Here is a 57,671-nt window from a genome sequence, read left to right as displayed (position 1 = left end):
CAGGATGTAAAATTAAAAGCGCAAGATGGATTATTGATTGTACAAATCCAGGAGCGTCCAGCTATTGCCCAGATTAATATCAACGGCGCCAAGGAGTTTGAAAAAGACAAGCTGAAAGAGGGCTTAAAACAGGCAGGATTGTCTGAATCACGTATCTTTAGTCGCGCCTTGTTGGAGAAAGCCGAGCAAGAGTTAAAACGCCAATACATCAGTCGCGGCAAGTACGCTGTTAAGATTACTACGACAACGACCCCATTGGAGCGTAATCGTGTAGGGATTAACTTTGATATTGAAGAAGGTAAAACGACCAGAATCCGTCAGATCAATATTGTAGGTAATGAAGTTTTTAGTGATAGTGATTTGGTAGGCCTGCTTGTGCTGAGAACACCAGGGCTTTTGACTTGGTTCACCAAAGATGATCAATATTCGAAACAAAAATTATCTGCCGATCTGGAAACGTTGCGATCCTACTATCTCGACCGTGGTTATCTTGAGTTTAATATCGATTCTACCCAGGTTTCCATCACGCCTGATTTGAAGGATATCTACATTACCATTAATATCACGGAAGGGCCGCAATACACGGTTTCAGATATCAAGCTTGCTGGAAATCTCTTGATACCGGAAGAAGATTTACGCAAACTGATTAAACTCGAGCCGGGGGGTGTTTTCAATCGGGAAAAATTAACAGAATCCATCAAACTCATTACTGACCGATTGGGTGATGAGGGTTACGCATTCGCCAATGTCAACGCCTCACCAGAGTTAGATAAGGAAAGCAGGAAAACTGCCTTTACTTTCTATGTCGATCCAGGACGCCGGGTTTATGTCAGACGTATCAATATTAGTGGCAATGACCGTACCCGAGACGAAGTCATTCGGCGGGAGTTTCGTCAGATGGAAGGGGCGTGGCATTCAACCAGTAAAATCAACCTCTCCAAGCAACGCGTTGACCGAACAGATTTTTTCCAGAGCGTCAATGTAGAAACTCCCCCGGTGCCAGATGCGCCTGATCAGGTCGATATCAATGTCAGTGTGACCGAGAAGCCGACGGGTGCAATCATGTTCGGGGCAGGTTACTCAGATTTGGAAGGTATTATTTTAAATGGCTCTGTTTCTCAGAATAATATTTTCGGTACTGGGAATTTTCTAAGCGTCTCGGTTAATACCGGGAGTGTCAACAAGGTATTCTCAGCTTCTTTTAACAATCCTTATTGGACGATTAATGGAATTAGTCTAGGGTTCGACATTTTCAGACGAGACATTAATACAAAATCCTTACCCAGTGTGGGAATTTTTAGTACAGATACCGCCGGGGCAACGTTACGTTTTGGTATCCCGATTGCAGAAAACGATATTGTTTCGCTTGGCTTAGGTGCTGAACGTACGGGAATTGATCTCAAAGCCAACAGCCCTCAGCGTTATAAAGATTTTGTAGAAGGTAACGCAGAAAAAGGAATAAAGGGGCACGGTGAGGTGACAACTAGTCTTCCAGTCACGCTTAGTTGGGCTCGTGATCGCCGTGATAGCGCGATATGGACGACCTCGGGAACGACACATCGATTATTCGGGGAATATAGTATGCCCTTTGCCGAGCTGAAGTATTACAAGGTAAGCTATGAACAAAAATGGTTTTTTCCTGTTTCCAGACTATTTACTATTATGCTCAATGGGGAGATTGGTGTAGGGGATGGTTATTCGGGTGAATCGTTACCGTTCTTTAAAAATTTCTTCGCAGGTGGCTTTAATTCGGTGCGTGGCTACAACATTAATTCACTGGGTCCTCGTGATCCTATTTTGGACGCGAATGGTAATCCCATACCTGGTAGACGGGGAACAGTAGTAGGGGGAAGTAAGCGCGTCGTCGGTAAAATAGAAGTATTGTTTCCCGCCCCTTTTATGAAAGATGAAAAGACTGTACGGCTTGCTGCTTTTCTGGATGGCGGTAATGTTTTTACAAATTGGTCCGACTTAGACTTTAATTTTTTGCGCTATTCTACCGGACTGGCTGTGACATGGATTTCACCGATGGGTCCATTGAGATTTAGTATCGCACAACCATTAAATGCCCATAAAGGTGATGATATACAAAGATTCCAGTTTCAGCTGGGGCAAACATTCTAACTCCAGATTGGTTTATCAGGAGAAGCAATTGAACGGAAAACCTTTAAGGCTGTTGTGGCTGATCAGCCTAATTATGCTGGTTTTTCTCTTAGGCAGCTCTTCCGCTATCTTTGCGAGAGAGATCAAGATTGGTGTGGTGAATACCGAGAAAATCTTGCGAGAATCAGCACAAGCTGTCGTAGCGCAAAAAAAAATAGAAAAAGAATTTCTGGTTTATGATGAGCGCATCAAGAAAATGGCTGCTGAGATCAAAGAATTGCAGGAATATTTAGAGAAGAATGATAAAAGCATCATAATAGAAGAGAGACGAAATAAGGAACGTGAGCTGGCGAACATCAGTCGCCAATATCAACGTGCCCAGCAACAGATGCGGGAAGATTTAACTATGCGTCAAAACGAAGAATATAGTTTTATTTTGGAACGCGTCAATAAAGTCATTAAAAACATAGCGGAAAATGAAGGCTATGATCTGATCTTGCAGTTACAGGATTCAATCTATCGCAGCCAGCGAATCGATATCACGAATCAGGTTATCAAGGCACTTGCCGAGCAGGAGCAAGTAACCGGAAAATAGGCTACACCTATTTCTTCCATTAATACGCATCCTAGGGCGGCATTAAGCGGCCTATTATACAAATAACTCTTTACCATCCAGGCTAAAAAAGGGAGATAAGAATGAATGCCATGGACATTTATGAAATTTTAAAGTATTTGCCTCATCGCTATCCTTTCATCCTGGTTGATCGAGTTGTATCTTATGAACCAGGCGAACGGATCATCGCACTGAAAAATGTGTCGATCAATGAACCTTATTTTATTGGACATTTTCCGCATCATCCTGTTATGCCAGGTGTTTTAATCGTCGAAGCTTTGGCGCAGGCAGCTGCATTATTGACACTTAAAACAGAGAACGCTGCGAAAAATGATGAACAGGTTTATTATTTTGTGGGGATTGATGGGGTACGTTTTAAGAAACCAGTCATGGCTGGCGACCAACTTGTGTTGAAAGTTGAAATTACTAGGCAGATAAAAGGTGTCTGGAAATATTCAGCACGGGCAGAGGTAGATGATCAGCTTGTGACTGAGGCAGAATTAATGTGTACAGCAAGAAATATATAGAAGCTACTTAACTTGTTTGCAGGTTTTTTTATTTCTTTGTTGTTCTGCACTGATAGATAGCTTGTTGATAAGCCAATGCATGAAACTGATTGGGTTGGTGGAGTAGATGAAGCTGGCAGGGGACCGCTTGCTGGGCCGGTTTATGCTGCATGTGTCATTTTGGGTCCAGATTGCAATATTGAAGGATTGGCTGATTCTAAAAAATTGAGTGAGAGAAAACGTACTTACCTTGCCGGTCTCATCAAGCGTCGTGCGAAAGCATGGGCGATTGCTTCTGCTTCTGTTGCCGAAATCGATCGTCTGAATATTCTGCAAGCCAGTTTGCTCGCCATGCAACGAGCTGTTGAAAAATTATCGCTGATTCCCACCATCGTTTTGGTCGATGGAAATCAATCGCCACGACTGAATTGCCCTACCAGGGCGATCATTAAAGGTGATAGTCTAGTTGCTGAAATTTCGGCGGCCTCGATATTGGCTAAGACAGCACGTGATGCTGAAATGCTGCGATTACACAAACATTTTCCGGTTTATGGCCTAAATCAGCATAAGGGGTATCCTACAAAAGCTCACTTGGAAGCATTACAGCACCATGGCATATCCAAAATCCATCGCCGCAGCTTTGCTCCTGTGCGTGCGTTGATGGTGGGGCCTGTCAATTTCTGATTACTCTTTTCTAGAAAAGGACTCGCATGAGAATACCGTTATTTTTGCATTTGCTGGGTGTGGTCATTTGGGTGGGGGGGATGTTTTTTGCTTATATGGCTTTACGTCCGACTGCTGCGCAGCTGCTTGAGCCTTCTATGCGATTGAAGCTTTGGCAAGGCGTCTTTAGCCGGTTTTTTCCATGGGTTTTTTTATCGGTAGGACTCATTCTGGCTAGTGGCCTTTATATGGTAATGCAAATGGGAGGATTTATGGCTGTAGGCCTGTATATTCACCTCATGTTTGCGCTAGGCCTACTGATGATGCTGATTTTTATTTATGTATTTTTCTCGGCATTCAAGAAACTCAACTATCATATTGCCAGAGATGAATGGCCATCTGCAGGGATAGCATTAGGGCAAATTCGCTTATTAATTGGAATTAATCTTATACTGGGAATTGTAACCATTACCGTTGCAGTCTTAGGTGGATCAACTTAGTTTGACCAATCGTGGGAGTGTACTAAAAACTTTTTTGTGCTTGTGTACTCCATTATCAATGAGAATCAATATAGGTGAGAAAAAAATGCGTATAGAAAAGGATACCGTGGTATCGCTGCAATATTATAAATTGTCTAATTTAGACGGTGAAATTGTAGAAGAATCCACTACACCGATAAGTTATCTACACGGTGGTTACGGGGGAATGTTCCCGATTGTAGAAGAGGCGCTACAAGGAAAGGAAGCGGGATATCATCTCTCCTTGGCAATGGAGCCGGAAGAGACTTTTGGAGAATATGACAGTGAATTGATTCGCATAGAACCTCGCAGTGCTTTTCCAGATACTGTTGAGATAGGAATGCAGTTCGAAGGTGGGGAAGAGAATTCCGATGATGTGATGATTTATACGGTTACCGATGTCACCGACGATATCGTTGTCGTTGATGGTAATCATCCGCTCGCTGGAATGGCTTTGCAATTTGTGTGTATCGTAATGGATGTGCGCGCTGCTACTCCTGATGAACTTTCGCATGGTCATGTACATGGGCCGCATGGTCACCATGAGCACTGATAAAACCTAAAGACTTTCAGGTTAAAACGTTCAGTCTTTATTTAACATCGATTTTAATGTATAGAGATGTTCAAGTGCTTCCTTGGGGCTTAATTCATCAGGTACGAGCTTACTTAAATGACTAAAAATGGGGTGTAATGTTTCAGAAAATTGAATAGTTGGATCGGATGGTTCTGAAAACAAATCAAGTTGTGGGTTCTTGTTAACATTTTCCTGTTCTAGTTTGGTCAAGATTTTTTTGGCTGCCTTAATTACTGGGGCAGGTACACCTGCCAGTGCTGCTACATGCAGACCGTAGCTCTGACTGGCAGGTCCTTCGTTAATCGTGTGCAAAAAGACAATGTGTTGTTTGTATTCAACAGCTCCCAGATGAACATTGATAGCTTGTTCGAATTCTTCTACCAATCTGGTCAGTTCGAAATAGTGTGTCGCAAATAATGTATAGCTCTGGTTTTTAGTCAGTAGGTAGCGAGCAATGGCAAAGGCCAGGGCCAAACCATCAAAGGTAGAGGTTCCTCGCCCGATTTCATCGACCAAGACCAAGCTCTGGTTAGTAGCATTGCGGAGGATATTGGCTATTTCGGTCATTTCGACCATAAAGGTGGATCTTCCACCGGCCAGATCATCCGATGCGCCAATGCGGGTAAAGATCTGATCGATCGGTCCAATACGTGCGCTTTCTGCAGGTACAAAACTGCCGCAGTGAGCAAGTAGTGCTATTAAAGCCGTTTGCCGCATATAAGTGGATTTTCCACCCATATTGGGACCTGTGATGACAAGCATTTGTCGCCTGCCAGTGTCACATAATCCAAGACGCACATCATTGGCAATATAATGATTGACCTGACTTTCCACTACAGGGTGACGGCCAGCTTGAATTTCTATGATCGCTTCTTCAGTAAAGACTGGTGCGGTATAGTTAAGTGATTGAGCGCGCTCTGCAAAGGTACCCAGTACATCTATTTCTGCCACGCTCTGCGCTATGTTTTGTAAATGCCTGGTATAGGTATTGAGTTCTTCCAGCAACGCATCATATAAAAATTTTTCTCTGGCAAGCGCATGATCCCTGGCTGCTAGCGCCCTGTTTTCAAAAGCCTGTAACTCTGGTGTGACATAGCGCTCGGCATTTTTCAAAGTTTGCCTTCTACGATAGTCGGATGGAATTTTGTCGCTATATACATGTGTGATTTCGATATAAAAACCGTGGACCCTGTTATATTCCACTTTGAGATTAGGAATGCCCGTGCGTGTTTTTTCACGCGCTTCCAGTTGCAGCAGAAATTCGCCACAGTTATTTTGTAAGGCACGTAATTCATCCAATTCAGCATCGTAGCCATCAGCGATGACTCCTCCTTCGCGTAACAGCACGCTCGGTTCGGGGAATAATGCCTGCTGCAAAAGTTCTACCAGAGCGCTATCCGGTATCATGGCTTGTGCCAGCAGGGCAAGGTGTTTACTGGTAGTATTGGTTGCCATGGCTACGATTTCAGGCAGAGCGATCAGGCTATCCCGCAGGCCGGAAAGATCACGTGGCCGGGCTGATTTGAGTGCAATGCGCGCTGTAATGCGTTCGATATCGACAATGCGCTTAAGATGCTCCTTGATGCCAGCATAAGGTGCTGCTGCTATCCCGGCTGTTTCCATCAACCGAGAGACGCTGTCAAGCCGATGCTGAAGGATTGGGTAGTCTCGTAGTGGATGATGCAGCCAGTGTCGTAACAGCCGGCTACCCATACTGGTTGAGCAAGTATCCAGTAACGACATCAAGGTGGGTGAAGTTGCTCCGCGTAAAGTTTCAGAAATTTCCAGATTGCGGCGGGTAGCAGCATCCATACGAATGTAGGTTCCTTCACGTTCAACCTGTATTGTTTTGATATGCGTGATATCAGTTCCCTGGGTGAGGCGCACATATTCGAGCAGCGCTCCAGCAGCCTGCAGTGCCGCATGCAAATCATCACAGCCAAAACCAGCAAGATCATGAGTACTAAATAGCTTGGTAAGGCTACGAACAGCGCTGTTGTAATCGAATTGCCAGGCAGGCAGTTGTTTGGCGTTATTTGATTCAGCAAGTGCTAACGACACATCCAACGATTCAGGTAAAAGAATTTCGGCAGGTTGTAAGCGCTCTAGTTCACTCATCAGACTAGTCGGGGAAGTTTCCAGCATTCGCAGCTGGCCAGCAGCCAAATTGAGCCATGCTAACCCTAACGTCGATTTATGTGAAGCTAGTGCTAACACGATACAGTCACGTTTGTCTTCTAGCAAAGCGGCATCGGTCAGTGTGCCGGGCGTGATGATACGTGTTACCTTACGCTCTACTAGCCCTTTGGTAGTAGTCGGGTCACCGACTTGCTCGCAAATGGCAACCGATTCACCTAGTTTGACGAGTTTCGCCAGATATTGATCAGCAGCATGATAGGGCACTCCGGCCATCTTGATGGGCTCACCTGCGGATGCTCCACGCTGTGTCAGTGTGATATCGAGCAACTGGGCTGCTTTCTCAGCATCCTCAAAGAACAGCTCATAAAAATCTCCCATGCGATAAAAAAGTAGTTTGTCATTATGCTGCGATTTGATGCGCAAGTACTGCTGCATCATGGGAGTATGGTCTTCTAGCGCCATATAATTGACGGAATATTAATCAGGCAGTCTATTTTAGCAGGTAAGACTGCTGACGAGTTAAGCTATTGCGATAGAGGATTTGTTACCTGGTAGCATTCGAAGGTGTGCACCAATGCGTAATACTATATCTGATTGATCTGACCGGCTTATATCCTGATTGACTACTGGCTAAACTTGTCAAAAAGAAAATAGACTTCAACAAGCTTAGCCAGGGTGGAACGTATTTCTTACAATTATTATTGGCTAAGACATAGACTCAAACTACAGGACGAGGACATCAGGTAAAGGAAAGCCATTGAAATTGCTGGCATAGGCTGTGGTATAGGCGCCTGCGTTGGGAATAAAGATGAAATCGCCCTCCTGGATATCTTCGGGTAATAGCTCGTCATGCATTAATACATCAACGGAATCACAGGTTGGGCCGGCAATGGACCAGGGAATGTTGCTACCTGTGCGCTTAGTCAAAATCTCATAACGTAGTCCTTCACTCACTTCGATAATACCGCCAAATATACCCGCATCCCAATACATCCAGCGTTTGCCATTGCGTGTGGCAGTGCCCACGACTCTGCAAACAAAGCATGAGGAATCCGATACAAGATACCGACCTGGTTCTGCCATGATGCGAATTTCTTCCGGAAGATCAGCAATTGCAGCATTGATGACATCTGCGATCACCTCAATGGAAGGAATAGGTTTAACATGACGTACTGGATAACCACCACCAATATTGAGCAAGCGAGGCCTTAATCCCGCCTGCCTCATGTCAGCAAAAACATTTTTAGCGCGCTCGATACCGACTCGCCAGTTTTGCGGATTACGGCATTGCGAACCAACATGAAAGGTTACACCTGCGAGATCAGCACTCAGTGAGACCGCTTCGTTAATAATTTCTTTGATATCAGCAAGGTGCGTGCCAAATTTACCTGCGAGGGGCCAGTCACTGCCGATGTTGGGCGTATCTATGCGTAAATACAATTTTGCATCTGGCTTGACACTGACGATTTTACGAAGCTCTTCGATACTATCCAGAACATACCATTCCACACCTTTAGATGCGGCGTATTCCAGGTAGGCACGTGATTTCATCGGATTACTATAATAGATTTCCGCTGCAGGAACACCTAGGCTAAGCAACAGATCCAATTCGGCGATGGACGCAATTTCAAATCCAGATCCTTCTTCTATTAATGTTTTTAATACACGTGAATCTGGGTTGGCTTTTGCTGCATAATGCGGATGAACACGTGGCATGACAGCTTTAAAACGGCGAATTTTATTGCGGATAATATTGCTGTCGACCAGCAAGAAAGGTTTGCTATAACCTTTCTTTAGTGCTTCTTCAACGAGAGAGAGATCTAGACTAATCTCAGGGTGGGTGTCAAAGATAACTTCATTTTCAATTCTCTTTTGCACAGTGGCGGTACGTATTTTCATCATTAACTCCTATCAAAAGTCGCTACGTTTCTGGGATATGAATATGAACCAAATCAACTTGCGCAAAAGAATTCGCTTTACTTTTCATGATGACCTCCTTACTTCTTGGCGCTAATAAAATGATTAAAGGGTAGGAATTATAGGCTGGTTTTCTGTGGAATCAAGCATTTTTTTAATGAAAGAAAAAATGGTTTATTCTAAAAATAAATACATGAAATCATGAGACTGTAGCATAAATTATTTTTGCCTTTTACAGCTAATATATTCTAAATTGTGTTTGAGACAATAAAAAGAATTTATTGTTCAAGATTAATCATCTTAAGTTTTAACTACCCAAATTTTGATGCGCCCAGCAAGCCAGAATCAAGTCGAAAAGGGGAGAAGTAGGGAATAGATCATTTGCGTAGAAAATAATCCAAATTTTCACTAAGGAAGGCTAAGGAAGGCTAAAGAAGTCCTGAATGAGTAACCAATCGGTGAATCCTTGATTCTTCAGATTGCAAATTTAGACAGTGCTTCCACTAAGAAATCGTCCAGGACGAAAGATTTTCCTCGTCATCATCGGGTTTTCTGTTTTTTTTTGTGTTGGGCATACTATACTTAAAGATGTGTCCATTTCCAGTTGCGAATCTCTGGCAAGTCCTGACCATGGTGATGGATATATTCGTGGTATTCGATCAGCTTATCACGCATGATCTGCTTTAAATAAGCGGTGGTATAGCTCAGTTTGGGTACCCAATCGATGACATCATTTATCAGATGGAAACGGTCCAGATCATTGCGTACTACCCTATCGAATGGCGTGGTAATAGTGCCGTCTTCCGTGTGGCCGCACACGGCGCCTGCTGGGAGCGCCAACTGTCTTCCATTTTCTGACCATCGACCTCTTTTGGGCCGGTCCAGCTTTTGGGCGTGCGCAAGTATGATCATCGGCCAGCGTGGGCGTTGGATATTGCCATGCTGGCGTGCCTGCTGCTGGATAGTCCGGATTTCACTCACTACCCGATCGAGGATGTAGGCCATTTGCTGATGCAAATCAGCGCCATCTTCTCCTTCCACCACATACGAGCGGTATTCATAACCCTGAAATAGCTGCATCAGTTCTTCCCGACTGATGCGCGCCAGAATGGTGGGATTGGCGTTTTTGTAGTTATTGAGATGCAAAATTGGCAGCATCGCCCCATCATGCGCGGGATTGAGAAATTTATTGGCATGCCAGGTAGTAGCAAGAGACCCTGTTTCAGCTTCATCATCGCCCACAACGCAGGCAGCAATCAAATCTGGGTTATCAAACACAGCACCAAAAGCGTGGGAAAGCACATAACCCAGCTCACTTCCCTCATGAATCGATTCGGGAATTTCCGGAGTGGCATGATTGCCGATTCCGCTAGGAAAGGAAAACTGGCGGAATAATTGTTGTATGCCTTGAGTGTTTTGTGAAAAATCCGGATAAAACTCTGAATAAGTGCCTTCCAGGTAGGTATTAGCCACCAAGGTGGGGCTGCTATGATCCGGGCCAGTGAGGAGAATGATATTCAAATTGAGGCGCTGAATAGCACGATTGAGGTGAGCATAGATAAAATTGATGGCCGGTATTGTGCCCCAATGGCCGAGCAAGCATGATTTGATATGGTGCAATTCCAGCGATTCACTCAGCAAGGGGTTGTCCAGCAAATAGATCTGGCCTACCGACAAATAGTTAGCGGCACGCCAGTAAGCATTGATTTTGCGCAATTCCTCGGCTGACAGGGATGAGACTGATTGGCTGTAGGTTCATTTGTCGTCATTGCTAAAGCCCCCAATTTCATTAACAAACACGGAATGGTTGCCACTTATCGCTTATGTTTTTTTCTGACAATAACAGATGAAGAAGTGTTCCACTTAAACCGATTAGGTGTTTTGCTAATTGTTGCTGTTACTGGAAGCTATCAGTGCTTGTGTTTGCCCAGTATTTTTTATAAGTGATTTAATAGGCTGTTAAGGAAATGGATGGCCTAGGAGGGGAGCGCCGGGCAACGAGGCAATGTGCTACATGATTGAGGTTTATTCAAACTTTTCTGAATGTTATAACTTGGCATACCATTAGTTAAACTAAAATCAGCAATCGCCTGTACAATTCTCCACACTTTTTTAGCGCATCCCAGAAAAAGAACGATGCTTAATAGCCTTTTTATAGGGCATCCCTAGAAATTCACTTTTAAGGGGTGAAGCGCAAGGTGTCGCACAGCGAGCGACGAAACAGTTCAAGAAAAATAGGTGAGGAACGAGCGAGCACTTAAAACCGTGATTCGCCTAAAAATGGATTTAAAGAGGTGCCTTTATGTGGTTCAAGAATTTACAAATTTATCGTATCACCGACTGGAAGCTTACGCCTGAAGAGCTGGAAGAGCTATTAGCAAGACGGACTTTACAAGCCTGTTTGAGTATGGAAATGCAAAGCCTGGGCTGGATTCCGCCTGGTATGGAAGAAACTCGGTTAGTTTATGCGCGCGGCCAGCAAATGCTTATTGCGCTGGGATCTGAAAAAAAATTGCTACCATCCTCCGTCGTCAACCAGCGTGCCAAAGAGCGTGCCTTAGAAATGGAAGCGCAGCAAGGCTATCCAGTTGGTCGCAGACAGATGAAAGAAATTAAGGAAGCAGCATTATACGAGCTGCTGCCGCGCGCGTTTGTCGTGCGGCAAAAAAGCCATGCCTGGATCGATCCCGTAAATGGCTGGTTTATTATCGATAGCTCGAATATCGCCAAGGCCGATACCTTTGCTGAAACTCTCTTGAAAACGATCCCCACGCTTCTACTCAAGCGCATCAAGACTACGCTGACCCCTGCTTCAGCCATGACCCGCTGGCTGTCAGGCGATGAGTTGTCTCATGCGTTTGCCATCGATAGCGACAGCGTTTTCCGTAGCAGAGAAGATAAAAAAGTCTCGGTAAGCTATCAGCGGCATCCACTCGATTCTGATGAAATTACTAAGCATGTCCGAGCGGGCAAAGAAGTTACCAAACAGGCAATGGTATGGGAAAACAACCTTTCTTTTGTGCTGGACGAGAACTTGCAAATTAAGCGGCTCACCCTGCTGGATATCGAGAAAGAACCCGCAGAATCGGCTGAGGAACAGTTTGACAGCAATTTCTTTCTTATGACCGAACAATTGAAGCAGTTGCTGCCTGATTTAATCGATGCATTGGGTGGGGAGGTGGTTGAGTAATACGCAAGTTTAAAATTTTCGGTTTAAATCCAATGATAAAGCCAGCGTGTCATGATCTCCGAAACTGGTTATCGTACTGTTTTGGGATGATATACAGTTAGCAACTTCGGTTAGGTTAATATTACAGCTTTGTTGTTTCTTATTTTTAAGGATTGTAGATATACAGTAACTTTATGATTACTCACCAGGGTTCAAAGAAATGTCACAACAATCAGCATCAGAGCTATATAAAATAGCGACAGAAACCACAGCTAAATATATCTATTTTTTGTTAGCTACTTCTGGAGCAGCAATTGCCTGCAGCGTTCAAGTAGCAGAGATGTCCAAGTTTTCATGGCCTTTAACTTTTTTGGTATTAGCTCTCCTATCGTGGGGTTTGAGTTTTTATGCCGGCTGCAAGAGTCTTCAATTTGATATTTCTGTACATAACTTATCCTTCGATGTGCAGCAACACGCCGAAACAATGAGAGTGGTACAAGAAGTACTGCCAGAGCAAGAATATTCAAGTCTTAGAGAAGACTATGAAAAATATATCCAACAAGTAAATCAAACGCTCAATATGCATGATTCAAAAGTAAGCTCATATTTGGGCAGGCAGTTTCGATGGTTTATTACTGGAATTGTCGCATTTGTGGTTTGGCGTGCAACAGAATTTATTATCAAGAGACTGTCGGAAAACATGCATGTATGGGATCAGACCTTACATTTTGACAATTCTGTCTTTTCTTTTACTTCTGTTGCACTGCTTGGTTGACGGTATGCACCTTATGCCAAAATGTTTATCCACTTAAACCAACGTACAGTGTCTGCTTAAATATACTTGAACCAAAGAAATTGAGGTCGTAGTAAATTTAATCCTTAAGTTAATCTAGCTCTAGTTTTCAATAAAATAGTCTAATTAGAGATTTGCAATTTACAAATTAAGCAGCAAGCTTAAATTTCTTATCCACGTAGTTACTGTAGCGAGCGCCAGGGCGCAATGTTTCGGTCATCCATCAGTCGGTGTTTGCTGATGCCGATATCATCAAAGTCAGCTTGCTCAAAAGCATTGATTTGATATACGCCGGATGCTACATGGATCTTGATGTGCCCATCTGCAACGGCGACATGGTTATTACCATTTTTTTGCATCTGGATACTACAGCGCGTGTCAGAGCCCTTGATGAGAGCATTGCCGACTTTTGCCTCAAGCTGATTCGGAGCATTTTTATCGATGTCAAAATAAACATTTCCCTTAAACAGCTCAACTTGCAGAGGGTGCTCTACTTTCACGGCTATAGAACTGCTCGTATCCAACGCCATATCAATACCGGGCGCTATTACAGTGACTAGTTGTTCTTCCGGTTTTGTTTCATAAAACCGGATACTGGGCGGCTTACCAAAATACCAGGTCATCAGACCGAGCATTACGCAAACACTCATAATTGCACAATGCACCAAAAAACGCCGCCAACTGAAAACAAATTTAAAGGGTTCGGGCTTAGGTTCCTGCATTTTGTTTAGCAAAATATAAAATGTAAGGAGAGATTATATACTGACAAAAAATTTTTTAAAGCTCTGAATTTAAAGATAATTCTTGATAAATGAGTAGGGGTATTGGTTTCCGGATTCTCAATATTGCCTTGGAATCGGATCATTAATGCAGTTTTTAGTGCAAATTAAAATTAGTAAAATTTCCGATTTTATTTTTTCCACAACATCCTCTATTCAATTTTTTGGCTTTTGATCAAGCCAAAGGAATCGAAGCGATCGCTTCACATGGTCAAGTTTTTAATAATCTCCAACTGTCTATGGGTGACTATCTTGTTTATTAGTTGTTAAACCTTTATCTGGCAGGATAGAAGCGTTATTTTTTTGATACCCCAAATGCATAGAAATGATAATTGTATGCATTTGCATTATTGTCAGCCTATTTATTATTCCATAACATCGTTACCCAATAATGAGTAATGAGTAGAAATGATAATTATATGCATTATTGTCAGCCTATTTGTTATTCCATAGCATTGTTACTGTAAGAAAGCGGAAGTAGCTTGATTCATTGTTATTGCTCTGCTTCAGGTATCAAACTGTTTTATTAAACAGGATTGATTAACCTAAATATTAGGAGGTTTTCATGCAACGAATTCATTTTCTTGTTCCTGACATTAATGTTGCCAGGAGTTTTGTTGACGAATTGCTTCTGGCGCAAATCGAAGAGCAGCACATTCATATCATTGTCAAGCGTGATACACCGCTTGAAGAGGAAGAGCTGCCTAAAGCGAACTTATTGCAAAAGAGTGGTTTTATTCAACAAATTCATTTTCTTGTTCCTGACATTAATGCTGCCAGGCGTTTTTTTGCTGACGAATTGCTTCTGGCGCAAATCAAAGAGAAGAGCATTTATATCGTTGTCAAGCGTAGTACACCGCTCAAAGAGCTACCTAAAACGAATTTATTGCAAAAGAGTGGTTTCATTCCAGCGGGGCAGCAAAGGCTAGCGCGTAGTGGATCGGGTGGTCGAAGTAGAAGCTGAAAGTACAGGATTAAAACTACCTGCGTTTCCTAAAAATAATCAATATTAGCATTATCCAGTCTTGAGAATCCCACGAAATTTAATAATCAAAGTGGCCAAATTATTTCTGCATTGTTAGGGGTAATTTAGCCTAATCCATGAGGTAATTTCTTCTAAACAATAGTTCAGTAAAAACGGGCTGTGATTTACTTCATGGATTCTTTGATCGTAGCGATCCCTTATTGACCCATCAAAGGAGGCTAAGATGAGTTCAGACGATGGCAATTCTTAACATGGAGGTAAAGATTGTTCAATTAGCATTGGCTTCAAACATAAGGAGCAAAAAAGAACGTGTTTCTAAGATGGATATTCTTAATAGCACAATGAAAAACTCAATAGAAATTTTAAATAAAAGAAAGAAGAGAAATTTAAGTTGTTTAATGGAGATATTACGATGAAAACAAAGATTTCGTTGATTACTTTACTGACGCTTAGTTTTTTATCTGCTTGCGCGCAAATGAATCCCGCTTCATCTCTGCAGAATAATGAAATTGGCAATGCTGATCTAAACTCAATTGCCAGCAATTACGATGCGTTAGCAAAACATTATGAAAATGCCGCAAAAGAGTTACAAGTAAAATTGCAGGAACAGCAAAAACTACTTCAGGAATATAAAAATCATAATTATTTCTATGGAAGAAAAGGTCAAGATCTCAATTCACATACTTCAGCGAATATTCGTTATTTCGAGAAAGCGATAAAAGAGAATCTGGACGAAGCTGCTATTCACCGAAAAATGGCAAGAGATCAGGAAAAGCGCCACTATATCCAAGTAAGATTATGATAGAAGGCATGGCATATTCATTGGATTTTCGCCGTAAAGTTCTGTCTGTTCGAAAGAAAGAATCATCCAATGATGAAGCATATTCATGAGGTTGTAGCGGGCAGCGTAAGGATCAACTGGGATATATAAAACGGGAATATATAATGGCATTCTCACGCTTTGGTAGCGTAAAATTGGACACTTTGTTGACCGGTCCTGCCTGTCCTAACTTTCAGCTAGAGGGTGTTCCCTTTTCACTATTAGAGGGATTAATCTGACAACAATAAATACTCATTCCATTTCTAGATCAAATCTGATTTTGTCGGCTTCTCCTTGCCGTACTATTTATACTGTCTTCGGCTCGCCTTCGCGTCTCATGTTTGATTCGGAAATGGAATAACAGTGATGATTTACTGCTGCCGTTTTACTGCTTAAAGTGAGATGGCTTTCATGGTGTCGGTCTGCGTGCTTCGCGGAACCAGATACGGTATTGTTTCATTTTCTCGCGCTGAGTTGCGGGTGCGTGGCGGCGACAGGTGGAGTGCTCTTCTGAGTCCGGTTGTGCGCCCCAACGTATTTCAGGGCAGTCGTTGGGATTATAAGCCATTTCATAGGCCTGCTTCCGTGCTAACACCTCAGCCACGGAGAGCTCCCATGGACTACCGTCCGTGCGTGTATAGTGGATGCTGTGTTCATGGATGCGCCTTGCATGGTGCTGCTCGATTTCGGTCTTGGCTTCTTCGGGGCTCTGGCCCTTCAGTACGAATAACTCAGGATGGCGCACAATTTTCTCGGGCAAGCCGTTTAGGACATTGATGGCAATGATCAGGCGCATATCGCGGGAGGGAGTGGAGTAATCCTCCCACGGACCGATAGTCTGAAAAATTGCCGTGCCGTTAGGCATGGGGATGACGCTGCCGGCGTGTTTGCGAAAATACGCTTCTCCGTTGTCCACCGAAGTCACGCGAGTCTCGATTTGCTCTATCAAGGCGTTCAGCGTTGCTTCATAAGCTTGCTTGGGATCAAGACCTGCAGGGTTGATGAGCTTGGTTACCCTGGCGTAGAAATTGTCGGCAGAGAGTTGATCTTGCTCCAAGGAAAAAGAAGCGAAATCGGGATGGTAGACCAGCTCGTCATTGGAGAGTAACCGCCATCTCCCTGAGGACGTTGCGACCAAAGGCCGGAAAGCCTTGAAGCCTGGTCCGGCACTTTCACTATTCGTGAACAGCATGGTGCCCTCCCAGATCCGCTTGCGGGCAACCGAATTGTCCGGCTGAGCATCGACGGCCAGTAAGATGCCGGGGCGGCCCTTCGTCTGCGGCACCCATTCAACCAACACTAGCACATGACCGTAGGGATCAGCATAAACTGATCCTGGCCAGAGCGTCTCCCGATTGACAGGGATGGGATACAGATCCGTCGACTCATCCTCCAATCCTGTTCGTAATGATCCTGAATGGACAGTATTCACCAACTGTCTGCTGATTTTCTTGAAACTGGCCTGCGAGCTAATGTCGTGGGTAAATTCGGTCATGATGGTGGGCGCGCCACAATGTGGTGGCGCCTTGGCTGAACCACGCCCGCAGGCGCGGAAGGAGATTGGCAGACCAACCTTCCAGGCAAAATAAGCTCGTAAGGTGTAAGGTAGATCGGCGCAATCGGGGGTGAGTGGCAGGTTTTGGTCTTCGTTGTGGCCAAGATAATTGTGCAGGAAGTTGCGCTCGCTGTTGCGCAACACCGGCTCCAAGGAAGGGAAGCTGAGATTTTCTTCTGGCGGCGCGCCAAACAACGCTTCGATCCATGCGGAATAAAAGGCTTCGGTGGCAAGATTCCACGCTTTAGTTCTTTCCTTTCTTTCTTCTCTTTTCTGTACTCCTGACTCACCAATGGTGAGTAAATGGCAGGTGATCAACTTGCCATCCCGGTTCGCCTCTATTCGATAATGTCCCTCGTCGACCCCTGCCAATTCAGCGATAAGACTCCAAGGCGGGCCACCTCGGCGGCGTGATGGCAGGGGCATGCGCTGACCTTGGCTATCGATCATGGCAAGTTCCGACACGGGGCCATCCGTGGACACCGCCATGATCTTGATCTGCCCATCGGCTTTGGGGTTGAGCGGCGAGATCCAGATATTCGTTTCCTCGGTTTGTTGGCATGAATCATCCTTGGCCTGCACCATCGAAATGCTGCTCCATGTCAGCAAACATGCGAGGAAAAAGCTGGCAGGCTTGGTTGAGAATTTCCAAAAGTAGCCTCGATGCCACTTTACTGCATTGGGCCTATTTGCGAATCGGTATAAATAAATATTATTTAACCTCAGGGTTATGAATAAGTAGTCTTGCAATTTTCCCAAAATTGATTTTGACAAGAGTAGTGCTTTCATGTCGATCAGGCCCGCAAGTAAATTGAATTGTTGGTGTTTTTCAGAACCAATGGGTATAGAAAAGGACGATACAGAAAACTTAACACAGTGCCTCGGTTTCTGGAATTCTAGGAATACAATACCTGATTATGACAAAAGACATCAATGGCAAGATTGGTTATAAAAGTGATAAAAATGTTCGAGTATTGATACACAAGGCTTCAATTTATTGAATGTCTAATTCCATTTCTAAATCAATCCTCTCTTTGTCGGCTTCACCTTGTCGTATTATTTATGTCCGGTGGCGATCAATTCACTGCCACGTTCGATCATTTGTCCGGTAAAATCTACCGGACTAGGAAAGCCAAGTCCCATTGAAAAGAAAAACAGCGTCCGTCACTCCGAATGGGAGCTTCAAAAACTTAAGCGATAACGCCACATTTTTTAATTCAGAAGCACAACTCAATCCAGCCAGACCCCAGACTATGGCGATATGTATCTTCCCTATACGATTATTGTTGTTGCGACATCGACTTCCGAGGCGCTCAATCTTACAGGAGTCTGCATAATGTTAAAAATGTCCATGAACTGGCCATTAATTTCTGGCAGACATCTCATTATGAGATGGAAAGGTGATCAAGAACATCAAAGTGCTGAAGTCGAACTATAAACTCGTTCGTGTCATTCACCTGATCAGGCTATAGTTTTGTATTGCCGAGTTGAAGGCGCATATCCAGGGAGGACTAAATGTCGGATATACTTGGCAAGAGACAGTGGAGGTAATTATTCAAATGGCTGTGTATGCAGGATTTTTAGCTGCAATGAATGCAATTCTAGTGCTAAAGAAGTTTTCGTAGAACTTGATAAAAGTAAGCAATCAGAATAAAAAAGCGAAAATACTTGTTAACTGGTTATATTAATTCTGCACATATTCATGAATCTAACAATGTGACTCATACTCTTGGTTGCAACGAACGCGGTTCGACTTGAAGAATTGACTGGTTCAATTAAAAGTGTCTTTAGAAGAATTAATAACAACATACGGTTATAGTGCGATAGCTATAGGTGCTTTTCTTGAAGGCGAAACTATCCTCATTCTGGGAGGCATCGCGGCGCACCAAGGCTATCTTGATCTACCAGGGGTACTGGCTAGCGCGTTTCTGGGTACATTACTTGGCGATCAGCTTTACTTTTATATTGGTCGTGTAAAGGGTGAAAGTATCCTCAAAAAAAGACCCAATTTGAAACGTAAGTCAGAAAAAGTGTTTGCAGTTTTAAATAAGCATCAGATGATGTTAGTACTAGGATTCAGAGCTATGTATGGCTTTCGAACGATTGCTCCGTTTTTGTTGGGGGCGTGCAGGATTCACCCAGTTCGCTTTTTGATCCTGAATATTGTTGGAGCGTTCATTTGGTCAATAACGGTTGGAATCCTGGGGTATATGTTTGCTCACGCACTCGAACTTATTGTTGGTGATATTAAGCGTTATGAGGTATGGCTGTTTGTTATCTTATCGATTTTGGGTGTAATTGCGTGGTGCATTTACTTCTTATCAATGAACAAAGAGGACATCTGATCTGCTTCAAAGTTCTTGTTGGAAAACCTTTGCAATCCTTGGTTACAGGCATTGCCCTAAGCAAAATCAGTGTCAACTAAATCGTTTGATCTGGGTTTTGCTTAGGTGGGCAGTGATGGCTTGATATCTTAAGAAGTTAGAACTTAATGGTCGCCATCGTATAGCCATAATTGGTATCTTTTCTACTTGACCGTTCGGAACTGTATCAAAGTAATCACCTTTGAATATATGGCTAAACCCAATATCAAAGCTTACACGTTTTAGAAAGTTCACTGAGGATCCCATCCTACGCTGACATCCAGCATATGTTCCAAGAAATTACCTGATCAGCCAGTTCGGTCTTGCAGACCGCTGCCTACATAGGAACCACGTTTATCAGCCAACCAATAGGCACGATGAGACATCATGAGCCTGACATTAGGCATTGGTAAAAGATTCGCACGAAAGCCTACAGGTGAAAAAAGGTTAGAAGGGAAAAATGGTCCAAACATACCGGTGGGGCCGAATTCTACTCGGCGTTTTGCATACAGAATGTCAAAATTCTTTCTTGGATCAGGATCGCCTGATGCATAATCAAACAGGTAGAGAACCCTAAGAGGCATTGCTGTTTCAAAGCTATAGCCTATTTCTCCATGGTGGCGATGTGCAAAAACATCAATATCCTGAGTATCTCCAAACTGATGTATCGATTCAATTTCATAGTTCAATGAACCTCTGGTGGGTTTAGGAGCTATAGTCAAATGTGGTGTATGGAGAGTCAAGCAGCTACCTGTTTTTGATCTCCTGCTTGTTTAATGCCGTTAACAAATTTAACGCCGGAAATGACATCTGCTAACAGCTTATAGCCTCTTAGTCGAAACCAATTTTTCTGTGCAATTTCCATTAGCTTGAACGCCATGGTTAGTGTTGTTGTCCAGCTTCCACAATTCTTGGTTTTATCTGTTCTCAATCTGACAGTAGCAAAGACGGATTCAACCGGATTAGTTGTTCTAATATGCTGCCAGTTTTCGGCAGGATAATCATAGAATGCCAGCATGGAAGCTTTGTCTTTAGCCAGACACTCCATTGCTTTTGGATATTTCGAGCTGAATCGTTCAATACAATGGTCAAATGCTTGACAAGCCTCTTCTCGTATACTCGCTTACCAAATATTATGCAAGGCTTCTTTGATTTTCGGTTGCATTGCTTTTGGCAGTTTTTCCAATATATTTGCTGTTTTATGTACCCCACAGCGCTGCTGGTCTGTTTCTGGCCAGAGCTTGATTACAGCTTTCCAGAATCCCAGCGCACCATCACCCACAGCCAATTTGGACGCATCCTTAAGGCCCTGCTGCTTCAAATCCATTAACACTTCCTCCCAGCTTGCCGCCGATTTCCGATAACCATCGGATAATGCCAATAACTCTTTACGTCCCGTTTCATCTGAGCAGACCATCACCAGTAGACATAAGCGATCGTCCATGCGCACATTGCTGTAGATGCCGTCCACCCAGACATAAACATAACGCTTGTTACTCAGATCGGGTCGACTCCAATCATGATTATCCTGCTTCCAACCTTGCTTTAAACGACTGATCGTAGCTGCCGATAATCACAGAGCCTCAGGCCCCAGCAGATGCTTCAGCGTTTCTGAGAAATCCCCCGTTGAAATTCCTCTCAAGTTAAGCCAGGGTAAAAATTCTTCAATATTCCTCGTGCGCTTCAAGTAGAGTGGTACCGGGCTGCTGGTAAACTTGATACCCGATTCAGGGCGATCCCGAACCTTCGGCACTTTGACTTCAATGTCTCCAAGTCCTGCTTGTATCGCACGTTCAGGTAGATAACCCTTTCTGACTACTGCCGCTTTACCCTCATCAGTTCTTAAAGTGTTATGCTGCTCAATAAAGGCAATAAGATTTAACTTGGTTTAATTAGATGAAAGGCAGGATATATGCCTTATATTTCATTTCACCGGGCGTGATATCCACCGACAAAAATTTCTGTGCGTTTAAAAAGAATAAGCTTGCATTAACCATTATTTCTGGGATTTTATTTTCCTTACATCTGTCTGATTTTTTATTGGGTTATTAGTTGGATGAGTTAACAAAGGAGAAACATCTCTGGAAAATAAGCAATCGCGGCTTTCAGCACTTTCAATTTAGATTCCTCAGTTGATCAACTGAAGAATCTAGGTTCAATGCCTGACGCAGGCAAAACCTGACAAAAAGTTTCCAAATAGAAACACGCAGTATGCGTGTGCAATAAACTTCAATAATTGTTCAAGCTGGCGCTAGAGGCAGCAGGTTGAGCAAAAAATAGGCGCTTCGGTAAACCATCTGCAAAAATAATCATTATTAGAGTATTACCACTCTAATGCGTCAATTGACTAATAGGAAGGATCTATGCGGATCGAAGAGGATAGTCTCTGGTACAAAGATGCCATTATTTATCAATTACATGTACGCGCTTACTGTGACAGTAACGGCGATGGTATTGGTGATTTTGCTGGATTGACTTCCAAGCTGGATTACTTGAAAGAACTGGGGATTAATACGCTTTGGTTGCTGCCGTTTTATCCCTCGCCGTTGCGCGATGACGGCTACGATATCGCCGATTACCGCGGTATTCATCCCAATTACGGCACACTGGCCGATTTTCGTACCTTCCTGCACGAAGCACACAAACGCGACCTTAAGATCATTACTGAGCTGGTCATTAACCATACCTCTGATCACCATCCATGGTTTCAGGCAGCGCGCGTGGCTCCTCCTGGTTCCGTCAAGCGTAATTATTATGTTTGGAGTAATACTGTCAAGAAATACGAAGGGACACGCATCATTTTCACTGATACAGAAAAATCCAATTGGACATGGGATGAAGTCGCAAAAGCTTATTACTGGCATCGTTTTTTTTCGCACCAGCCGGATCTTAATTTTGATAACCCCCATGTCGTCAAGGCGGTACTGCGCGCCATGCGCTTTTGGTTAGATATGGGAGTAGATGGCATGCGACTGGATGCTATTCCCTATCTGTGCGAGCGCGACGGCACCAATAATGAAAATCTTCTCGAAACTCATGCCATCATCAAACATTTGCGTGCCGAACTGGATCAGCATTACGCCAACCGTATCTTTCTTGCCGAGGCTAATCAGTGGCCGGAAGATGTGCGCGAATATTTTGGCGATGGAGATGAATGTCACATGGCTTTTCACTTTCCCTTGATGCCGCGTATTTTCATGGCAGTAGCCCAGGAAGATCGCCATCCCATCATTGAAATCCTGGCGCAAACACCCGAAATTCCAGAGAATTGCCAATGGGCAGTATTTCTGCGTAATCACGATGAATTGACCTTGGAGATGGTCACTGACCGTGAACGTGATTATATGTATCTCACTTATGCTTCCGATCCGCGCGCGCGGCTCAATTTAGGCATTCGGCGGCGCTTGGCTCCGTTGATGGAAGGCAGTCGCTCTAAGATCGAGCTGATGTACAGCCTGTTGATGTCTCTGCCGGGTTCTCCCATTATCTATTATGGTGATGAAATCGGCGTGGGCGATAATATTTATCTTGGCGATCGTAATGGTGTGCGCACCCCGATGCAATGGAGTCCCGATCGCAATGCAGGGTTTTCCCGCGCCGATCCGCAACGACTTTATCTGCCGCCCATCATGGATCCGCTTTATGGTTATGAAGCTGTCAACGTGGAAGCGCAAAGCCGCAACGCCAGTTCGTTACTCAACTGGATGAAACGTTTAATTGTCACACGTAAATCAGTCAAATCCTTTGGTCGTGGCACCATCAAATTTTTACATCCGGGTAATCACAAGATACTTGCCTACCTGCGCGAATATCAAGACGAAAGTATTTTATGTGTGGCTAATCTTGCCAACAGCGCTCAGCCGGTTGAGTTGAATCTCGCAGCGTACAAAGGTCGTGTGCCAGTGGAATTAATGGGGCGTACTGCTTTTCCTGCCATTGGTGAGCTGCCTTATTTATTGAGTTTACCTAGTTACAGTTTTTACTGGTTCTATCTGTCCGTCGATGTAGAGGCACCTGTCTGGCACGTGGACAAGTTGCCTCGTGAATTATTGCCAGTACTAGTCTTGCCCGAGGGGTTGCTAAGTGCGTTGATGGCTAAGCCTGCAGGTGAAGTAAGTGATGTGCTTGCCCGCAAGACGCGCAGTCAATTAGAAACCGAAGTGCTGCCGACGTTTCTTGCTGGTCAGCGCTGGTTTATAGGAACAGAGCAACCCATTACAAAGCTTGAATTAGATTTAAATCAAACCTGGAAAACTACTGATGGTAGAGGATGGTTGCCATTTTTAATCAAGCTGTACTTCGATGCAGATGCATCGCAGACTTACTTCCTTTCGCTGGGCCTGCTGCTCGGGGAAGCCGCGGATCAGCAATATCACGCTTTGTCACCTTGGGTACTCGCCAAGGCCAGACAACATGCGCGTGAAGGCATACTGTACGACGCTCTGGGTGAAGATGCTTTTTGTCGCTTCTTGCTGAATGCTATCGTGACGGATATGCGCCTACCTTTTGCCTCGGGTGAGATGGTTTGTTCTAGAACATCAGCTTTTCTAGAACTGGCAGAAAACATTGATGTGATTCATCTGGCAGCGGAGCAGAGCAATACTTCTATCATTTATGGCGATCAAGCCATACTCAAGGTTTATCGGCGTGTACAAGAAGGTATCAATCCAGAGCTGGAAATGGGGCGATTTTTGACCGAAATTTCGCCATGCCCAAGCGTAGCACCGCTGGCTGGCAGCCTGGAATATCACAGCGGGGATTCCGTTACCGCTATTGCAGTACTGCATCGCTATGTACCGAACCAGGGTACCTTTGGGAACTATACGCAAGACTATTTAGCTCGCTACTTTAAACTGTGTGTAGATGAACCCGATCGCGCTCAAGAGCCTGATGTGCATGCAGTCTGCGTGGTACAGATGGATACACTTGGTCGGCGCACGGCTGAATTACATCAGGCACTGGCGAAGACTACAGGCAATGCTGCATTTGATCCAGAGCACCAGACTGCTAGCGAAATTGCGGCGCTGGTAGCACAGTTACAGATGAATTTTGCCTCTGCTCTCGACAAACTGGAACAAGTATTATTGCACCTTCCTGAGCAGTCACACAGGATTTGTGAGCGCTTGCTCAGCTTGCGATCGCAAATGCTTGATCGCATTGTATATTCATTGTCGGATGAATCTACTTTGTTCAAAATCCGCATACATGGGAATTATCACCTTGACCAGGTATTAATCAGCCATAACGATTTTGTTATTATCGACTTCGAAGGAGATCCTAACCAGTCTTTAGAAGTAAGGCGCGCCAAGCAATCACCACTCAAAGATGTTGCCGGGATATGCTATTCAGTTAAAGCTACAGCGCACCAAGCGCTCAATCGGCATCTTGTGGAACGCGCTGATCATCGAGACTTGCTGGAAAGCTATGCAAGTCAGTGGGAACGGATTGCCATTGATGCTTTCATGTCTGGTTACCAGTCAGCCATTGCCGGTTGTTGCGCTTATCCGGCCGAGTTGGCTCAAGCACACAAATTGCTCGAATTGTTTCTGTTGGAAAAAATTCTGGATGAACTTGGTATAACTCTGGTTGAGCAGCCTAGCCGGTCGGAATCTGTGATGTTGCTCCTACTCGACTTGATCGAGCAAACAGCACTATTTCCTGGAGGGAATAAGCATGCCTAATCCGAGAATACTTGCAATGGTGATGGCAGGCGGCGAGGGCAAACGCCTTTATCCGCTTACCTGCGAACGTTCTAAACCTTCGGTTCCCTTTGGAGGGCGCTATCGTATTGTTGATTTTGTTTTGTCCAACTTGGTGAATTCTCATATTTTTGCGATCTACTTGCTAGTGCAGTACAAATCACAGTCGCTAATCGAGCATATCCGCCGTTCCTGGGGACTGGCACCTATTTTCCCAGAGCAGTTCGTTACTGTGGTACCGCCGCAAATGCGCGAAGGACCTGAGTGGTTTCAGGGTACAGCAGATGCGGTGTACCAGAATCTCAATCTGATTCGACAGCATGCTCCGGACCTGGTAGCAGTATTCGGAGCTGATCATATCTATCGCATGGATGTGCAGCAGATGGCACAGTTTCATCTGGAAAATAATGCCGATGTAACCGTGGCAGCGCTGCCGGTGCTTATCACTCGAGCCAGTTCTTTTGGTGTAATTGAGAGCGGTGATGATGGGCGTATCTACCAGTTCCATGAAAAGCCGCAATATCCACCTTCTATGCCGAGGAATCCGACTCGCGCTTATGCTTCCATGGGTAATTATCTGTTCAGTACTGAGGCCTTGCGCACCGCATTGGAGGAAGGCAAACGTCGTGGCGAGAAGGATTTCGGTCATCACTTGTTGCCGCGCTTGTGTCAGAGTCATCGGGTATTTGCTTATAATTTTGCCGACAATCGCGTACCCGGTGTGCGTGATTATGAGGAGCAGGCTTATTGGAGAGATATTGGGACGATTGATGCCTATTTTCTTGCCCATCAGGATTTGCTGGGACTCGAGCCGAGATTCAATTTATTTAATCCGCAGTGGCGGTTTGCTTCCGGTGAATATCAGGGTCCCTCGGCAAAATTTATGCATGCTGAAATCGAGAACAGCATCATCGATGATGGTAGTTTCATAAAGGGCGCCAAGATCCGCAACTCTGTTATTCGTCGCGAGGTATTAATAGAAGAGGGTGTTGAGATCGATGAATGCATCGTGATGGATTACGCCATCATACGTCGGGGAACACGACTTAAGCGTACCATTATAGATCGCTATAACCTGATCGGAGCCGATAGCCGAATCGGTTATGATCGACAAGAAGACGCCAAGCATTTCACTGTTACTGATTCAGGAATTGTGATCGTGCCAAAAGGAAAATACGATCACTATCTCGGTCATTATCTGTAAGGAGGGAGCGTGAAGCGACAACATTGTATGCCTTTCGGCGCTGAACTTACTCGAGAGGGTAAGGTGCGCTTTCGCCTATGGGCGCCAGCAGCCCGCCAAATTATGCTGCTTATTGATGACGGAGTCCAGGTGCCCATGCAAGCGCAAGAAGAAGGATGGTATGAGTGGGTGAGCGAGCAGGCGCATGTGGGTAGTCGTTATCTTTATCAAATCGATGATGGACTCTGTGTACCCGACCCCGCTTCGCGCTATAACCCTGATGATGTTCATGGAGCAAGCCAGGTGATTGATCCCGCTGCATTCGATTGGCAAGATGATTCCTGGTATGGTCGACCCTGGGAAGAAGCGGTGATTTACGAAATCCATGTCGGTAGTTTCACACCACAGGGTACTTTCGCTGCTCTCGAGCAAAAACTTGACTATCTTGCTGACCTTGGCGTGACTGCCATTGAACTGATGCCAGTGGCTGATTTTCCTGGCCAATGCAGCTGGGGTTACGACGGCACCTTACTGTTTGCACCGGACAGGGTCTACGGTACACCTGAAGATCTTAAACGTCTGATCCAGAGCGCTCATAGCCACGGTTTGATGGTGCTGCTTGATGTCGTATACAACCACTTCGGGCCGGAGGGTAATTACCTGCATGGATATGCGCCCCAATTTTTCACTGAGCGACATCATACCCCCTGGGGGGCTGCCATTAACTATGATAGTGAAGGTTGCCGGGTTGTGCGTGATTTCTACATCCACAATGCACTTTATTGGTTGGAAGAATATCACTTCGATGGTTTGCGGTTGGATGCGGTACACGCGATCCTTGATGACAGTCAGCCTGATATTCTAGAAGAGTTGGCGCAGACGATACGCGCAACATTCGGTACGAAGCGTTACATTCACCTCATTTTAGAAAATGATCACAATGCCGCCCATTTCCTTACACGTAGACCGAATGGACAAGCGATTCATTACGATGCTCAGTGGAATGACGATGTGCATCATGCCTACCATGTGCTGTTGACCCATGAGTGCGATGGCTATTATGTAGATTACGCGGACGCACCTATTCGCCATTTGGGCCGTTGCCTGACAGAGGGTTTTGCCTATCAAGGTGAGATTTCTGCGTATCGCCATGGTAAATCACGTGGCGAGCCGAGCTCACACCTGCTTCCCTCGGCCTTTGTCGCCTTTCTACAAAATCATGATCAGATTGGCAATCGTGCATTGGGTGAACGCCTTGTCACATTAGCTACACCCGAAGCATTACGTGCTGCTACGATCCTGTTCCTGTTGTCGCCATCGATACCCTTATTGTTCATGGGTGAGGAATGGGGCGCATGCGAGCCTTTTCTCTTTTTTTGTGGATTTAGCGGCGAGCTGGCTCAAGCCGTGACAACTGGACGTCGCAGGGAGTTTGCCCGCTTTGAACGTTTCCGCGATCCAGTTGCGTGTGAAGCGATCCCTGATCCCTGTGCAATATCTACCTTTGAGCTGACAAAACTGAATTGGCAGGTACAGAGCCATCCACCGCACCGTGAATGGTTCATGTTATATCAAGAGCTGCTGGCTTTGCGGCAACGAGTCATTGTTCCACGCTTGCATCTCATGCGTGGAAGTGGATTTGGGGTATTGGCATCGCACGCGCTGCATGCCAGTTGGCAACTTGGCGATGAGGCGTGGATGGCAGTTTACGCCAATTTAGGAGCAACGCCTGCTAGTCTGGCTGCCCTGCCGCAAGGTAAATTATTTTATGGCAGCGAGGCAGGTCTTGATTGCCGGCTGTCATCTGGCATCCTTCCTGCATTCAGCGTAGCCTGGTATCTAAAAAAAGACTATGGGGAAGACTATGGACGAGCTTGAGAACAAATTTGAATTACTGGCACGTCTAAGCGAGCTGGCAGGAATCTTACCAGCATATACCGATAACTGGGAGCAACGGCATATCACTTCTCCAGCAACTCAGCGCATGCTCCTGACTGCCATGGGATACGATGTGTCCAAACCGGAAAAAATTGCTGCAGCTATTGAGGAGTGTGAGCTTCGCCCTTGGCGGCGCGCACTTGAGCCGGTGTCGGTATTGCGAGAGCAAATACCTTGGGTGCGTTTGGTCGTGCAAGAGGCTTATGCAGGCGAGGAGTGGGGGTGGCGCCTGGATCGGGAGGATGGTCGTAATCTGCATGGTCAGTTTCGTCCGGAAGCGCTACCGAAAATTGAAACCAGAAAAATCGATGGAATAGCCCATACTGCTTATCGGTTGGCGCTACCTGAGCACCTTCCTCCAGGTTATCACCGCCTGAAGCTATTATGCGCAGGGAAGCCATTGGGAGAGCAGCTATTGATTGTGGTCCATGCTACTTGTTATCAGCCTGAGGCAGTTGCTAATTCTGGCCGTATCTGGGGACCAGCAGTGCAACTGTATGCGGTACGATCCGAGCGTAACTGGGGAATGGGTGATTTTACAGATCTACGGTTACTACTGGAGCAATGGGCAGCGCAAGGTGCGGATGTCATCGGTGTTAATCCATTGCATGCCTTGTTTCCGCATAATCCAGAGCACGCTAGTCCATACAGCCCTTCAAGTCGTTTATTTCTCAATATTCTTTATCTTGATGTAGAGGCTATTGCTGATTTTCACGAATGCGATGCAGCACGCGCCATACTTCGTACCCCTGAGTTTCAGATACGGCTGGAAGGATTGCGGGCAACCGAGTTGATCGATTACGCAGGTGTCGCCGCGCTCAAGCTGCCTATGCTGGAAATATTGTACCGACATTTCTGTGAGCAGCACTTAGCAAAAGGTAGTGAGCGTGCTACTGCATTCCGAGCCTTCCAAGCTCGTGAGGGTGACAGACTATACCGCCATACCCTGTTCGAGGCATTGCAAGAGCATTTCCATAACCAGGATCCCAGTGTATGGGGTTGGCCCGTATGGCCGGAGCCCTATCGCCATCCCGAAGCGGCCGAGGTGCGTGAATTTGAAAGCCAATATCGGGAGCGTATCGAGTTTTTTGCCTATCTCCAATGGCAAGCTGATTTGCAACTTGCAGCCGCGGGATGGCGCTCACTGGAATTAGGACTCGGTGTAGGCCTCTATCTTGATCTGGCAATCTCAGTAGACGGTGGCGGTGCGGAAGCCTGGGCCAATCAGGCACTTTATGCCATTGGTGTAGGAGTAGGTGCGCCACCGGAGCTCCACAATCAACTCGGTCAGGACTGGGGTTTACCGCCCTTCGTGCCAGATCGCCTGCGCGAGGCTGCCTATGCGCCTTTCATTGACACATTGCGGCATAATATGCGCCATGCAGGCGCTTTGCGCCTTGATCATGTCATGGGATTAATGCGTCAATACTGGGTACCTGCTAATATATCGCCCACCGAGGGTGCTTATGTGCGTTATCCTTTTGCAGATCTGCTCGGGATCCTGGCGCTGGAAAGTCAACGTAACCAATGCTTGGTGGTCGGTGAAGATCTGGGAACCGTCCCGGAAGAAGTGCGGGCCGCTTTATCTCCATTGGGGGTTTTCTCATACCGGTTGCTGCTACTGGAAAAAGAAGCCGAGGGTGGTTTCGTTGCACCATTGGATTATCCTGCGCAAGCACTTGCGGCAGTTTCCACGCATGATTTACCCACCCTGCCGGGCTTTTGGCAAGGACGCGATATTATCCAACGCACGGAATTACAACTATTCAGTTCCGATGAGGCCCGGCGAAACCAGGTGGTTGCGCGCGCGCAGGAACGCGCTTATCTCTTACTGATGCTGGAAGAAGCTGGATTATTACCGGAAAACGTGACGGTTAATCCAGTGTCACTGCCGGTTGCGACACCGGAATTTATCCAGGCAGTCTATACTTATCTTGCCCGCAGTCCAGCCAAGATAATGATGGTGCAGCTCGAAGATGTTCTGGAAGTGCTGAATCAAATCAATATTCCTTCCACTACCACGCAGCATCCCAATTGGCGACGTAAGCTCCCTATCCATCTCGAAGCCTGGCCGGCTGACCGCAGGGTGCTCGCACTGGCTGCGGCCATGCGGCAAGAACGTCCTTATGTCCGTCCTGCCCTTATCCCGAAACGGCAATTACGCATTCCCCTTGCCACCTATCGCCTTCAGCTTAACCGTAACTTTACCTTTGTGCAAGCAACGCAACTGGTGCCTTATCTGGCAATGCTTGGTATCAGTCATGTCTATTGCTCGCCCTATCTCAAAGCACGTCCCGGTAGTAACCATGGTTACGACATCGTTGATCATAACGCACTGAATCCGGAAATTGGCACAAAAGAAGAATTCGAAGCTTTTTGTACCGTCTTGCATGCGCATGGCATGGGACAAATCCTGGATTTGGTACCCAATCACATGGGTGTGATGGGTGCGGACAATCAATGGTGGCTGGATGTGCTGGAGAATGGCCCCACCTCGGTCTATAGACCCTTTTTCGATATCGATTGGCAGCCTCTCAAAGAAGAATTGCGTGGCAAGGTGCTGTTACCCATCTTGGGACGGTCATATGGCGATACGCTGGAAAATGGTGAATTAAAACTCAGCTTTGACGAGAAATGCGGCAGCTTCAGCGTGTGGTATTACCATCACCGCTTGCCCATCACTCCACGCGAATATCCCCGGTTGTTGCGCCATCGCCTGTTCCTGCTGGAAGCACGACTGCGTCCTGACAGCCCGGATTTACAGGAACTCACCAGTCTGATTACTGCGTTTGAGCATCTGCCTTCACAGGAGATTACGACGCCCGACAAAATCCTGGAGCGGCACCGCGACCAGGAGTTGCTCAAACGTCGCCTAGCGGCATTGGCCGGGGTCTCGATACCCGTTAAACAGATAGTGCTGGATACAGTCAACGACTACAACGGCAGTTTAGGTGATTTCGGATCATTTACTCTGTTGCATGAACTGCTCGAAGCCCAGCCATGGCGTATTGCCAACTGGCGTGTGGCTTCCGATGAAATTAACTATCGCCGTTTTTTTGACATTAATGATCTCGCTGCCTTGCGTATGGAAGACAGTTATGTCTTCGATGCAACGCATCAGCTAGCGCTGGAATTGGTTGCCGAGGGCAAGGTGGATGGCTTGCGCATTGACCATCCGGATGGATTATATGATCCACTGCAGTATTTTCAGCGACTGCAAGACCGTGTAGCCATGCGATCCTTACTGATGGAGGGAGAAAAAGCCGTTTACATCGTGGCAGAAAAAATTCTTGCCAATCATGAACCATTGCGTGAGGATTGGGCCATCCATGGCACTACCGGTTATGACTTCTGCAATCTGGTCAATGGTCTGTTCGTTGATCTTCGAGCTAGAACGATGCTGGAGCGCACCTACCGCTTGTTTACTCACTCATGGCCTGACTTCGAAGAACTCGTTTATCGCAGCAAGCTTAAGATCATGAAACATGCCATGGCCAGTGAACTGAACGTGATAGCAGGACAGTTAAGTCGTATTTGCGAACTGCGCCCACATACACGCGACTTTACCACCAACAACCTGCGCAATGCGCTTGCCGAAGTGATTGCCCGCCTGCCGGTCTATCGGACGTATGTGCGCGATGGCCAGGTTTCTGCGCTGGACCGTCGCTATGTAGAATGGGCCGTAGCGCAAGCGAAGAAACTCACGCAGGTGCTGGATATCAGTATCTTCGATTTTATCAGCTCTGCGCTTCTGTTGGACGCCGTGACCGACAAAGACCCATCTTATGTCACTGCCATTACTGCATTTGCTATGAAGTTTCAGCAGCTTTCCAGTCCAGTTATGGCCAAAGGTTATGAAGATACCGCGTTCTATCTGTATCATCGCCTGATTTCCCTCAATGAGGTAGGCGGTGATCCGCGTATTTTTGGCTTCTCGGTGAAAGCCTTTCATACCGAGAATGCTAAGCGATTGGAACGCTGGCCTCATTCCATGCTTAATACTTCTACGCATGATAACAAGCGCAGCGAAGACGTGCGTGCGCGCATCAATGTATTGTCTGAAATAGCTAGTCATTGGCATGAACAAGTTCTACGTTGGCGACAACTCAATAGAAGCAAAAAGTTGCTGGTCGATCGCGACGAAATCCCGAGCGCCAATGACGAATACCTGCTTTACCAGACACTGATTGGTATTTGGCCATTTGGCGAGATGACTGCAGCTGAGCACAAAACCTTGCTGGCACGCATTGAAGCCTATATGCTTAAGGCAGTGCGTGAAGCAAAACACCACACTAGCTGGATCAATCCCAACATGCCCTATGAAGACGGCCTATTGGTCTTTATCAGAAAGATACTCAATCCCTCTAAAAAAAACACCTTTCTGGCCGATTTTCTTCCTTTCCAGCGGCGTGTGGCCTACTGGGGGATGTTTAATTCGTTGTCGCAGACCCTGCTCAAATTGACTTCACCTGGGGTACCAGACATTTACCAGGGTAATGAGTTATGGGATTTTAGCCTGGTGGATCCAGACAATCGCCGTCCTGTGAACTATACCCAGCGCCAACATCTGCTAAAGGAACTGGAAACCCATGTGGCTGTTCCTCAGGATGCGCTGGCAAAGCAAGTGCGGCAACTGCTTGATCACATGATGGATGGGCGTGCCAAGCTATATTTAACCTGGCGATTACTGCATAACCGCAAGCAATGGTCACACGTTTTCCAAAATGGCGCATATCTACCGCTCACAACAACAGGGCCGCGTAGGGAGCATCTGTGCGCCTTTGCTCGTCATGCGAATGACATTATCCTAATAATTGTTGCTCCACGCTGGTTTTCCCGGCTCATGCCCACAGCATCTGAAGAGGCGCCTTTGAGTGATACTATGTGGAGTGCAACAACAATTGAAGTTCCCATTCTTACCGCAGGGGCGCAGGGTGTGAATGTATTGACAGGTGAAATCGTGACAGTTGCTCAGACGAACGACATACCTGAGCTATTTGCTTCTGCGCTATTCACTTCATTTCCAGTGGCGCTATTACAGTTTCGGTCTACAGAAGATTAAATTTTGAGGCATGGCTATCGTAGAGACCTGCCAATTTTACACCGCTCGTCTCGTAAGGCTTTCCGCTAATTTTGCGATTTCCTTGGCTCACTTTGCTGGCTTCTTTGTTTCTATCAATTTTTTTGAATTTTCTGACAAGCCCATTAAGCGCAAGTAAGCGCTCATTCTCTCTTGACATATTAATACGACCGGTCATATTATAAATATATGACTAAAGTGATGAAAAAAGAACTCAAGCGAGAAAACTTGTTGAATCAGGGAGTGACCATGCTCATGGAGCATGGCTATCATGGCACGGGGTTACAGGAAATCCTCGATGCGGCAAATATTCCAAAAGGATCTTTTTATAATTACTTTGGCAGTAAAGAAAATTTTGGCGCGGAAGTCATTCAGCACTATATTGACCCCTTTATCGCGCAATTAGCAGCATATTTGCAACAATCCGAGGCTGACGCGCTGAGTGCGATACGGCGATATTTTGATGAACTCATCGTAGAGCTTGAAAAAAATGAGTTTAAAGGCGGTTGTCTGCTGGGTAATCTGATGGGGGAAATAGGCGATACCAGTGAAATTTGCCGGAAATCTCTTCAGTCTGCCGTTGGACGTTATCGGGATTTATTGCAATCCGGGCTGGCTAAAGCGCAGCAGCAGGGCACGGTAAGATCAGACAAATTAGCTGAGGAGATGGCAGATTTGCTTATAAATACCTGGCAGGGAGCTTTATTGAGGATGAAAATAGAAAAATCATCTACCCCGGTTAAGCAATGCTGCAAGGATCTGTTGGATGATTTTTTCAAGCCTTAATTTTTTTGTATCAATATAAGACGACCAGTCATATATTTAATCTTTATTCCATAGGAGATAAAAATGCCGAAATATATCATCGAACGTGACATTCCTGGTGCTGGTTCTCTTACGCCACAGGATCTTCAGGCTATTTCGCAAAAATCCTGCAGTATTCTGAACAAGATGGGTCCGCAAATTCAATGGCTGGAAAGCTACGTAACGGATGATAAAGTCTATTGCCTCTACATCGCGCCCGACGAAGCTACTATCAAAGCACATGCTGATCAGGGTGAGTTTCCCGCGAATCGTATTTCTCGAATCAAAGCCGTGATTGATCCGACCACTGCCGAGAATTAATTCCAAAGACCCATACTTATTTAAGGAGATCATGTTCATGCAACTCCATATCATCCATCTAATAATAATTGGTCTGACCTTAGCCGCTGCAGGTGTCTCTGGCGCATTAGCAGAGACTGGCGAAGCGACTTCGGCCAGAAATCATGCAACTGCCGCAGAATCTGGCGCTGGTCACAAGCATGATATGCAATCCGGCATAACGGCTAAGTCAGATCCGAACGGTCAGCTTGCATCAAGCTTGCTGAACCTGGGTTCTCACACATTTCCGGTCAGTACCCGCAACAAATTAGCTCAACAGTACATCGACCAGGGGCTCAATCTTGCCTATGGATTCAACCATGCAGAAGCACGTCGCGCATTCCGGGAAGCGGCACGGCTCGATCCCACGCTCGCCATGGCTTATTGGGGTCAAGCGCTGGTACTGGGCCCCAACATCAACGCGCCGATGGATCCTAGGGATGAAGCGCCGGCTCTGGAACTCATCCAAAAGGCTGTAGCAAGCAAGGCAACAGCATCAGTGCGGGAGCAGGCGCTTATCGATGCGCTCGAAAAACGTTATACAGGAAAGCCTGAGCAACGGGCGGCAAATGACAAAGCCTATGCGGATGCAATGCGGGAAGTACATCAGCGTTTTCCGGACGATGATGATATTGCGACATTTTATATCGAATCAATGATGAATATCCATCCTTGGGACTATTGGATGCGTGATGGTTATTCACAAAAAGGGACGACTGAAATCGTTGCGCTCACTGAAGAAGTCATACGACGCAATCCGCAGCACCCGGGTGCGCTGCATATGTATATCCACCTCGTCGAGCCGACGAGTACGCCGGAACGGGCAGAAAAGGTGGCCGATACGCTGCTGACGCTGATGCCCGCCGCGGGACACATGATACATATGCCTTCGCACATCTATCTGCGCGTGGGTCGCTATGCCGATGCAATGAAAAGCAATCAACTTGCCATCGCTGCGGATGAGAATTACATCGCGCAGAGCCGCGCGCAGGGAATTTATCCGATGGTCTATTATCCGCATAACATCCATTTCCTGTCGTTTGCTGCAACGATGGATGGGCAAAGCAGGATTGCGATCGAATCGGCTCGGGAAGCGGCCAGCAGAATAGACGATGCCATGCTAAAAGATTTGCCATTGACCGCACTATTCCGTATGCAGCCATACTGGGCACTGGCAAGATTCGGGCGCTGGCAGGAGATCCTTGCCGAGCCTGCGCCGCCACCCACCAACGTATTTTTGAAAGGAAGCTGGCATTATGTACGTGGTCTCGCATTTGTCGCCACAGGGCAATTGCAACAAGCAGGGCAAGAGCTGGAGACGCTGCGCAAGATCATGCATGATCCATCACTGGACGGCCCGCTGCTATCGAAAAATACCCGCCGCACCATCTTGCGCGTTGCACCCGAAGTGCTCGCCGGTGAAATCGCCGCTGCGCATGGTCAATTTGATCAAGCCATCGCACACCTTGAACGGGCGGTTCGCCTTGAAGATGCCCTGGTGTACACGGAGCCATTGGAATTTCACTTTCCACCGCGGCTGGCGCTGGGTGCCATTCTGCTGGAATCAGGGCGTCCGGACGAAGCGGAAACAGTATATTGGGATGATCTGAGGAAAAATCGCAACAATGGCTGGGCGCTTTACGGGCTGATGCAGGCGCTGCGCGCACAGAAGAAAGACGATCAGGCAATGCTCATCGAAGCGCGCTTCAAAAAGGCTTGGGCACGTGCCGATGTAGAGCTCAGTGCATCCCGCTTCGGACGTCAAACGGTAACGAGGTGAAATCTATGCACATTTTCAATTCTTTTACCAAGTAACGTCTCCTTTCTGGTAGCTAACTGGACTGGAGTAACATACAGCCAGCTAGCAAGGGAGGAATTATGGGACAGGTACTGCACGGAAGCGCCCGAAGGGAGTTTCGGTCAAGCAGCCGCTCAGCAGGGTGAGTTATAACGAAGCCGGAGGCGATTTTCTTAATGAAAGGGTTAACTGTCACGTTTGAGTACCTCTGCTACCCGGGCTCGAAGAACAGGAATGAGTTCCTGCTCGAACCACGGATTGCGCTTGAACCACAGATTGTTGCGAGGACTCGGATGAGGGAGGGGAACAATATAAGGCCAGTTCTTCCGCCATGCTCGAACGGTCTCGGTTAGCGATGCACCTGCGTTCGGAAGGTGATAGGCTTGTGCGTATTGTCCTAATACCAGCGTGAGTTTGAGATTCTTCAAGTGTGACAGCAATGCTGCTCGCCACCTCAGAGCACATTCGGGCCGCGGAGGCAAATCGCCTGATTTGCCTGTTCCAGGAAAGCAGAAACCCATAGGCAGGATGGTTATCTGCTTAGCATCATAAAATATCTCGTGCGAAATACCCAACCAAGCACGCAATCTGTCACCGCTTGGATCATTGAACGGGATACCGGTTTCATGGACCCTCTTGCCTGGCGCTTGCCCTGCCAGCAGAATACGGGCTGATTCATGTATTTGGAAGACCGGACGCGGGCTGAGTGGCAACTGCTCGGCGCAAAATGTGCAGGCACGCACATCATTGATCAGCGATGCGAGGGAAGCCATGTAATCAGTGTAATTTATATACTCCTGTTTTAATGACCAGCCAGAAGATTGGTTAGTCATTTCGAAAAACTTTCTTTTCAACCGGCAAACTGTGAATTTGGCATATTACTAGCCAGTAGTCGATTAAAACTAATTCTAAAACGAGTACACAAATCGCCAATTGGCACAGAATCTTGCGCAGACTATAACCCACACCGCATAAGGCATGAGTTACATTTTTGCTTCTTTAACTTCATCGAATTCACCAGGAAACACGGGTTATTAATTTCAATTCTAGCAAATTCCAGGTGCAATCATTTATGAAATAAATGTGGAACAAATAAAAAGACAGAATGTCCATATTAATAGGAGGTATTAATTATCATTTCATCAACGAAATTTCTCTATTCCCAAATGGTGAATTTAAAGATCAGATTGAAAGAGCAAATAGGATTTAGCAAGATTAAATCTAAATAGATAGGTTTGTGTGTAGTTGATTTTAAATTAATCGAAGGATAAAAAGAGGAGAATATATTATGAATGATGACGGATTAAATCACGATCTTAACGATGATAAAGGCGGTTTGCGCGACGATACATCTGATGATAATCCCAATGGAAGCAACAATCACAAAGCATTTAAATTTGTGATTGAGAATAATAAGGTAGTCCAAGTATTTGAATTTAAAGATGGCCAATTAGAACCTAAAAATATTGATAATGATGATATTTTTGAAGTACAAGGCAATCAAGTAATTTTTACTGAGATCAAGCCATTTGGGCGTGAAGTCACGACATTTGTTGATGATAACGGTGATGGAATTTTTGTTCGTATTGCTGAGCAGCAAATCGTAGATCCTGGCGCACAAGCTCCATTTAAAATTCACGATCAATTAAGATTTGATCCTACTGATGATGATGATTTTATTGCTGTAACCGGAGGAGAGCATGTCCGTGGTGGAGGAGGTGCTGATGATTTTGTTTTCCGCGAACCAGATCATTTGGAGGTTGAAGATTTTCATCATGACCAAGGTGATAGATTAGTATTTGATACCGGACTTGGTTTGCAATCGAAAGAGCAATTGATGAGCTTTGTCACCGATCTGCATTTTCAAGGTGATAATTTGATTGTTAATTTCGGGTCGAATGTTTCAATCACATTAACTGGTGTGCATGAAGGTCAAATTAGTCTTGATGATGTGGTGGTATTGAGCTAATTTAGGGACAACTAATGGCTAACGGGAAATCAACTTGCCACAAAGATTTTACTTTTGATACACGCAGAAATAAGAAAGTTAAATCGTCAAGGCCATTAGTTGTTCTCCAAGTATGATCATTCAATCCAATTATTTTGAGAATAACGAGACTAATCCAAAATAAAAAGTACAGAAAAATATTGCCCCTATCCAGTAATTCTTGCCAATACTTCGTGTTGCGCCTTGCCCTGCACTCGCAAAATCACACACTCCATCCCACCTCTAACTGAGGAATCTAGGTTCAATAATTGAAAAAACTCGCTTTTTTAGAGTAGGTAAGATACTCTAAAAAGTAAGAGTACATTGCAAGAATATAGGTAATTCCATTTCTAAATCAAACCTGATTTTGTCGGCTTCACCTTGTCGTATTATTATACTGTCTGCGGCTCGCCTTCGCGTCATTTTTGATTTAGGAAATAGAATAAGTTTACGGGTAGCTTTTTAAGCTCTAAAAGTTAAACTGACTTTTATCAAGAATTTCAAATTCATAATGAAGAAAAGACAGATATTGAGTGTGGTTACTTTCCTGCTAATACCGCCGTTGTTATCGGGTTGCTGGACTTTGGTTGCAGCAGGTGCGGGTGCCTACGGAGGATATAAAATGAAAGAGAAGGGTTATACTTTACAAAACCCGATTACTAAAGAGAAAAGTAAGCAATCAAGTCAGTAAGATTTCTGGTCTTACTACTGTTCGAACAGGCAATGGTTAGGTTGACGCACTCATGAAACAGCGCAGTTGCATCATTGGTGACGGCATAAGGAATTTTCACCTGGCCTATTTTGCCATGGTGATGGCTACCGGCATCGTGTCGATTGCCTTTGAAGCGATGGCTTTCCCCAGCATCGCCAGGGCGCTGTTTACACTGAATCTGATTTCTTATCTGATTTTGTGCACCATTCTGACTGTACGGATAGTGTTTTTCCTGCCAGATTTAATGGCGGACCTCAGGACTCTGCGGCGTGCAGTGCTTTTTCTGACGTTTGTGGTTGGCACCAATACCATCGGCATGCAGCTTATCACCTTCCATCAAACGGCGGAATTGGCCGTGTTATTATGGCTTATTGCCCTGATTGGCTGGGTCGTATGCATCTATTTCATTCTCCTTGATTTTGTTTCTATGCGGGGGAAACCCATGTACAAAATCGTAAATGGCGCAACCTTACTGATTGTCGTTAGCACAGCATCGGTATCCATGTTAGGTGTCCGCCTTCTGGAGGCAACGGGTATACATGCGGAGTATGCTTATTTTATGGCAGGGAGTTTCTGGGCGCTGGCTTTTATCCTGTATTTGATGATCGTGACGTTGTTAATTTATCGACTGTTTTTCCAGCGATTTGAACTTAACGAATGGGATGCCCCTTACTGGATCTGCATGGGAGCAACGGCAATCATCACTCTGGCGGGTGCCGAGTTGGCTATGCGCATGCCAATTCTGTCAGCATGGCAAGGTATTTGGCTGGCTGTTTTGTGGATGACTGTTTTTGCATGGATTATTGGAACAATGTGGATTCCTTATCTTTTGGTCATGGATATCCTAAAATTCACTCGTGTGGGTATCGCAGCTTCAGCACCGCTATGGATAAAAACTTTTCCATGGGCTAGACTGGCGTTTGGTAGACAATTTCATGCCTACGATCCGCCTTCCTGGAGCAGAGTCTTTCCCATGGGGATGTATGCGGCCAGCACACTTTCTCTGGCGAAAGTGACTAGCTTTGGCTCACTGGCGATTATTTCCCAATATTGGAGTTGGTTTGCATTGCTAATCTGGTCGCTGACATTGATAGGTATGCTACGCACTGTTTGCTCTGGAATTAACATCGTGACCATTTCTCCACGTTGAGATGAACCCAGATTTTCCATTAGAACCAATTAAGGTGTGAATATTGAGTTAAATTTAACGGGAAGATCAAACGTTTTAGATTGATTCTAAAACCATCGATCCATTCACGTTGTTGTATGGCCACGGCCAGTAATGATCTTTTCCCGGCCCTCATGAGTGATGTAGCCAGCTTTGGCAAAGAAGCTTATAGTGCAGGATTTTGAGGGTATGTTGAACATCAGGCCTGCCTGAAACCGCATCACTTCTTAGTACCGCTTGGCGAAACAGGCTCATCAAATTGTAAATCAGTATTTCTGTCATTAAAGCAGCTTCAGTCGTCCAGAAATCTCTGAGATTAAAGCTTTCCCCACCAAAATCATATTTCAGTTCTTTGATACGGTTTTCACTGTCAGTACGGCTACGATACAAACGCCAAAGTTCTGTTGCAGGTAAATCCATATCTGTGGCTAGCGCACTATAGTGGTATTGAGCAAAAACTGGATCATCTGCAAATATAGACAATGTCTTACCCTTGACATCAGGTTGCTTATCAATCTTTTGTCGAATACCCACTATCCGCCGTGGTTTTTTCCAACTTGGTGCCTGATAATCAAAACCAATCAGCTCTATGCCATCACCCAGTGCCCATCAATAGTGCTCACCAATCCGTCTCTTCTACCAATGCTCTTTGCAATGGCTGGTTGAGACGCAAGGCAATTAGATAATGCATGCTACGTTGATCTAAATTGTCCAGGAACGCACTATTACTAAAATCACTGTCAGATTGAAAGCATGAACTGCAAAAGCAACTGAATGGATGCATAGTCTCTATTATGTTTCTAATTAGCAACAAAAAAAGTATTTTAAAAACATGATGTTATATATCATATATTAAAATGCGTCTCTAAATAACGACAAAATAATTCTTTAATAAACATAGTGTTATGTATCATATATATATCATGCATAGAAACAAATTAATTAGTGGCGACATTTTTCTCATATTTTACTTATCAAATGTTATGTAACTAATTGATTAATGATGAGTATATGTTGTGGCATGAATCATGCTTGTATATCAGAATACGCTAATCCGCTAATCCGCTAAATTATCCTTATTTTTAACAAGTTATTGTAATAGCTTTCATTAAAAAATCTTCCTCATGGAAAACCTGGGATGAATTCATGTAATCTAACTTTTTTGATTTGCAGATGAATGGAACAGCAGATGAGTAGAATACTTTCGTCAATGTTACGTTCCGCTTTGATGTGTGGCCTGCTCGGCATCTTTTTCTTTCTCGGCGGCTGTCAGCCATTTTTGACCAGACCATTGGAGTCACCCATTCCAGTGGCTAAGCCGTTGCCTGTTCCGGTAGCCAGTCATGAGTTCAGTTTCGACTCCGCGCGTGAGGACGTGGTCGGCATGCTGCAGGTCATCACCACCAACAAGGAAGACACGCTCTCCGATATTGCCCGGCGGTTCAACCTTGGATACGAAGAGATAGTGAGCGCCAACCCAGGTGTCGATCCCTGGTTACCGGGAGAAGGCACTGAAATCGTGATTCCCACCCAGTTTGTGCTACCGGATGCACCACGCAAAGGCATCGTTATCAATCTCGCGGCAATGCGGCTATTTTATTTTCCGAAGACCAAAGACGGTGAGCCACAGAAAGTTATCACCCATCCGCTTGGCATTGGACGCGTGGGATGGAGAACGCCGGAAGGGGTGACTAAAATTTCCTCCAAAGTAGAAAATCCCGCTTGGATACCGACCCCCTCTATTCGTAAAGAACACGCGGAAAACGGTGATTTACTGCCCGCTATCGTACCGCCTGGGCCGGACAACCCGATGGGTACCCACGTGCTGAGACTAGCCTGGCCGAAATACGCTATACATGGCACCGACAAACCGCCGAGTATCGGGCTGCGTGGTAGTCACGGTTGTCTGCGCATGTATCCAGAAGACATCGTGCGTATTTACAATGAAGTACCGGTTGGCACACCGGTGTGCGTAGTAAATCAGCCTCGCCTGCTGGGCTGGCGCAGCCATGAGCTGTATTTGCAAGCCTATCCTATCTTGGAAGATGACAAACGAGATAATAACAAACTGTTCATCAAGAAATTGTTGAATGTCACACGCTCAACTCCGAAGGCAAAGCTTGCTTTGCGGCGCCAGACCAAGATCAACCCGGCCCTGCTCAAGGAAGTTATCCAGAATCCACGCGCCATAGCCATCCCGATTACGCAGCCGAATATAACTTTACAGACCTATCTCGATCGCACCGGGCGCGTGCAGAATATCCTGCCGCTTAATGCGACTTGGGATGGTGACATGAGCAGACAATTTACCGCGGCTGAAGTACTGGAGATGGCGGATAAGGAACCGTAGCCCAGAACAAAGGATTAAGTTTATCTATAGTCAGTTTTTTCTAGGTGGCATTGTTGTTACCTCTCGTGTTTTACCAAATACGAGTTAGTCTGATGCCGTGATATTTGGCATTATCCTCTATTACCACCTGCCAGCCTTTGTATGGGGTAGTGAAAAGGTAACTGCTCAAAATTGCCAATAGCTGCACCGGCCACAACGTCGTGCGCATGAACTCGGCGGAGGCAAATGAAAGGGAGGCCGTGACCGAAGGAAAGCTGTGCTTACCTCCGTTGGGTCGTTCCTCATCAATGGTATATTTAAGGCTATAAGTGACACCGAGGGTTAAGGCGACTGAGTCACCAAGTTGGAGCGCGCCTGTGCCGTCCTTATGGGCGAGCGCCAATCTCGCGCCGGTTGTCGGTAACACAAAGCGCAAAACATCGCCTGCCAACTCTACTGTGTCGCTTGCTTGACTGTTCACACTTGTAAGAAATGCCATTAACCCTAAGGCTATGAAACCAGTTTTGTGTGCAGCTTGCATCTCAGTCCCCAGACAAACCCCGGCAGATTAGCAGGCGATTGTCAGCAGTCCCCCTCTTTCCAAGCGTGTCGTTTTTTAGCGCAGTGGAGTCAAAAGGATTGCCAATTGCAAAGAGCAAAGCCATGAGTGGACTTGTCGTCCAATTTAGCAACTGCTTTGGCAGGCCGCAACGTAATCGCCCTTTATATACATTATGGCAAGGGCTTCACTACTTCACATCGCTCACTGATCCAGCGGCCCTCGGTATCGGCTTTAGTGTAGAGTGGCGCGCCTTGTACCACGCTGTCGAATTCTGTTCGCCCGCTGAAGCTTTCAGGGGTGATAAAAACACCTTCCGCGTAACCATTGCCTTTAAATTGGGGATTATCACACGTCAGCTCCATTTGATAGCGGTTCCCTGTTCGGCTGGCATTCTTGACCGTACAGCCAGACTGATTTTCATAAAAATAGGTAGGCACCTCCTGTTTGGCCATTTCCGGTGTAATGCAGACATTGGAGGTGGCCGTGCCATTGCGGATTTGAGGCATCTCCAATCCATACTGCCTGGCCAACTTGGTCAACTGCTGCATTTGCTCCGAGGGAATATGGGGCACCAATGCCAATAAATCAGACTTGGTCGTTACCTCCCATAATCCTGGTCGAATGATGTTCTCCCCCCAGCTCGAAGTCGACAGGGCCCCTGACAATAAGATAAATAAAACAATCTTGCGCATAGTGATTCCTCAAACTACCTCAGCTATGATGAAATATTCGGACTGATATGTTTTGGCTTGCTCATGACTTCAACCAACGATTGCTCAGCACATGATAACAAAGTACTGCTTTTATCCCAATTTTCCATTCTCTTTATTTCTCTTTCTGCTGTTATAAGGGTAGCTGAAGATTCCTTATCAACCATCGGGAACTGATTCCAGCCAGGTGCAATGCTCGGCTACTCCTGGGTCCACATCGCTATGACCAATCCCTTTGGCGATAAGACCAATTACTCTCGGATCATTGTCATATTCGGTATGAGCGGAAAAGGGATTGGCAAATTTTCCAACAAAGATATTTGTAATACTGGTTACGTTCAGAATGGCATTAGTCAGGACTGGACAGAGACGTGAATCCACGTACTCATTCATAAAGCTGGGAGGTAGCGCGTAGCTAAATAAATCGTTGGGATCGCTGAAGGCAATGAGATGAGTTTTACTGAAGAGCTTTTCCGCTTCATGGGTAGCTTTCAGGCTACAGATATCGGCAATTCGACCAGTAACTTCCGGTTTGGGCTGTCCCATTTGCAAGAGGGGCAATTGGTTGGAAAGCATAAAAACCGTAAATTCCTTTTGTTGTAAGTGGTGTTTTTTTTCAGGAAACTGCTTGTTGTATTTGTTTGAAGAGGAGTTGCAGTGGTACTCTGGGGATTTTGCAAATCCTCTGCAAGAGCGGCTTTGAACTTAGTGATGTCACTGAGGATACTCGCTATCCATTGTAAAGCATCCACAGTAATTCGACTTCCGAGACTGTGAGTTATAAAAACGAACTCATCATCTAGCTGGTCAAGGCTGGTAGGAGCAGTTCCATCGCAGAATTGGGCAGTCTTAGTCTTAAGTGATGCCCAGCTCTCACTCATGAGCCAGCAGAGCGACTGACCAACAGAAACATGGATCTTTTGCCGTGAGGTACTATTGAACATCATCACATCGGGAATAGTGTCATTGACAAATACCTTCATGATATTGTTGAACGGTGCGCGCCGGAAGGAATACTCACCGGAGTTATCAAAGCTAATGGTTTGTTTCTCCTTTGCTATAATTGAATCCCAAGTGAGTTCTGCGAAAATAATTTCCCTGCTTTCATTGGCATTTATGTAACGTGTCAGGCGGAGCAATCCCAGTTCCTGGTTTGGATACTTAGGATGAGTGATGGTAATCTCCTTGATTGTTTCCTGGACATGATTGAGAGAGAGGGCCTGCACCAAGTTTTCAGTCAGGCGGGTAGAATAACCTGGCTGATGAGAACCAATCCCATGTACCACCAGCACCTTAAGTACAGGATGATCACTTTTGCTTGCTTGAGCCAGCTGCTCCTGCCGCTTTAACTTTGCTTCCAATCCCTCGAGCGAACGACCGCGTATATAGCACTTCCGGGTATCCTCTTCCTTGCCTTGTCCGCTAAGGACTGCTTCAGTGACCCCTTTAGCGAAGCTGACGCAGCCCGAAACAAGTACTGTAAGGAGTAAAGGAGAGAACTTTGCAATGACTCTTGGGATAACAGGGGTCACCATTGGCTTAAGCGCTCCAGCAATTTATCGAAAGGGACAGCAAATTTTTGCACACCTTCCACTTCCAATTGCTCGCTGACTGCCTCCAGGTCAATTCCAATTTGATAGAGTTTTTCTGGCAAGCTACGGGCTTCATCTAATTCCAGCTCAATGCGCAATGCTGGCTGACCATGATCACGATAAGCAATCAGTGTTTGTAGTGGCATCGTGTTAATCGTATCCTTAGCGATTAAAGGTTCGACATATTTGGTATCGCTGTAAATCGGATCTTTAGTTCCGGTACTCGCCCATAGCAGACGCTGGGTGCGTGCACCATGGCTGGATAAGGATTGCCAGCGCTTATCTTTAATCCATTGCTGATAGTGCTGATAAGCAAGGCGTGCACAAGCGATGGCAGCTTTACCCCGTAAAGCACCTGCAGATTTGTAGTCAGTAATTCTGTCAAGCTCATCCAGACGTTTATCCACCAATACATCAATGCGACTCAGGAAAAAACTGGCAACGGAAGTAATATGATCAACAGGCTTATGCTGGGCCACGCGGATTTCCAGTCCCGCCAGGAATGCATCGACTACCTGCCGATAACGTTCCAGACTGAACAATATCGTTACATTGATGTTGATACCCGCGGCAAGCAGATGCGTGATGGCAGGTAATCCTGCCTGGGTTGCCGGTACCTTGATCAGGATATTAGGCCGGTTAAGCGCTGTCCATAGCCGCTCAGCTTCGCTGATGGTTTGTTCCGTGTCATAAGCAAGATGGGGTGAGACCTCCAGACTGACAAAACCTTCATGACCGTTTGATTCATCGTAGAGCGGTCGAAACAGTTCGGCAGCCCGAGCTACGTCTTCTAAGGCAAGTGCTTCATAAATTTCTTTTGGTGGCATACCACGACGCGTAAGCAATGTGATTGCTTCATCGTAGTCATGGTGTTCGCTGATCGCCTTTTCAAAAATGGCTGGGTTGGAAGTTATCCCTGCCAAGCCGTCTTTCTCTATCATTCTGGCAACTTCACCATTTATCAGCATGTTACGCTGGATGTAGTCGAGCCAGACGTTCTGGCCGAGTGCTTTGATCTGCAGTAATGGATTAACATTCATAATATACCTCCCAATTTTTAGTCCATGGTATTGATGTCAGGTTCTAGGGATTGGTAGCACCTTTGGTGGTAATCGCTATAACTGAACTCAATTAGTAACTCATGCTCAATCCCCGGTTAAACACTATCATTGTGAATTTCTATGCAACACTGCCGTACCTGACCACCAGTGAATCAGGTTGTTCTCAATGGGAGTACAAGCATCTGGATGGTACGCCACGCAGCGAGGCGTGAAATCAGTGTAAGGACGTGTGGTAGGTAAATTACTTCTATAAAGGAAGCCATTTAAAGCACCCGGAATGCTAGCGTGGCGTCGCATTGTCTCGCAAACAGGCGCTTCGCTATCTAGCGGGTTTGCATATAGCTGGATCTGGACAAAATCAGGTAAAACTTCCCCTAGATAAATCTGTACTTCAAATACCCAGCCATCCTTTTCTTCCGATACCGTCAGATTACCCCAATGTACCTGATGCCAATTTCGCCTTAACTGTTCATTCCACAAACGAAGTTTTTTAGCAATGACGCTTCCTTGGGCTGTTCGTTGTTGAAAGATGATGGCAGCGGGAAGATACAACTTTTCAACATATTCGCGTACCATGCGATTGCTGCTGAACTGCGGAGCGAGATGAGCCATACTGGCGCGCATGCGGGCAACCCAAGCTCGGGGAATACCCGTTGCATCGCGATCATAGAACATCGGTACAATTTCTTCTTCGAGAAGATGGTAGAGCTGTTCGGCTTCCACGTCGTCCCAGCCCGCTTCAGTATGTTCTTTGCCATCACCTAACGCCCAGCCAACTTCCGGTGTGTAGGCTTCGGCCCACCATCCATCCAATTCCGAGAGATTTAAACCACCGTTCACCAATACTTTCATACCGCTGGTGCCACTGGCTTCCCACGGTCGGCGTGGCGTGTTGATCCATACATCCACGCCTTGCACCAGCTCCTGTGCGAGGGCAATATCGTAATCTTCGAGAAATATTACAAGTTTACGGACAACTGGTTGAGCAGCAAATTGCGCCCATTGCTGAATGAAGCGTTTTCCTTCAATGTCGGCAGGGTGCGCTTTGCCAGCAACAACGATTTGTACCGGTCGTTGTGCATCAGTAAGTATTCGAATCAGGCGGTTAACATCATGCAGCAACAGGTTGGGGCGCTTGTACGCGGTGAAACGCCGTGCAAATCCGAGTGTTAGCACATTGGGGTCAAGAATCTGGTCAACCTGATTAATAGTCTCCTTCTCTGCGCCCCTTTGACTCAATTGCAAGCGAAGTCGTTGCCGTGCCTGACGCACCAAGTCAGCACGTTCTTGTCCACACAAGACCCACAGCGTTGCATCATCCAGTTTGTTAATTGCGTTGGCAAGCATTTCTTCCGTGCCGAGCCAGCGGTCCTTGCCACAAGATTGTGTCCAAATTTCATCGGCCCAGGGAGAATCCCATGATGGCACATGCACACCGTTGGTCACATAACTTATGGGTATTTCACACTCAGGCCAATGGGGGTAGAGAACTTGGAAAATACTTTGGCTAACTTTGCCATGTAGGCGGCTTACACCATTTATCCTGCCGCAAGTTCGTGCCGCCAGATAGGCCATATTGAAGGGCTCATTGCCATCTTGCCCATTTCGACGGCCCAGCGTCACTAATTCCTCAGGTGCTACACCGAGGTCTTTGGTATATATCAAACCATATTTTGCTAGCAACTCACGTGGAAAGGTATCGAAACCGGCTGCCACCGGCGTGTGTGTGGTGAAAATGTTGCCTGGTCGTGTGGCCCAAAGTGCCTCCCAAAAATCTATTTGCCGTTTCTCACTGAAACAGCGAGCGCGTTCCAGTGTAACGAAAGCGGCATGCCCCTCATTCAGATGACAGACATCAATTTCCAGTCCTAATGCTTCAATTAACCGCCAACCACCTATTCCTAGAACGATCTCCTGCACCAGACGAATTTCTTCTCCACCGCCATAGAGTTTGCTGGTAATGCCGCGATCACGCGCACTGTTAAGGAGATTGTTACTATCGAGTAAATACAAGCTAACCCGCCCCACTCGCGCTTCCCAAACCTGCAAGCGTACCGTTCGCCCAGGTAACTCGATGGGTATGTGTAACCAAGCACCGTCATGAGCCAGTACTGGGCGTAGCGGTAAACTGCTAGAATCATTATAAGAATAAATTTCCTGCTGCCAGCCATTTACATCCAATACTTGTCGAAAATAACCTTCTTGATAGAGAAGACCGATCGCGGTTACGGGCACGGCCAGATCACTGGCGGCCTTGAGGTAGTCCCCCGCCAGTATACCCAGACCGCCTGCATACAATGGCAAAGCCTTACCCAAACCAAATTCCATACTGAAATAGGCGATCCCCTTAAGTTTGGCTTCGGCATGCACTTCTCCAAACCAACCACGGGAATCACAGGAGCCATTGCGCGCCTTGGTTAAACTATTAAGAAGGTGTTGCTTAAATTGCGTGCTTTGATTTAATTCTTCCAGTCGTCCGCGCGACAAGTTTTGCAACACAACAAATGGATTTTCAGTTTGTTCCCATAATTGTGGGTCCATTGTTTTCCATACCTCATCGCCAGCATGACTCCAGGTCCAGCGCAAGTCTGTGGCCAGATCTGCAATCTGTTCAACCAGTGGCAACAGATCAGCGGGCAAATCCTGCAAGTAATACATCATTAGACGGGGGATCTTCATGAGTTTTTTTTGCACTCCTTCCATTACCGATAGCATACTTATGAGTTATGAGCGTATTGTCCCTATCTTGCTCCCAATCGTGACCCAAGGGGTATGAAAAAGACCACTTTCAGCCAGTTATTCTCGTCTCTGCATCCGTTCCCCTCGCGCCAGGGGGCTCGCTATGATTTTTTAGCGAAACTTCGTTTTCACAATCTCATAGTAGCCCGCCCGTGGCAACAAGGCACTCAGAAGAAATAAGCGATAAAGAATGCTCTGCGCTACAGTTGAAATGCTGAGGCGGGTGAGGGCCGTTAATCCAAAATAGTACTAACTTGCTTGGTTTCTTTATGCAAAGTATTTCCTTGATAGATTGGATAGATCATGACAATCAGGCGGTGTAAACCGTGATTTTTTACATCGCTAAAAAATAGTTTTCCTGCAAAATGTACCCCGCTCATACTCACCACTTCAAAATGATGTCCTATGCGTGAAAGAAGGCGCAAATAGGGGTTAATCCGTTCTCCTTTTAGTAGCTCGATTTTCGCCAGCTTTGGTAATAACTTGGAGATATGAAGTTTCGGCAAATTCTTGGGTGAACAACCCAATAACTTCGCGCCCGCCTCGTTGCAATCGCGAATCAAGCCATCATCAGAAAGTATCAGAACTGCATGCTCGTTTTCGATATTTTCAGCTTTAGTGTCGAAACCGTTTCTTGGTTTCGTTCTGCTAGTACTCATTGTTTTCCCTCCATTCTGCAGTCAACCAATCATCCCGTTCATGTCCTGCTTCAAATCCTCTGGCCTGTACCTTGTAATAAACTGAAACAGCAATACGAGGGTAAGATCTTCCTCATTTGCACACTGTTATTCCATTTCTAAATCAAGTCTGACTGTGTCAGCTTCTCCTTACCGTATTATTTATACTGTCTGCGGCTCGTCTTCGTGTCATGTTTGATTTGGAAATGAAATTAGATCCACTGCCTGTGAGCGACGTTTTCTTCCGGATATTCTTTGCAAGGGGTTTAATAGACTCTATCTTTGTCTCCTCTTTAATAAAGCAACCCAATTAGTAGGGTGAAAGACAAATATAATCTTGGTATTACATTACTATGCCAGTGACCTAATTTGACAATTTATAGAAAAATAGAAGGCAATTAAATACGTATAAATACGTAGTGATTATCCGGGTTCTTCAATTGGTCGGGAAAAGCTGAACAAATTCCCGTTTGAACCTGAAAATCAATTGGATGGGGTGGGAGGGTGATCCAGGTGAAGGCAAGACGCTCGGCACGAGCCTGGGTCGATACAAGCCAGGACTATTTTAAGATTGAGATTATCTGACAAACCCGAGCCATCAGACTGTCCGGTCGGAGACCACCAAAATTCTCCCACCAGTTTTTCAAGGTTTTCAGATCAATGGGCTGCAGTGCTGCTGAGCTGGGTCATTCATCGATTTGCAAAATTTTCTGTTCTTGTTTTTTTAAGCATTATGCTGAGATCAAATTAAGGTTCTTGCTTATTTTAATTTCCTTCAAGGAAAAGTAACTTTTGATTTGGTCAAGCGTGATTTGAAGTCAGTCACTGCTGTAGCATCGGTCATGCGTCATAGCATGGTATTTATACATCAACAGTGAAAGTGCATATGAGCAAGATCGAAAGCGACGTGTCAGTGAACGCAAGTATTGAGACTATTGCACGACCCCACAAAATCAGGAGGTAATATATATATGACAAAGATTCTTGTTCTTTATTACAGCATGTATGGGCACATCGAAACCATGGCGAAAGCAGTGGCTGAAGGTGCGCGCAGCGTTGAAGGCACCGAGATCACCATCAAACGCGTGCCTGAGCTGATGCCGGAAGAGGTGGCGCGAAAGGTTGGTGCCAAGCTCGATCAGGCAGCACCAATCGCGACAGTAGACGAGTTGCCAAGCTATGATGCCATCATCTTTGGCACTCCAACACGTTTTGGCAATATGTGCGCACAGATGCGCAATTTTCTTGATCAGACCGGCCGCTTGTGGCTCAGCGGTAGTTTGATTGGCAAGGTGGGCAGTGTGTTCACATCCACAGCCTCACAGCACGGCGGACAGGAAACTACAATCACTTCGTTCCACTCCACATTGTTACATCAAGGCATGATTATTGTGGGTGTTCCCTATTCTTGTCAGGAGATTCTGAACATGAGTGAAATTACCGGCGGATCGCCTTATGGGGCGAGCACGCTTGCAGATAGTGATGGCAGTCGCCAACCGTCGGAGAACGAATTAAAAGTTGCTCGTTTCCAGGGAATCCATGTTGCGAAAATAGCCAGAAAGTTATCAGCTTAATGAATTGCTTGAAGAGGGACACATCCAAAGGTAGTCCTGTTCAGTAAAACATGAGTGCTTTTCACTTGTATTCAACAGGAAAATAGAAAGGGAGAAAATAGATTATGAAAAAAACGAATAATCTTTATTGTCCTACATGACCTTCGGCTAACTATCCCTCAATGGACAATGAAGGCACGTGCACCAAAGCCAATTGAAGTTTTATGATCATTCCTTTCCGGTTATTCCCGGTTCATTTGATATTTCGGACGACCGCAAGCGGAACATTTTTCTATTTCAAGAAGTTTGCTGAGATATTCGTGCACTACCGCAATGTATGTGGCGTGACTCCATGTCAAAGGTGAAACCGAAAGAGGGATATTGGTATCCGGGTGTATCTGTTCCGCCAGGACTCCGCTTGACAACGCGTGTTTTTCCACCCATTGCATAATTCCTAATGCCTTTTTTAAATCGTCTTTTTGGCAGGCTGTCGCGATGTAATACTGAGCCAGCCATAGGGTGGTTATGAACCAGGGATTGCCGGCTGTATTTTCACTGGCGCGGTAGTATGCATCATTTTCGTAGCGGGCCAACCCGCCGACATGCGTTCTGCACCATAACGTTTCATAAACCTGTCGCATAGTGTTCTTTACCTTTTCATCATGAGGATCATAAGCGCCGAACGCGAAAATGCCATACAGACTTGCATCGAGGGTCCGATCGATCTCGCTTGATCCATCTTCTTTGAAATTAATCATTCGGCAGAATCTTTTTTCCCGCTCGAGATAAAGATAAGTGTCCATTGCCTCACGCATTTGACGTGCGCCCCGGCGGTATTCTTCCGCGAGTTCCGTTTCGCCAAAGGATTCTGCGAAATGTGCCGCTGCAGTTAAGCCGCCAAAGACCGCCGCTGCTGTGAACGTAAGTACGCCGCGGCGTTCTTCCCAGAGATCGTAACTTGGTAGGGGTAAGGCAGTGTCGGCATCACGGTAGTTCATCATGAAATCGGCGGCATTCTTAATGAAGGGTTTATAGAGCGGTTTAATGAATTCGATATCGTGAAATTTTCTATAGTGATGCCACAGCGCCCAAATAACCAGGGCCGTTTCATCTTCTTGAATGGGAAGCTGAACTTTGTCATCCTTCTGCCAAGGATGCCAGGAACTTGCCGGAGATCCCGACGGATTATATTTATGGAGAAAATAACCATTTTTCTCCATAATCCCAGCGCAGAAGTTAAAAAAGTTTCTTGTGATTTCTGAATAACCTGCCAGATCCAGCGCATAGGCAACCAGTGCGGCGTCTCGCGGCCACATATAACTATAAGTATCGCGATTGAAATGTATGGCATCAGAATCGTTCGCTGCAATAATGCTGCCGCAATTATTTATTTGGGTGCGGCAGATCAAAAGACTTTTTCGGTAAAGGTGGGCGGTTGCTTCCGGGAGAAGATCATAATTCAATTTTTCTTTTTCTACCCACAGTTTCCAATAATCCGCGGTACGTTTAATAATTGCCTCGGGTCCCGTTTTTCTAACGACAGAGTTTAAATGTTCTACTTCACTCCAGTTCGTTCCAGCACATATCCAGTAATAACCTGTGTCGCTTGCATTTTTTTCCACGAATAAATGAATGGCAGCGACAGAATCTACCGAGCCCTGTGCAATAGGATTCCGGCTCAGTACGCCGTCTTCGGCATCTTTCCATGTACCTGTATCGTATTTGGAATCTTTGTTGCCGGTTGCAAAAAAATCGATGCCTGGTTTTTTATTTGCAAAAGTATTGATCAGAAAGTAGCGATTCGCCTTGTAATGAAGCAGAACATTCTCCTCTGGTCGAAAAGCGGCAGTATCACCGATATCGTTGCCGAGAATAGAAAAATTCTGTGCCAGAAACAAGCGTACTTCTTTCTTCTCGCCGGAGAAATTCTGTACAGTCAGTTTTTTTAAATAAATATTCTCATGAAAATCGACCAGATCGTTAGCGATGATTCTCAGTTTCCATGTATCGTGAGTTAGCTCAACATTCGTTATCAATGTCTTCTCAAGATAATTCTTGGTGATTCGCCATCCATCCGGAATCCAACTAAAGTTGCCGTTGACCCATACACCGAAGCGAAAAGGCCGTTCCCCGATGTGGTTTTCTTCTCCTACGTGCGGGAAATGAAATTCCCGCAGGCGGTAATTTCCGTCGAATGCTACAAGAATATTTCCGTTACCAACCGGTATGTCACGAGGCACCGTTTTTCTCCTTCGACTAAAATTCTTTTGCTACGCTTGCTGCCTTAGTTTTGGCTTCTTCTATTCTAGCCTTTTGCAAATCGACATCCATATCCATGGGCTGGGCAATAATGAAACGGATATCTATCAGCCCGACAAACCCGAAGATGGTACGCAAATACGGCTCCTGGAAATCAAAATCGCGGCTGGGACTTTCCGGCGTGTAATCGCCCCCGCGACTGGTAATCACTACCATCTTCCTGTCTTTGACTAAACCTTCTACCCCGCTGTCCGTGTAGCGGAAGAGATATTTTGGTTGAACAATAATGTCGATGTAATGTTTCAGTGGATAGGGGATGTTGAAATTCCACATCGGCGTACTGAGCAGATAGGCGTCTGCTGAAAGGAAGCGTTCGATATGCGCGATGATCTCTTCCCAGGCTTCCTTTAAATCTCCATATAATTCTTTACCGCCTAGCAGCACATATTTGCCATCCACCCGCTTCATAGTCAGCGAAGGCAGTTGTTCTTTTGTGAGATCCAGTTCTTCAATAACCCATTCGGAATGACTCTGTTTAAATGCATCCAGAAAGACGCGTGATATTTGCAGGGTTCTGGAATCCATCCCCCGGGGTGTAGCGATAATATGCAATAGTTTTTTCATCTCTTAACTTCCTTTCATGGCGTTCCCGGGAGAATGATAAAAAATAAATAAACGCCTTTTTGCTAAGTTCCGATGGTTCAATAGATTATCGAAATATGCTGGCTAAAAAAATACGTACAAACGCGTAAGACCAGCTCTTATCGAAGAGTCATCAAAAATAATTTCTTTTTAGCTGAAGCTATGCAGTCATCTCTGAGAACCCTTTCAATTTATATAAGTATAGACATTGAGGAGGATTCAACAGTTATAGAATTTGCCAGAATGGAGGTTGTTATTCCATTTCTAAATGGAACCTGATAATCCTCTAGCCAGCCTCCTCGCAGCCAGTTGTTAGACTGGTTGCTCCAATAACGGAGAGGAGACTGACATGCAACATTACTGCGGAATTGATTTACACTCAAATAATCATGTATTGGTTGTAATAGACGAAGAAGACAAACGCGTGTTTGAGAAGCGGTTAACCTATTTTCCTCAGTTAAACTTATAAAAATAGCCGTAAATGTAGTACTGTAAAGGTTTTGCGGTTGAATGAAGGAATCACCCAATGGGTGAAAAAGATTTTGAGGAAAAAGGAGTGGTAAAGGCGGTAGACAGCGCTGTGCAGAAGATGGGGCAAGCTGCACAGGAGTTGTGCTTGTCTACCCCTGGTGGTCGATTTCATGTACGCTGGGATGAAAACGGAAGTGCCACAGCCATGGGTCAATTGGCATTTTTTGCCGAGTTCTTGGAAGTTACCGGATTATTTTCTCGCTGGGCGGATGGTGTCCTCTTACCTACACCAGTCCAAATGCACCTAAGGTGGTTGATATACTGGGCACATGGTTGTTGTCGATTCTGGATGGGCAGCGGCGTTATGCGCACATAGCCGGGCTACGTGGCGATGAAGTTGCACCTGAGATACTTGGTATGGGCAAGATTGTCAGCGATGAGAGCTTACGCCGTGCGCTGAGTGCGCTTGCACCCGGCTTACCCAAGCGTTGTGATGAAGCACAACGTGCTGCCTGCCTGGCCCAGGTAATGAAGAGTGCGATCTGGATGGACACAGCGCTAAGTGAGAGTACTCGTGAGGCCTTGAGTACTGCTTGGATTCTTGACGCTGATACCAGCGTCAAGCTGTTGTATGGCCGCCAAATAGGTGCTGAGATCGGCTACAATCCCAGGAAGCCAGGGCGACCAAGCCACACTCTGCATACTTACTGGATCAGCAATGTTCGGCTGGTGCTTGATGTTGAAGTGCAAAACGGTAAATCCCATACTCCCAAACATAGCCTACCCCGTCTGCGGCAGCTGATCGAAGGGCTTGCTCCTGAAAAGCGTCCCACGCTGGTGCGTGGCGACAACGCTTTTGGCAACGAAGGAGTGATGGCTGAAATGGAAGAGATTGATCAGCGTTATTTGTTCAAGCTTCGCCAGACTGCTGGGATTAGGCGTTTGATCGAGCGGAAATGGCAGCAAAATCAGTGGCAGAATGTAGGGCAAGGCTTCTATGCAGTGGAGGACGAGCTCCGACTGGCAGGCTGGAGTCGCGCGCGACGAGTAGTGGTACTGCGACGTCAGGTGAAAGGCAATCTGGCAGCCGAGGTGAACTCTGATGCTCAACAGAGAACGCTGCACTTCGTTGACCATTCAGACAAGATTAAACTCTGGGAACATACTGTACTGGTTACCAATGCGGACTACTCCCTGGAAGCTTTTGGTCAGCTATACCGCGATCGAGCAGATTGTGAAAATGGCTTTGATGAATTGAAGAATCAATGGGGCTGGGGTGGTTATACCACCCATGACCTGGAACGCTGCAATCTCTCAGCACGGGCAGTCGCACTGATCTACAATTGGTGGAGTTGGTATGTTCGCCTGGCACACCCCAGAACGCACCTGGAAGCAATTACGAGTCGCCCTATGCTGCTAAGCGGTGTTGCTCGCCTGACTCGGCATGCAGGTCAATCTCGTCTATTGCTGACGTTGGCTCATGAAGCCGGGAATCAGATCAAAGTAATGATCTCCAATATCCGCAACGGTCTTGACTCAATTCTGGCAAATGCGCCTCAGTTGTCAAAAATGGAGCGATGGCCTACTTTGGTACGCTACATTGTCAACAAAATTATTGCTGCCAGATCAGAAAATCCTCCAGTTCTCAATTCGCCAACCTTTCATTTGGCTTCCAGTTCGGGTTAAAAGAGGAATTTAGGTTTAAGCAATGACTTATCGCTAACACTTAAAGCGCTTTCCCCTTATCGGGAGAGCTTGCAATGCATTGCTGTGGAATCTACCTTCAACTGGTACTGGTTGGTCGATGGCCTGCAAGCCCATGGCTATTCTCTGCAGCTAGTGAATACGGCTGCGGTCACGCAATATGATGGATTGAAATACAGCGGTGACCATCATGATGCCTTCCACTTGGTGCATCTGCTGCGTCTGGGCATTTTGCCAACGGGGTATATTTATCCCAAAGCACAGCGAGCGGCCAGCAACCAACTGATTAGCGTGCAAAGCCAGATATGGCGTTCAACGGGGATTCGGATAAAATCAGAACTATTACGCCGGGCCGACTTTAAGCCACCACAAGTAGATAGCTACACGCTGCAAGCGATTCAGGCAGGTTTGGTGGTCTATCATGCTATTCAACGAGAAATCGATGCGATGGAACAATCTGCGCATCAAGCAGTAAAACTAACCAGGGAATTTGAGATACTGCAAACAATCAGAGGTATCGGAAAAATACTGGGATTGACCATCATGCTGGAAACAGGAGACATCCATCGTTTTGACAGTGCGGGCAAGTTTGCCTCCTATTGCCGCTGTGTAGATAGCCTGCGCACCAGCAATGGCAAAAAGAAAGGGGCAGGCAATGCTAAAGCAGGCAACAAATATCTCTCCTGGGCCTTTTCTGAAGCAGCGCATTTTGCTGTGCGTTATGAACCGCTGGCGCAGCGATTCTATGAACGAAAGAAGGCGAGATCGAATGGCATCATTGCTATCCGGGCCGTTGCCCGGAAGCTGGCAAGAGCCAGCTGGATGATGCTTAAGCATCAACAACCCTATGAGGCCAGGCTGATGTTTCCAGATTAAGTTTGGACGACCGGGATGAGCCAGGGCTGAAATCTGGCCTAACCATAAGCCTGATTGGACATCCCGGTTAACCATTGTTGTTTACGTTTCGCCCAAACCGTGAGCTGTATTGAGTCTGGACAGCCAAAGCTGAGCCATGAATTCTGTAAAAATATTTTGGACACGGTTTGGTACTGAAGATTGTGTGGGGTAGCGAGCTACCAAGGGCGGGGATACTAGAGCATTCTGCACTTAAATAGAGTCGATAAGGGATTCTCAAAGGATGAGATATAGTTGATGATCTTGCTATAA

Annotated in this window: 45 protein-coding genes and 2 pseudogenes (1 of these 47 running past the window's edge); 27 read left to right on the top strand and 20 right to left on the bottom strand. The window is 45.9% G+C overall.

From position 1 onward, the window contains the following. The 6 genes from bamA to R2Q26_RS00200 all read left to right on the top strand — a co-directional run. A protein-coding gene (gene bamA, locus R2Q26_RS00225) for an outer membrane protein assembly factor BamA (RefSeq protein WP_317534408.1) crosses the window boundary here: on the top strand, window positions 1–2,124 show its 3' portion. It extends 216 nt beyond the left edge of the window; only the last 2,124 of its 2,340 coding nucleotides appear in the window; its start codon lies off the left edge, out of view; the stop codon is at window positions 2,122–2,124. Window positions 2,125–2,152: 28 nt separating this feature from the next. Continuing rightward, window positions 2,153–2,698, top strand: a complete 546-nt coding sequence (locus R2Q26_RS00220) for an OmpH family outer membrane protein (protein WP_317534407.1) — start codon at window positions 2,153–2,155, stop codon at window positions 2,696–2,698. 101 nt (window positions 2,699–2,799) lie between these two features. Next, window positions 2,800–3,243, top strand: a complete 444-nt coding sequence (gene fabZ / locus R2Q26_RS00215) for a 3-hydroxyacyl-ACP dehydratase FabZ (protein WP_090568874.1) — start codon at window positions 2,800–2,802, stop codon at window positions 3,241–3,243. Between the two features lie 75 nt (window positions 3,244–3,318). Further along, complete coding sequence (gene rnhB / locus R2Q26_RS00210; protein WP_317534406.1) at window positions 3,319–3,906, top strand: ribonuclease HII; 588 nt, start codon at window positions 3,319–3,321, stop codon at window positions 3,904–3,906. A 26-nt stretch (window positions 3,907–3,932) separates the two neighbouring features. Further along, window positions 3,933–4,385: a CopD family protein gene (locus R2Q26_RS00205; protein WP_317534405.1), complete on the top strand. Its 453-nt coding sequence runs from the start codon at window positions 3,933–3,935 to the stop codon at window positions 4,383–4,385. 85 nt (window positions 4,386–4,470) lie between these two features. Further along, on the top strand, window positions 4,471–4,956 hold the full coding sequence (locus R2Q26_RS00200) for a peptidylprolyl isomerase (protein ID WP_317534404.1): 486 nt from the start codon (window positions 4,471–4,473) through the stop codon (window positions 4,954–4,956). Between the two features lie 30 nt (window positions 4,957–4,986). Here R2Q26_RS00200 and mutS read toward each other — a convergent pair whose 3' ends face one another. The 4 genes and pseudogenes from mutS to R2Q26_RS00180 form a co-directional block, all read right to left on the bottom strand. Next, window positions 4,987–7,554 (bottom strand): DNA mismatch repair protein MutS, encoded by a 2,568-nt coding sequence (gene mutS, locus R2Q26_RS00195; protein ID WP_317534403.1) that lies wholly within the window; start codon window positions 7,552–7,554, stop codon window positions 4,987–4,989. A gap of 285 nt (window positions 7,555–7,839) precedes the next feature. Next, window positions 7,840–9,015, bottom strand: coding sequence for a type III PLP-dependent enzyme (locus R2Q26_RS00190; protein WP_317534554.1), 1,176 nt, complete (start codon window positions 9,013–9,015; stop codon window positions 7,840–7,842). A 600-nt stretch (window positions 9,016–9,615) separates the two neighbouring features. Beyond that, window positions 9,616–9,852, bottom strand: a complete 237-nt coding sequence (locus R2Q26_RS00185) for a hypothetical protein (protein ID WP_317534402.1) — start codon at window positions 9,850–9,852, stop codon at window positions 9,616–9,618. Further along, a pseudogene (locus tag R2Q26_RS00180) lies at window positions 9,846–10,764 on the bottom strand (phosphoketolase); the annotation flags it as partial. The gene R2Q26_RS00185 and the pseudogene R2Q26_RS00180, both read right to left, overlap by 7 nt. Window positions 10,765–11,335: 571 nt before the next feature. Between R2Q26_RS00180 and R2Q26_RS00175 the strand changes: the two are divergent. After that, window positions 11,336–12,223 carry a recombination-associated protein RdgC gene (locus R2Q26_RS00175; RefSeq protein WP_317534401.1) on the top strand — a complete coding sequence of 296 codons (888 nt, stop codon included), beginning with the start codon at window positions 11,336–11,338 and terminating at the stop codon, window positions 12,221–12,223. A 199-nt stretch (window positions 12,224–12,422) separates the two neighbouring features. Then, the gene (locus R2Q26_RS00170) at window positions 12,423–12,977 is read left to right on the top strand and encodes a hypothetical protein (protein ID WP_317534400.1); all 555 of its coding nucleotides are present in this window, start codon (window positions 12,423–12,425) and stop codon (window positions 12,975–12,977) included. Between the two features lie 200 nt (window positions 12,978–13,177). Here R2Q26_RS00170 and R2Q26_RS00165 read toward each other — a convergent pair whose 3' ends face one another. Continuing rightward, complete coding sequence (locus tag R2Q26_RS00165) at window positions 13,178–13,645, bottom strand: FecR domain-containing protein (RefSeq protein ID WP_317534399.1); 468 nt, start codon at window positions 13,643–13,645, stop codon at window positions 13,178–13,180. A 694-nt stretch (window positions 13,646–14,339) separates the two neighbouring features. Between R2Q26_RS00165 and R2Q26_RS00160 the strand changes: the two genes are divergently transcribed. Together R2Q26_RS00160 and R2Q26_RS00155 are read left to right on the top strand one after the other, a co-directional pair. Next, window positions 14,340–14,738, top strand: coding sequence for a hypothetical protein (locus tag R2Q26_RS00160; RefSeq protein WP_317534398.1), 399 nt, complete (start codon window positions 14,340–14,342; stop codon window positions 14,736–14,738). Between the two features lie 433 nt (window positions 14,739–15,171). After that, window positions 15,172–15,561 carry a hypothetical protein gene (locus R2Q26_RS00155; protein ID WP_317534397.1) on the top strand — a complete coding sequence of 130 codons (390 nt, stop codon included), beginning with the start codon at window positions 15,172–15,174 and terminating at the stop codon, window positions 15,559–15,561. A 427-nt stretch (window positions 15,562–15,988) separates the two neighbouring features. Here R2Q26_RS00155 and R2Q26_RS00150 read toward each other — a convergent pair whose 3' ends face one another. Continuing rightward, complete coding sequence (locus tag R2Q26_RS00150; protein ID WP_317534396.1) at window positions 15,989–17,923, bottom strand: hypothetical protein; 1,935 nt, start codon at window positions 17,921–17,923, stop codon at window positions 15,989–15,991. Window positions 17,924–18,621: 698 nt separating this feature from the next. Here R2Q26_RS00150 and R2Q26_RS15380 point away from each other — a divergent pair. Both R2Q26_RS15380 and R2Q26_RS00145 read left to right on the top strand, forming a co-directional pair. Continuing rightward, window positions 18,622–18,759: a carboxymuconolactone decarboxylase family protein gene (locus R2Q26_RS15380; protein ID WP_411182297.1), complete on the top strand. Its 138-nt coding sequence runs from the start codon at window positions 18,622–18,624 to the stop codon at window positions 18,757–18,759. Between the two features lie 156 nt (window positions 18,760–18,915). Next, window positions 18,916–19,479 carry a DedA family protein gene (locus R2Q26_RS00145; RefSeq protein WP_317534395.1) on the top strand — a complete coding sequence of 188 codons (564 nt, stop codon included), beginning with the start codon at window positions 18,916–18,918 and terminating at the stop codon, window positions 19,477–19,479. Between the two features lie 326 nt (window positions 19,480–19,805). Here R2Q26_RS00145 and R2Q26_RS00140 read toward each other — a convergent pair whose 3' ends face one another. Then, window positions 19,806–20,186: an alginate export family protein gene (locus R2Q26_RS00140; RefSeq protein WP_317534394.1), complete on the bottom strand. Its 381-nt coding sequence runs from the start codon at window positions 20,184–20,186 to the stop codon at window positions 19,806–19,808. Window positions 20,187–20,236: 50 nt separating this feature from the next. After that, a pseudogene (locus R2Q26_RS00135) lies at window positions 20,237–21,058 on the bottom strand (IS256 family transposase); the annotation flags it as partial. An 802-nt stretch (window positions 21,059–21,860) separates the two neighbouring features. On the opposite strand from R2Q26_RS00135, the gene treS reads away from it, so the two are divergent. The 7 genes from treS (at window position 21,861) to R2Q26_RS00100 (ending at window position 36,320) form a co-directional block, all read left to right on the top strand. Then, window positions 21,861–25,178: a maltose alpha-D-glucosyltransferase gene (gene treS / locus R2Q26_RS00130; protein WP_317534393.1), complete on the top strand. Its 3,318-nt coding sequence runs from the start codon at window positions 21,861–21,863 to the stop codon at window positions 25,176–25,178. Next, window positions 25,171–26,400 carry a glucose-1-phosphate adenylyltransferase gene (locus tag R2Q26_RS00125; protein WP_317534392.1) on the top strand — a complete coding sequence of 410 codons (1,230 nt, stop codon included), beginning with the start codon at window positions 25,171–25,173 and terminating at the stop codon, window positions 26,398–26,400. The genes treS and R2Q26_RS00125 overlap by 8 nt, the downstream gene beginning before the upstream one ends. A 9-nt stretch (window positions 26,401–26,409) precedes the next feature. Further along, on the top strand, window positions 26,410–28,257 hold the full coding sequence (treZ, locus tag R2Q26_RS00120; RefSeq protein ID WP_317534391.1) for a malto-oligosyltrehalose trehalohydrolase: 1,848 nt from the start codon (window positions 26,410–26,412) through the stop codon (window positions 28,255–28,257). Then, on the top strand, window positions 28,244–33,379 hold the full coding sequence (locus R2Q26_RS00115) for a malto-oligosyltrehalose synthase (protein WP_317534390.1): 5,136 nt from the start codon (window positions 28,244–28,246) through the stop codon (window positions 33,377–33,379). Before treZ ends, R2Q26_RS00115 begins: the two co-directional genes overlap by 14 nt. A gap of 219 nt (window positions 33,380–33,598) precedes the next feature. Next, complete coding sequence (locus tag R2Q26_RS00110; RefSeq protein WP_317534389.1) at window positions 33,599–34,183, top strand: TetR/AcrR family transcriptional regulator; 585 nt, start codon at window positions 33,599–33,601, stop codon at window positions 34,181–34,183. A gap of 63 nt (window positions 34,184–34,246) precedes the next feature. Continuing rightward, window positions 34,247–34,522 carry a DUF4242 domain-containing protein gene (locus R2Q26_RS00105; RefSeq protein WP_317534388.1) on the top strand — a complete coding sequence of 92 codons (276 nt, stop codon included), beginning with the start codon at window positions 34,247–34,249 and terminating at the stop codon, window positions 34,520–34,522. Between the two features lie 37 nt (window positions 34,523–34,559). After that, complete coding sequence (locus R2Q26_RS00100; RefSeq protein ID WP_317534553.1) at window positions 34,560–36,320, top strand: hypothetical protein; 1,761 nt, start codon at window positions 34,560–34,562, stop codon at window positions 36,318–36,320. 203 nt (window positions 36,321–36,523) lie between these two features. On the opposite strand, the gene R2Q26_RS00095 is transcribed toward R2Q26_RS00100, so the two are convergent. Continuing rightward, window positions 36,524–37,171, bottom strand: a complete 648-nt coding sequence (locus R2Q26_RS00095; RefSeq protein WP_317534387.1) for a uracil-DNA glycosylase family protein — start codon at window positions 37,169–37,171, stop codon at window positions 36,524–36,526. Between the two features lie 455 nt (window positions 37,172–37,626). On the opposite strand from R2Q26_RS00095, the gene R2Q26_RS00090 reads away from it, so the two are divergent. The 3 genes from R2Q26_RS00090 to R2Q26_RS00080 all read left to right on the top strand — a co-directional run bounded on the left by R2Q26_RS00090 (window position 37,627) and on the right by R2Q26_RS00080 (window position 40,187). Then, entirely contained in the window at window positions 37,627–38,307 is a 681-nt protein-coding gene (locus R2Q26_RS00090; RefSeq protein ID WP_317534386.1) for a hypothetical protein, read from the top strand. 529 nt (window positions 38,308–38,836) lie between these two features. Then, window positions 38,837–39,016, top strand: coding sequence for a hypothetical protein (locus R2Q26_RS00085; RefSeq protein ID WP_090572201.1), 180 nt, complete (start codon window positions 38,837–38,839; stop codon window positions 39,014–39,016). A gap of 52 nt (window positions 39,017–39,068) precedes the next feature. Further along, on the top strand, window positions 39,069–40,187 hold the full coding sequence (locus R2Q26_RS00080) for a tellurite resistance/C4-dicarboxylate transporter family protein (protein ID WP_317534385.1): 1,119 nt from the start codon (window positions 39,069–39,071) through the stop codon (window positions 40,185–40,187). Window positions 40,188–40,337: 150 nt separating this feature from the next. Here R2Q26_RS00080 and R2Q26_RS00075 read toward each other — a convergent pair whose 3' ends face one another. Then, complete coding sequence (locus R2Q26_RS00075) at window positions 40,338–40,787, bottom strand: transposase (protein ID WP_317534552.1); 450 nt, start codon at window positions 40,785–40,787, stop codon at window positions 40,338–40,340. Between the two features lie 607 nt (window positions 40,788–41,394). Between R2Q26_RS00075 and R2Q26_RS00070 the strand changes: the two genes are divergently transcribed. Next, window positions 41,395–42,555 (top strand): L,D-transpeptidase family protein, encoded by a 1,161-nt coding sequence (locus tag R2Q26_RS00070; RefSeq protein WP_317534384.1) that lies wholly within the window; start codon window positions 41,395–41,397, stop codon window positions 42,553–42,555. 70 nt (window positions 42,556–42,625) lie between these two features. On the opposite strand, the gene R2Q26_RS00065 is transcribed toward R2Q26_RS00070, so the two are convergent. The 8 genes from R2Q26_RS00065 to R2Q26_RS15375 form a co-directional block, all read right to left on the bottom strand. Continuing rightward, the gene (locus tag R2Q26_RS00065; RefSeq protein WP_317534383.1) at window positions 42,626–43,075 is read right to left on the bottom strand and encodes a hypothetical protein; all 450 of its coding nucleotides are present in this window, start codon (window positions 43,073–43,075) and stop codon (window positions 42,626–42,628) included. A 191-nt stretch (window positions 43,076–43,266) separates the two neighbouring features. Continuing rightward, window positions 43,267–43,788: a DUF3617 domain-containing protein gene (locus R2Q26_RS00060; RefSeq protein WP_317534382.1), complete on the bottom strand. Its 522-nt coding sequence runs from the start codon at window positions 43,786–43,788 to the stop codon at window positions 43,267–43,269. Between the two features lie 177 nt (window positions 43,789–43,965). After that, window positions 43,966–44,352, bottom strand: coding sequence for a hypothetical protein (locus tag R2Q26_RS00055; RefSeq protein ID WP_317534381.1), 387 nt, complete (start codon window positions 44,350–44,352; stop codon window positions 43,966–43,968). Then, window positions 44,298–45,341 carry a hypothetical protein gene (locus R2Q26_RS00050; protein WP_317534380.1) on the bottom strand — a complete coding sequence of 348 codons (1,044 nt, stop codon included), beginning with the start codon at window positions 45,339–45,341 and terminating at the stop codon, window positions 44,298–44,300. The genes R2Q26_RS00055 and R2Q26_RS00050 overlap by 55 nt, the downstream gene beginning before the upstream one ends. Then, window positions 45,335–46,438 carry a transaldolase gene (gene tal, locus R2Q26_RS00045; protein WP_317534379.1) on the bottom strand — a complete coding sequence of 368 codons (1,104 nt, stop codon included), beginning with the start codon at window positions 46,436–46,438 and terminating at the stop codon, window positions 45,335–45,337. Before tal ends, R2Q26_RS00050 begins: the two co-directional genes overlap by 7 nt. A 126-nt stretch (window positions 46,439–46,564) precedes the next feature. After that, entirely contained in the window at window positions 46,565–49,138 is a 2,574-nt protein-coding gene (gene glgP, locus R2Q26_RS00040; protein ID WP_317534378.1) for an alpha-glucan family phosphorylase, read from the bottom strand. 293 nt (window positions 49,139–49,431) lie between these two features. Next, window positions 49,432–49,857 (bottom strand): PAS domain-containing protein, encoded by a 426-nt coding sequence (locus R2Q26_RS00035; RefSeq protein WP_317534377.1) that lies wholly within the window; start codon window positions 49,855–49,857, stop codon window positions 49,432–49,434. After that, window positions 49,847–49,951 carry a DUF2934 domain-containing protein gene (locus R2Q26_RS15375; RefSeq protein WP_090571817.1) on the bottom strand — a complete coding sequence of 35 codons (105 nt, stop codon included), beginning with the start codon at window positions 49,949–49,951 and terminating at the stop codon, window positions 49,847–49,849. The genes R2Q26_RS00035 and R2Q26_RS15375 overlap by 11 nt, the downstream gene beginning before the upstream one ends. Before the next feature lie 859 nt (window positions 49,952–50,810). Between R2Q26_RS15375 and wrbA the strand changes: the two genes are divergently transcribed. Continuing rightward, window positions 50,811–51,449 (top strand): NAD(P)H:quinone oxidoreductase, encoded by a 639-nt coding sequence (gene wrbA / locus R2Q26_RS00030; RefSeq protein ID WP_317534376.1) that lies wholly within the window; start codon window positions 50,811–50,813, stop codon window positions 51,447–51,449. A gap of 221 nt (window positions 51,450–51,670) precedes the next feature. Here the strand turns inward: wrbA and R2Q26_RS00025 are convergent, their stop codons facing one another. After that, a complete protein-coding gene (locus tag R2Q26_RS00025) occupies window positions 51,671–53,668 on the bottom strand; it encodes a glycoside hydrolase family 15 protein (protein WP_317534375.1) in 1,998 nt (665 codons plus the stop codon). A 16-nt stretch (window positions 53,669–53,684) separates the two neighbouring features. Next, window positions 53,685–54,311 (bottom strand): FMN-dependent NADH-azoreductase, encoded by a 627-nt coding sequence (locus R2Q26_RS00020; protein ID WP_317534374.1) that lies wholly within the window; start codon window positions 54,309–54,311, stop codon window positions 53,685–53,687. Window positions 54,312–54,855: 544 nt separating this feature from the next. Here R2Q26_RS00020 and R2Q26_RS00015 point away from each other — a divergent pair. From R2Q26_RS00015 to R2Q26_RS00005, 3 genes are all read left to right on the top strand, one after another. Then, window positions 54,856–55,176, top strand: a complete 321-nt coding sequence (locus R2Q26_RS00015; protein WP_317534373.1) for a hypothetical protein — start codon at window positions 54,856–54,858, stop codon at window positions 55,174–55,176. Further along, window positions 55,110–56,486, top strand: a complete 1,377-nt coding sequence (locus tag R2Q26_RS00010) for a transposase (RefSeq protein ID WP_317534372.1) — start codon at window positions 55,110–55,112, stop codon at window positions 56,484–56,486. Before R2Q26_RS00015 ends, R2Q26_RS00010 begins: the two co-directional genes overlap by 67 nt. A gap of 69 nt (window positions 56,487–56,555) precedes the next feature. Next, window positions 56,556–57,380, top strand: coding sequence for a transposase (locus R2Q26_RS00005; protein WP_317534371.1), 825 nt, complete (start codon window positions 56,556–56,558; stop codon window positions 57,378–57,380). Window positions 57,381–57,671: the final 291 nt, after the last annotated feature.

This window comes from Nitrosomonas sp. Is37 (assembly GCF_033063275.1).
Classification (GTDB): Bacteria; Pseudomonadota; Gammaproteobacteria; order Burkholderiales; family Nitrosomonadaceae; genus Nitrosomonas.
Note: the sequence above shows the minus strand (reverse complement) of the source record. Positions and strands in the feature narration are given on the sequence as shown.

What these genes read in the sequence shown, in the direction of transcription:
- fabZ (WP_090568874.1), top strand. Translation starts at nt 2,800, where the DNA reads ATGAATGCCATGGACATTTATGAAATTTTAAAGTATTTGCCTCATCGC.
- rnhB (WP_317534406.1), top strand. Translation starts at nt 3,319, where the DNA reads ATGCATGAAACTGATTGGGTTGGTGGAGTAGATGAAGCTGGCAGGGGA.
- R2Q26_RS00205 (WP_317534405.1), top strand. Translation starts at nt 3,933, where the DNA reads ATGAGAATACCGTTATTTTTGCATTTGCTGGGTGTGGTCATTTGGGTG.
- R2Q26_RS00200 (WP_317534404.1), top strand. Translation starts at nt 4,471, where the DNA reads ATGCGTATAGAAAAGGATACCGTGGTATCGCTGCAATATTATAAATTG.
- mutS (WP_317534403.1), bottom strand. Translation starts at nt 7,554, where the DNA reads ATGATGCAGCAGTACTTGCGCATCAAATCGCAGCATAATGACAAACTA.
- R2Q26_RS00190 (WP_317534554.1), bottom strand. Translation starts at nt 9,015, where the DNA reads ATGAAAATACGTACCGCCACTGTGCAAAAGAGAATTGAAAATGAAGTT.
- R2Q26_RS00175 (WP_317534401.1), top strand. Translation starts at nt 11,336, where the DNA reads ATGTGGTTCAAGAATTTACAAATTTATCGTATCACCGACTGGAAGCTT.
- R2Q26_RS00170 (WP_317534400.1), top strand. Translation starts at nt 12,423, where the DNA reads ATGTCACAACAATCAGCATCAGAGCTATATAAAATAGCGACAGAAACC.
- R2Q26_RS00165 (WP_317534399.1), bottom strand. Translation starts at nt 13,645, where the DNA reads ATGAGTGTTTGCGTAATGCTCGGTCTGATGACCTGGTATTTTGGTAAG.
- R2Q26_RS00160 (WP_317534398.1), top strand. Translation starts at nt 14,340, where the DNA reads ATGCAACGAATTCATTTTCTTGTTCCTGACATTAATGTTGCCAGGAGT.
- R2Q26_RS00155 (WP_317534397.1), top strand. Translation starts at nt 15,172, where the DNA reads ATGAAAACAAAGATTTCGTTGATTACTTTACTGACGCTTAGTTTTTTA.
- R2Q26_RS00150 (WP_317534396.1), bottom strand. Translation starts at nt 17,923, where the DNA reads ATGAAAGCACTACTCTTGTCAAAATCAATTTTGGGAAAATTGCAAGAC.
- treS (WP_317534393.1), top strand. Translation starts at nt 21,861, where the DNA reads ATGCGGATCGAAGAGGATAGTCTCTGGTACAAAGATGCCATTATTTAT.
- R2Q26_RS00125 (WP_317534392.1), top strand. Translation starts at nt 25,171, where the DNA reads ATGCCTAATCCGAGAATACTTGCAATGGTGATGGCAGGCGGCGAGGGC.
- R2Q26_RS00115 (WP_317534390.1), top strand. Translation starts at nt 28,244, where the DNA reads ATGGACGAGCTTGAGAACAAATTTGAATTACTGGCACGTCTAAGCGAG.
- R2Q26_RS00110 (WP_317534389.1), top strand. Translation starts at nt 33,599, where the DNA reads ATGAAAAAAGAACTCAAGCGAGAAAACTTGTTGAATCAGGGAGTGACC.
- R2Q26_RS00105 (WP_317534388.1), top strand. Translation starts at nt 34,247, where the DNA reads ATGCCGAAATATATCATCGAACGTGACATTCCTGGTGCTGGTTCTCTT.
- R2Q26_RS00100 (WP_317534553.1), top strand. Translation starts at nt 34,560, where the DNA reads ATGCAACTCCATATCATCCATCTAATAATAATTGGTCTGACCTTAGCC.
- R2Q26_RS00095 (WP_317534387.1), bottom strand. Translation starts at nt 37,171, where the DNA reads ATGACTAACCAATCTTCTGGCTGGTCATTAAAACAGGAGTATATAAAT.
- R2Q26_RS00090 (WP_317534386.1), top strand. Translation starts at nt 37,627, where the DNA reads ATGAATGATGACGGATTAAATCACGATCTTAACGATGATAAAGGCGGT.
- R2Q26_RS00085 (WP_090572201.1), top strand. Translation starts at nt 38,837, where the DNA reads ATGAAGAAAAGACAGATATTGAGTGTGGTTACTTTCCTGCTAATACCG.
- R2Q26_RS00080 (WP_317534385.1), top strand. Translation starts at nt 39,069, where the DNA reads ATGAAACAGCGCAGTTGCATCATTGGTGACGGCATAAGGAATTTTCAC.
- R2Q26_RS00070 (WP_317534384.1), top strand. Translation starts at nt 41,395, where the DNA reads ATGAGTAGAATACTTTCGTCAATGTTACGTTCCGCTTTGATGTGTGGC.
- R2Q26_RS00065 (WP_317534383.1), bottom strand. Translation starts at nt 43,075, where the DNA reads ATGCAAGCTGCACACAAAACTGGTTTCATAGCCTTAGGGTTAATGGCA.
- R2Q26_RS00060 (WP_317534382.1), bottom strand. Translation starts at nt 43,788, where the DNA reads ATGCGCAAGATTGTTTTATTTATCTTATTGTCAGGGGCCCTGTCGACT.
- R2Q26_RS00055 (WP_317534381.1), bottom strand. Translation starts at nt 44,352, where the DNA reads ATGGGACAGCCCAAACCGGAAGTTACTGGTCGAATTGCCGATATCTGT.
- R2Q26_RS00050 (WP_317534380.1), bottom strand. Translation starts at nt 45,341, where the DNA reads ATGGTGACCCCTGTTATCCCAAGAGTCATTGCAAAGTTCTCTCCTTTA.
- tal (WP_317534379.1), bottom strand. Translation starts at nt 46,438, where the DNA reads ATGAATGTTAATCCATTACTGCAGATCAAAGCACTCGGCCAGAACGTC.
- glgP (WP_317534378.1), bottom strand. Translation starts at nt 49,138, where the DNA reads ATGAAGATCCCCCGTCTAATGATGTATTACTTGCAGGATTTGCCCGCT.
- R2Q26_RS00035 (WP_317534377.1), bottom strand. Translation starts at nt 49,857, where the DNA reads ATGAGTACTAGCAGAACGAAACCAAGAAACGGTTTCGACACTAAAGCT.
- R2Q26_RS00020 (WP_317534374.1), bottom strand. Translation starts at nt 54,311, where the DNA reads ATGAAAAAACTATTGCATATTATCGCTACACCCCGGGGGATGGATTCC.
- R2Q26_RS00015 (WP_317534373.1), top strand. Translation starts at nt 54,856, where the DNA reads ATGGGTGAAAAAGATTTTGAGGAAAAAGGAGTGGTAAAGGCGGTAGAC.